40 protein-coding genes and 1 tRNA gene (1 of these 41 running past the window's edge) are annotated in these 46,478 nt (G+C 42.5%); 25 read left to right on the plus strand and 16 right to left on the minus strand.

The features are described 5' to 3' along the window. Together adh and ACIFOD_RS07750 are read left to right on the plus strand one after the other, a co-directional pair. On the plus strand, window positions 1–521 hold the 3' portion of the coding sequence (gene adh / locus ACIFOD_RS07745) for an aldehyde dehydrogenase (RefSeq protein ID WP_113968905.1). 1,000 nt of this gene lie to the left of the window's left edge; only the last 521 of its 1,521 coding nucleotides appear in the window; the start codon falls outside the window, past its left edge; it ends in the stop codon at window positions 519–521. A gap of 1 nt (window position 522) precedes the next feature. Continuing rightward, window positions 523–855, plus strand: a complete 333-nt coding sequence (locus tag ACIFOD_RS07750) for a DUF779 domain-containing protein (protein ID WP_397554241.1) — start codon at window positions 523–525, stop codon at window positions 853–855. Between the two features lie 264 nt (window positions 856–1,119). On the opposite strand, the gene ACIFOD_RS07755 is transcribed toward ACIFOD_RS07750, so the two are convergent. Beyond that, a complete protein-coding gene (locus ACIFOD_RS07755; protein WP_430314144.1) occupies window positions 1,120–2,502 on the minus strand; it encodes a sigma-54 interaction domain-containing protein in 1,383 nt (460 codons plus the stop codon). A gap of 368 nt (window positions 2,503–2,870) precedes the next feature. Here ACIFOD_RS07755 and ACIFOD_RS07760 point away from each other — a divergent pair, with 368 nt between their 5' ends. The 3 genes from ACIFOD_RS07760 (at window position 2,871) to ACIFOD_RS07770 (ending at window position 7,074) form a co-directional block, all read left to right on the plus strand. After that, on the plus strand, window positions 2,871–4,064 hold the full coding sequence (locus ACIFOD_RS07760; protein ID WP_430314145.1) for an ornithine--oxo-acid transaminase: 1,194 nt from the start codon (window positions 2,871–2,873) through the stop codon (window positions 4,062–4,064). Between the two features lie 151 nt (window positions 4,065–4,215). Then, on the plus strand, window positions 4,216–5,460 hold the full coding sequence (locus ACIFOD_RS07765; protein ID WP_113968897.1) for a Glu/Leu/Phe/Val family dehydrogenase: 1,245 nt from the start codon (window positions 4,216–4,218) through the stop codon (window positions 5,458–5,460). A gap of 210 nt (window positions 5,461–5,670) precedes the next feature. Continuing rightward, the gene (locus ACIFOD_RS07770) at window positions 5,671–7,074 is read left to right on the plus strand and encodes an aldehyde dehydrogenase (protein ID WP_430314146.1); all 1,404 of its coding nucleotides are present in this window, start codon (window positions 5,671–5,673) and stop codon (window positions 7,072–7,074) included. 62 nt (window positions 7,075–7,136) lie between these two features. On the opposite strand, the gene ACIFOD_RS07775 is transcribed toward ACIFOD_RS07770, so the two are convergent. Then, complete coding sequence (locus ACIFOD_RS07775) at window positions 7,137–7,373, minus strand: DUF378 domain-containing protein (RefSeq protein WP_113968895.1); 237 nt, start codon at window positions 7,371–7,373, stop codon at window positions 7,137–7,139. Window positions 7,374–7,572: 199 nt separating this feature from the next. On the opposite strand from ACIFOD_RS07775, the gene ACIFOD_RS07780 reads away from it, so the two are divergent. The 3 genes from ACIFOD_RS07780 to ACIFOD_RS07790 all read left to right on the plus strand — a co-directional run bounded on the left by ACIFOD_RS07780 (window position 7,573) and on the right by ACIFOD_RS07790 (window position 11,003). Further along, on the plus strand, window positions 7,573–8,736 hold the full coding sequence (locus tag ACIFOD_RS07780) for an iron-containing alcohol dehydrogenase (protein WP_430314147.1): 1,164 nt from the start codon (window positions 7,573–7,575) through the stop codon (window positions 8,734–8,736). Window positions 8,737–9,153: 417 nt separating this feature from the next. Next, window positions 9,154–10,503, plus strand: coding sequence for a glucose-6-phosphate isomerase (locus ACIFOD_RS07785; protein WP_430314148.1), 1,350 nt, complete (start codon window positions 9,154–9,156; stop codon window positions 10,501–10,503). A 92-nt stretch (window positions 10,504–10,595) separates the two neighbouring features. Next, a complete protein-coding gene (locus tag ACIFOD_RS07790; protein WP_397554247.1) occupies window positions 10,596–11,003 on the plus strand; it encodes a YugN-like family protein in 408 nt (135 codons plus the stop codon). Here ACIFOD_RS07790 and ACIFOD_RS07795 read toward each other — a convergent pair. The 5 genes from ACIFOD_RS07795 to ACIFOD_RS07815 form a co-directional block, all read right to left on the minus strand. Next, window positions 10,996–11,988 (minus strand): potassium channel family protein, encoded by a 993-nt coding sequence (locus ACIFOD_RS07795; protein WP_430314149.1) that lies wholly within the window; start codon window positions 11,986–11,988, stop codon window positions 10,996–10,998. The genes ACIFOD_RS07790 and ACIFOD_RS07795 overlap by 8 nt on opposite strands. Before the next feature lie 52 nt (window positions 11,989–12,040). Then, the gene (locus ACIFOD_RS07800) at window positions 12,041–12,592 is read right to left on the minus strand and encodes a GNAT family N-acetyltransferase (RefSeq protein ID WP_430314150.1); all 552 of its coding nucleotides are present in this window, start codon (window positions 12,590–12,592) and stop codon (window positions 12,041–12,043) included. A gap of 200 nt (window positions 12,593–12,792) precedes the next feature. Beyond that, window positions 12,793–14,010: a lactate 2-monooxygenase gene (locus ACIFOD_RS07805; protein ID WP_430314151.1), complete on the minus strand. Its 1,218-nt coding sequence runs from the start codon at window positions 14,008–14,010 to the stop codon at window positions 12,793–12,795. A 168-nt stretch (window positions 14,011–14,178) separates the two neighbouring features. Next, window positions 14,179–15,576 (minus strand): vWA domain-containing protein, encoded by a 1,398-nt coding sequence (locus ACIFOD_RS07810; RefSeq protein WP_430314152.1) that lies wholly within the window; start codon window positions 15,574–15,576, stop codon window positions 14,179–14,181. A gap of 156 nt (window positions 15,577–15,732) precedes the next feature. Continuing rightward, window positions 15,733–15,805: transfer RNA gene (locus tag ACIFOD_RS07815), tRNA-Ala, on the minus strand. Window positions 15,806–15,816: 11 nt separating this feature from the next. On the opposite strand from ACIFOD_RS07815, the gene ACIFOD_RS07820 reads away from it, so the two are divergent. Beyond that, entirely contained in the window at window positions 15,817–15,948 is a 132-nt protein-coding gene (locus tag ACIFOD_RS07820; RefSeq protein WP_430314153.1) for a hypothetical protein, read from the plus strand. Between the two features lie 21 nt (window positions 15,949–15,969). On the opposite strand, the gene nagB is transcribed toward ACIFOD_RS07820, so the two are convergent. Both nagB and nagA read right to left on the minus strand, forming a co-directional pair. Next, complete coding sequence (nagB, locus tag ACIFOD_RS07825) at window positions 15,970–16,719, minus strand: glucosamine-6-phosphate deaminase (protein WP_430314154.1); 750 nt, start codon at window positions 16,717–16,719, stop codon at window positions 15,970–15,972. Beyond that, on the minus strand, window positions 16,706–17,914 hold the full coding sequence (nagA, locus tag ACIFOD_RS07830) for an N-acetylglucosamine-6-phosphate deacetylase (protein WP_430314155.1): 1,209 nt from the start codon (window positions 17,912–17,914) through the stop codon (window positions 16,706–16,708). Before nagA ends, nagB begins: the two co-directional genes overlap by 14 nt. A gap of 230 nt (window positions 17,915–18,144) precedes the next feature. Here nagA and nagE point away from each other — a divergent pair, with 230 nt between their 5' ends. Both nagE and ACIFOD_RS07840 read left to right on the plus strand, forming a co-directional pair. Further along, window positions 18,145–19,527 (plus strand): N-acetylglucosamine-specific PTS transporter subunit IIBC, encoded by a 1,383-nt coding sequence (gene nagE, locus ACIFOD_RS07835; protein ID WP_430314156.1) that lies wholly within the window; start codon window positions 18,145–18,147, stop codon window positions 19,525–19,527. Window positions 19,528–19,669: 142 nt separating this feature from the next. Further along, a complete protein-coding gene (locus tag ACIFOD_RS07840) occupies window positions 19,670–20,395 on the plus strand; it encodes a GntR family transcriptional regulator (protein WP_397554554.1) in 726 nt (241 codons plus the stop codon). 47 nt (window positions 20,396–20,442) lie between these two features. Here ACIFOD_RS07840 and ACIFOD_RS07845 read toward each other — a convergent pair whose 3' ends face one another. Beyond that, window positions 20,443–21,186, minus strand: coding sequence for an SIS domain-containing protein (locus tag ACIFOD_RS07845; protein ID WP_430314157.1), 744 nt, complete (start codon window positions 21,184–21,186; stop codon window positions 20,443–20,445). A gap of 133 nt (window positions 21,187–21,319) precedes the next feature. Here ACIFOD_RS07845 and ACIFOD_RS07850 point away from each other — a divergent pair, with 133 nt between their 5' ends. From ACIFOD_RS07850 to ACIFOD_RS07870, 5 genes are all read left to right on the plus strand, one after another. Continuing rightward, entirely contained in the window at window positions 21,320–22,144 is an 825-nt protein-coding gene (locus ACIFOD_RS07850) for a PRD domain-containing protein (RefSeq protein ID WP_430314158.1), read from the plus strand. A 195-nt stretch (window positions 22,145–22,339) separates the two neighbouring features. Continuing rightward, window positions 22,340–23,713 carry a sucrose-specific PTS transporter subunit IIBC gene (locus ACIFOD_RS07855; RefSeq protein WP_430314159.1) on the plus strand — a complete coding sequence of 458 codons (1,374 nt, stop codon included), beginning with the start codon at window positions 22,340–22,342 and terminating at the stop codon, window positions 23,711–23,713. Between the two features lie 84 nt (window positions 23,714–23,797). Continuing rightward, entirely contained in the window at window positions 23,798–24,754 is a 957-nt protein-coding gene (locus tag ACIFOD_RS07860; RefSeq protein ID WP_430314160.1) for an aminoimidazole riboside kinase, read from the plus strand. Next, window positions 24,754–26,211, plus strand: a complete 1,458-nt coding sequence (locus tag ACIFOD_RS07865) for a glycoside hydrolase family 32 protein (protein WP_430314161.1) — start codon at window positions 24,754–24,756, stop codon at window positions 26,209–26,211. The genes ACIFOD_RS07860 and ACIFOD_RS07865 overlap by 1 nt, the downstream gene beginning before the upstream one ends. A 95-nt stretch (window positions 26,212–26,306) precedes the next feature. Continuing rightward, window positions 26,307–27,128, plus strand: a complete 822-nt coding sequence (locus ACIFOD_RS07870) for a Cof-type HAD-IIB family hydrolase (protein ID WP_430314162.1) — start codon at window positions 26,307–26,309, stop codon at window positions 27,126–27,128. A gap of 46 nt (window positions 27,129–27,174) precedes the next feature. Here the strand turns inward: ACIFOD_RS07870 and ACIFOD_RS07875 are convergent, their stop codons facing one another. Together ACIFOD_RS07875 and ACIFOD_RS07880 are read right to left on the minus strand one after the other, a co-directional pair. After that, window positions 27,175–27,660, minus strand: coding sequence for a CotY/CotZ family spore coat protein (locus ACIFOD_RS07875; protein WP_430314163.1), 486 nt, complete (start codon window positions 27,658–27,660; stop codon window positions 27,175–27,177). 81 nt (window positions 27,661–27,741) lie between these two features. After that, window positions 27,742–28,944: an ATP-grasp domain-containing protein gene (locus tag ACIFOD_RS07880; RefSeq protein WP_430314164.1), complete on the minus strand. Its 1,203-nt coding sequence runs from the start codon at window positions 28,942–28,944 to the stop codon at window positions 27,742–27,744. A gap of 329 nt (window positions 28,945–29,273) precedes the next feature. Here ACIFOD_RS07880 and ACIFOD_RS07885 point away from each other — a divergent pair, with 329 nt between their 5' ends. Beyond that, a complete protein-coding gene (locus ACIFOD_RS07885) occupies window positions 29,274–30,524 on the plus strand; it encodes an ATP-grasp domain-containing protein (RefSeq protein WP_430314165.1) in 1,251 nt (416 codons plus the stop codon). Window positions 30,525–30,688: 164 nt separating this feature from the next. Here ACIFOD_RS07885 and ACIFOD_RS07890 read toward each other — a convergent pair whose 3' ends face one another. From ACIFOD_RS07890 to ACIFOD_RS07900, 3 genes are all read right to left on the minus strand, one after another. Beyond that, complete coding sequence (locus ACIFOD_RS07890; protein WP_430314166.1) at window positions 30,689–31,795, minus strand: UDP-N-acetylmuramoyl-tripeptide--D-alanyl-D-alanine ligase; 1,107 nt, start codon at window positions 31,793–31,795, stop codon at window positions 30,689–30,691. Window positions 31,796–31,815: 20 nt separating this feature from the next. Then, window positions 31,816–32,859: a YheC/YheD family protein gene (locus ACIFOD_RS07895; protein ID WP_430314167.1), complete on the minus strand. Its 1,044-nt coding sequence runs from the start codon at window positions 32,857–32,859 to the stop codon at window positions 31,816–31,818. Window positions 32,860–32,968: 109 nt separating this feature from the next. After that, window positions 32,969–34,972, minus strand: coding sequence for a DUF2817 domain-containing protein (locus tag ACIFOD_RS07900; RefSeq protein WP_430314168.1), 2,004 nt, complete (start codon window positions 34,970–34,972; stop codon window positions 32,969–32,971). A 272-nt stretch (window positions 34,973–35,244) separates the two neighbouring features. Here ACIFOD_RS07900 and ACIFOD_RS07905 point away from each other — a divergent pair, with 272 nt between their 5' ends. From ACIFOD_RS07905 to ACIFOD_RS07940, 8 genes are all read left to right on the plus strand, one after another. Next, entirely contained in the window at window positions 35,245–35,640 is a 396-nt protein-coding gene (locus ACIFOD_RS07905) for an N-acetyltransferase family protein (protein ID WP_430314169.1), read from the plus strand. 18 nt (window positions 35,641–35,658) lie between these two features. Next, window positions 35,659–37,053: a UDP-N-acetylmuramoyl-tripeptide--D-alanyl-D-alanine ligase gene (locus ACIFOD_RS07910; protein ID WP_430314170.1), complete on the plus strand. Its 1,395-nt coding sequence runs from the start codon at window positions 35,659–35,661 to the stop codon at window positions 37,051–37,053. Window positions 37,054–37,074: 21 nt separating this feature from the next. Continuing rightward, window positions 37,075–38,493, plus strand: coding sequence for a Mur ligase family protein (locus ACIFOD_RS07915; RefSeq protein ID WP_430314171.1), 1,419 nt, complete (start codon window positions 37,075–37,077; stop codon window positions 38,491–38,493). 21 nt (window positions 38,494–38,514) lie between these two features. Further along, window positions 38,515–39,900, plus strand: a complete 1,386-nt coding sequence (locus ACIFOD_RS07920; RefSeq protein ID WP_430314172.1) for a Mur ligase family protein — start codon at window positions 38,515–38,517, stop codon at window positions 39,898–39,900. A 151-nt stretch (window positions 39,901–40,051) separates the two neighbouring features. Then, window positions 40,052–41,542 (plus strand): C40 family peptidase, encoded by a 1,491-nt coding sequence (locus ACIFOD_RS07925; RefSeq protein WP_430314173.1) that lies wholly within the window; start codon window positions 40,052–40,054, stop codon window positions 41,540–41,542. 201 nt (window positions 41,543–41,743) lie between these two features. Further along, window positions 41,744–42,619, plus strand: a complete 876-nt coding sequence (locus ACIFOD_RS07930; protein ID WP_430314174.1) for an ABC transporter permease subunit — start codon at window positions 41,744–41,746, stop codon at window positions 42,617–42,619. Between the two features lies 1 nt (window position 42,620). After that, the gene (locus tag ACIFOD_RS07935; protein WP_430314175.1) at window positions 42,621–43,628 is read left to right on the plus strand and encodes an ABC transporter permease; all 1,008 of its coding nucleotides are present in this window, start codon (window positions 42,621–42,623) and stop codon (window positions 43,626–43,628) included. Window positions 43,629–44,050: 422 nt separating this feature from the next. After that, a complete protein-coding gene (locus ACIFOD_RS07940) occupies window positions 44,051–46,030 on the plus strand; it encodes an LTA synthase family protein (RefSeq protein WP_430314176.1) in 1,980 nt (659 codons plus the stop codon). Window positions 46,031–46,041: 11 nt separating this feature from the next. On the opposite strand, the gene ACIFOD_RS07945 is transcribed toward ACIFOD_RS07940, so the two are convergent. After that, entirely contained in the window at window positions 46,042–46,176 is a 135-nt protein-coding gene (locus tag ACIFOD_RS07945; protein WP_430314177.1) for a hypothetical protein, read from the minus strand. Window positions 46,177–46,478: the final 302 nt, after the last annotated feature.

Consider the following 46,478-nt stretch of genomic DNA (forward strand, 5'->3'; position numbering starts at 1 on the left):
TAGATTCAGATACAATGCTGGGTGCCCAAGCTTCTCAAGAACAATTGGATAAGATCCTATCTTATATTGAAATTGGGAAAGAAGAGGGAGCGGAATTACTCATCGGTGGTGAGCAGAATACACTGGATGGAGATCAGGAAGCAGGTTTCTATGTGAAGCCGACCGTCTTCAAAGGCAACAACAAAATGCGTATTTTCCAGGAAGAAATCTTTGGCCCTGTTGTTTCCGTTACAACGTTCAAAACGAAAGAAGAAGCACTTGAAATCGCCAATGATACTCTTTACGGACTTGGAGCAGGTGTATGGACGCGTGACATGAACACGGCTTACCGTTTCGGTAGAGAGGTTCAAGCAGGACGCGTATGGACTAACTGTTATCACCAATACCCGGCACATGCGGCATTCGGTGGATACAAAATGTCCGGTATCGGGCGCGAAAATCATAAAATGATGCTATCACACTATCAACAAACGAAGAATTTACTAGTTAGCTATAGCCCTAAAGCGTTAGGATTCTTCTAAAATGGAACAGCGACTAGAGGCAACAGAACAAGCCCTCCATCTGATTGAAACGTTAAAAGGCAAGCACGGTGCCCTCCTGTTTCATCAGTCTGGAGGCTGTTGTGATGGCAGTTCTCCTATGTGTTTAAGTCAGGATGATTTGATCATCGGTGACAGTGATGTATTAGTAGGTACTGTAGCCGACTGTCCTTTTTATATGAACGAACAACAATATGAGTATTGGAAGCATTTCCGGATCATATTGGATGTAAAAGAAGGAAGGGGAGGAGTGTTCTCTTTGGAATCAACGGAAGGCGTACGCTTTATCACGGATTCCAAATTGATCAAATCATAAACGTGATGGTTATGGTTCACCCTTCTACTTTCAGTGATAATGTTTAGAGACAACCTTTTTATAGGTTGTCTCTTTTTCAGTGTCGACAAATTCCGCAATCGCTTTAATAGAGGGAGAAGAAGGATTCTACCCATTGAATGGTCCATAAAAATATTTATCTGCCGCTTTCCAAAAAAGACAAAAACCGCATTCCCGATCCCCCCATTCACCCTATCCCCAAAAACAAAAAGCCACTCCCTAAAAAGAGAAAGTGGCCGACCAACATTAAAACGAATTCCGTTCGATCCCGTACTTCCGAATCCGATACTGCAGATTCTGCCGGCTCATCCCAAGGGACTTCGCCGTTTTGGTGATATTAAAGTCATGGTATTTCAAAGATTTTTGAATATAATAGGTTTCGGCTTCTTCGATGAAAATCTCCAACGGTTTGATCTCTGTTCCGGATTGGTAGAGGAACAGAGATTCATCCTGGCTTTCTTCTCCGGCAGCTGAGTGGTGGATGCGTTGCCTGAAACCAAATGGAAGATGATTGAAACCGATTTCCTCTTCAAACCCAACAAGATTAAACGCTCCCTCGATGACATGCTCTAGCTCCCTCACATTGCCTGGCCAGTCATACTGCTGGAAAATTTCCCTTACTTCATTCGAAATCCCCTTAATACTCATGGCAAAATGGTGGTTGAACTGGTCAATGAAATAGTTCACAATCTCCGGTAAATCTTCTTTTCTCGAACGGAGAGAAGGGATGAAGATTGAAACAATGCTCAGCCTGTAATAGAGGTCCTTCAATAACCGGCCTTCTGCTATGGCATCGATGGGATCCTCGTTCACCGTCGCCATCAACCGTACATCGTATGGAAGGTCCGTCCCCCGAGAAAAGAAGTTTAATAGCTTCTCCTGGAGGGAAGGGGTTAATGAGTTGATTTCGTCGAGGAGGAGTGTTCCTCCTTGTGCTTGTTGGAAGAGGGAGGGCCGGTGATCTTCCGGGTTGCTCGCTTCCGCCTCCTCTTGAAACAGGATTTCTTCAAGCATATCATCACGTAATGATGAACAGTTCTGGGTGATGAAGGGACGATTGGCACGGGCGCTGTCGTTATGGATGCTTTGTGCGAAAAGCTCCTTGCCGGTCCCGATTTCACCACAGATTAACACAGGGGAAGAAGTCCTTGTCGCCCGCTTTCCGGTTTCCACTGCGTCCTGCAGGCGGTGATGCTGACCGATAATGCTATCAAAGGTAAATAAGCTGCTTTGGCGCTTATGTATATGATCCCTCATCACTTTTTCGAGCTTGGTGATGTCCCTGGCAATCTCAATCGCTCCAATCAACACCTCATCATGAAAAATAGGGAATGTATCGTTCATCGTGGTGATTTCGATTCCATTTATATTAAAGTAAGTTTGCTTCACATTGAGGGTAGGTTCCTTTGTGCTTAGAACTTTAAGAAGGGTACTTTCCTCTTCAGAATGAAATTGGAAAACATCCAGCAAATTTTTATCCAGGACGTCTTCAATTTCCATGCCTTCGATTTCACGCATTTTACGATTGTAGATGATGGTTCTCCCGGTAGAATCGATGACATGAACGCCTGATTCGAGATGTTCAGCGACTTTTTCGTACATATACAAACGCTTTTCAGATTCCAGCATGCTGTCTCTCTCCTCTTCATTTTGGTTAGATCTTACTGCAAAACGTATCGTCTATAGTCTTCTTTTTGCGCAAATTTTTCAGCCGTTCGCTGTTTGATTTAGGACTTGGTATCAAAGGAATCCGCAAAAAGAGTGGGATTATAAAAAATTTTAAAAAAACTCTTGAAAAATGCAACTATCTTTTGCATTATTATAAGTGTAAGGGTTTTCTAAATGCAAATATTTTTTGCATCCCTGTTAACTAACTAAGTAAAGACCTCATCTCAAGCACTTTAAGAGTATGAAAACGGGAAGGAGCCTTTGTCTGCAGGGGCTCCACCCTTGTATATAAACAATCATTTTTTTTCATTACGTAAGGAGGAACTATTATGTCAGTAAGTACACATTCAATTATTGAACAAACGGAAAAATACGGTGCGAAAAATTATCATCCACTTCCAATCGTCATTTCAGAGGCGGAGGGTGTATGGGTGAAAGATCCAGAAGGCAATAAGTATATGGATATGCTTAGCGCTTATTCAGCGGTCAACCAGGGACATCGTCATCCAAAGATCATCCAGGCGTTAAAAGATCAAGCAGACCGTGTGACACTGACGTCACGTGCGTTCCACAATGATCAATTAGCCCCTTGGTATGAGAAGATTTGTAAGATGACTGGTAAAGACATGGCTCTTCCAATGAATACGGGTGCCGAGGCAGTAGAGACAGCGATCAAGACAGCTCGCCGCTGGGCGTATGATGTGAAGGGTGTAGCAGAAAATAGCGCGGAAATCATCGCGTGTAACGGGAACTTCCACGGAAGAACGATGACAGCTGTTTCCCTTTCTTCGGAAGAAGAATACAAGCGTGGTTTCGGTCCGATGCTTCCAGGAATCAACTTGATTCCTTACGGTGATCTGGATGCTTTAAAAGAAGCCATCACTCCAAACACAGCAGCTTTCCTTATCGAACCGATCCAGGGGGAAGCAGGGATCGTCTTCCCTCCTAAAGGCTTCATGAAAGCAGCATATGAATTATGTAAAGAAAACGACGTTCTATTCATTGCAGACGAAATTCAGGCAGGTCTTGCCCGTTCCGGGAAAATGTTCGCGTGTGAGTGGGAAGATGTTGATCCTGACATGTACATTTTAGGAAAAGCACTTGGAGGCGGAGTGTTCCCTATTTCATGTGTTGTGGCCAATGAGGAAGTATTAGGCGTATTCAATCCTGGCTCCCACGGTTCCACTTTCGGAGGAAATCCAATGGCATGTGCGGTTTCCGTTGCGTCCCTTGATGTACTGATCGATGAAAACCTGGCAGACCGTTCTCTTCAAATGGGAGAATACTTTATGAGTAAACTTCGTGAGATAGATAATCCTATGATTAAGGACGTTCGTGGTAGCGGATTATTTATCGGAGTGGAACTTAACGAACCAGCCCGTAAATACTGTGAACAACTGAAAGAAGAAGGACTGCTTTGTAAAGAAACACATGATACAGTGATTCGTTTTGCTCCACCACTTGTCATCTCACAGGAAGACCTGGATTGGGCAATCGAAAGAATCAAAAAAGTACTGTCTTAATTCCCGGTTCGGTTAGAAGTTTTTTTCTTAAATCGACTGGAACAGGCGTGAAAATAAAAATTATTTCTTTCCCAAGTCAATGGTTTAAGATACGGTAATATGTTACAATTACAACGTTTCAGATCACATAATAAAGAGGCGAATGTTTACAATGGGAGAAAACCTTAATCTGTTTACTTCTACACAGCATGTCATCAATGATGCTTTATCCAAGCTAGGATATACGGAAGAAATGTATGAACTTCTGAAAGAGCCGATTCGTATGTTGACCGTTCGTATCCCGGTTCGAATGGACGATGGCAGTATCAGAGTATTTACGGGCTACCGTGCACAACATAACGACGCAGTCGGACCTACCAAGGGCGGAGTGCGATTCCACCCTGAAGTGGATGAAGAGGAAGTAAAGGCTTTATCCATGTGGATGAGCTTGAAATGCGGAATTGTTGATTTACCGTACGGTGGAGGAAAAGGCGGGATCATCTGTGATCCAAGAACGATGTCTTTCACTGAACTGGAAAAGCTAAGTCGCGGCTATGTTCGTGCCATCAGTCAAATTGTCGGCCCTACAAAGGATATCCCGGCACCTGATGTGTACACAAACTCACAAATCATGGCTTGGATGATGGATGAATACAGCCGTCTTCGTGAAAATGACTCACCAGGATTCATTACAGGAAAACCGATTGTCCTTGGTGGTTCACAAGGTCGTGAAAAGGCGACGGCTCAAGGTGTTACCATCTGTATTGACCAAGCTGCAAAGAAACGTGGCATCGACATTAAAGGTGCACGCGTCGTCATCCAAGGTTTTGGAAATGCCGGCAGTTTCTTAGCGAAGTTCATGCATGATGCCGGTGCAAAGGTCATTGCCATTTCCGATGCCCAAGGTGCCCTTCATGATCCGGCTGGTTTGGATATTGATTATCTGTTAGACCGTCGGGATAGCTTCGGTACAGTAACGACACTATTTGAAAACACGATTTCAAATAAGGAATTATTGGAACTGGAGTGTGACATCCTTGTCCCTGCAGCGATTTCAAACCAGATCACTGAAGAGAATGTCTATGATATTAAAGCATCCATTGTGGTAGAAGCTGCAAACGGTCCGACTACCTTTGAAGCAACACGAATTCTTTCTGAAAGAGGAATCCTGCTTGTTCCAGACGTACTAGCAAGTGCGGGTGGGGTAACGGTTTCATATTTCGAATGGGTTCAGAATAATCAGGGGTACTACTGGACGGAAGAAGAAGTAAACGAGAAGCTTCATGCTAAACTTGTCGAAGCTTTCAACAATGTATACGAAACATCTCAGAATCGTCGAGTGAATATGCGACTCGCCGCATACATGGTCGGCGCACGCAAAATGGCTGAAGCCTCTAGATTCAGAGGTTGGGTGTAACGATCGCATAATATAGAGAACGTATCCCCAATTTATTGGGGATACGTTCTTTTTTTGGTTTGTAAAGGAATTTTCTATTTAGTATCGAAATGATTAGAGAGCATCAATTCTGGGTAAAATCATTGAAATTGACAGTAAACAGAAATCGTCGTACGATAAAAATGTTCTTATGTTTAAACTATTAAACATTAAAGATTCGGAGGGATTCATATGTCAACAGAAATGATTATAGAGGAAACTTCTCTTGAAACGGTACAATCAACACTTCAACAGCATAAGCAATTTTTTAAGTCAGGGGTTACCCGGCCAATACAATATAGAAAAGACTTGCTAGAGAAGTTCTCAGCAGTCATAAAAAATCATGAAGCAGAAATCATCGATGCATTGAAAAGAGATTTAAATAAATCAGAGATGGAAACGTATGCGACAGAAATCGGCATCCTGCTTGAAGAAATTAGATTCGTTCTGAAGAATATCGACGAGTGGGCAGAACCTAAAAAGGTTAAAACGGCGAAAACACATATTGGCTCTAAAGCCTATACCGTCCCGGAGCCTTACGGGGTTACACTGATCATCGCACCATGGAATTACCCGATCCAGCTTGCACTGGCCCCTGTCATTGGAGCGATCGCAGCCGGGAATACAGCCATTATTAAACCGTCAGAATTAACTCCTGCTACATCAGCTTTATTAGCGGAAATGATCAATACTCATTTTGACCCAAGACAGCTTTTCGTGATAGAAGGTGGAGTAGAAACGACACAGCATCTCCTGAAACAGCCATTCGATTATATTTTCTTTACCGGGAGCGTCCCCGTCGGAAAAGTGGTGATGGAAGCAGCGGCAAAGCAGTTGATACCCGTCACTCTTGAACTTGGTGGGAAAAGTCCTTGTATCGTGGATGAAACGGCGGATATTCCCCTGGCTGCGAAGCGCATCGCCTTCGGTAAAGTGACAAATGCCGGGCAGACGTGTATTGCACCTGATTACCTGTTTATTCACAAGAGCAAGAAAGATGAATTTATCACTGAATTTAAGAAAACGGTTATTGAATTTTATGGAACAGAACCGCTTAAAAGTGATAAGTTCGGGCGGGTCGTCAATGAACGTCATTTCAATCGTTTAACAAGCTATTTGGAAGATGGTGAAATCCTCTTAGGGGGAAATGTGGATCCTGGGAGCTTAAAAATTGAACCGACTTTAATGAAGCCGAGAGATTTTACTGTACCGGTGATGCAGGATGAAATATTCGGACCGATTTTCCCGGTCATTGAATATGAGGAACTTGAGGAAGTCATTGAATTTGTGACAGAGCGACCGAAACCGTTGGCCCTTTATCTGTTTACAAGCAATCCAATCACAGAAGATAGAATCAATGAATCGATTTCTTACGGGGGCGGTTGTGTGAATGATACACTCATGCACATCGTTACTCCATATCTTCCTTTCGGAGGGGTAGGGGAGAGCGGGATTGGAAATTACCACGGGGAATCAAGCTTTTCCACCTTTTCACATTACAAAAGCATCTTAAAACAGACGACGAAGTTTGACTTAAGCTTCCGTTATCCAAGTGGAAGATTTGGTATGCAGATCATTAAGAAGTTACTTAAATAAGAAAGGTGACCCAGAGGATGGGTCACCTTTTTAAGATGGTACGGGAGATATCCCGCTTTTCTTTAATAGCGCGTCGGCTCAGTATGAGGTTCTCTTTCAAGCTCTTCCGTTGGTTTGAATAACAGTCCAAGGTTAATTAGACCGGCAATACCAACTAATCCGTATATGATTCGGGATAGAGCGGCGTCTTGACCACCAAAGATTGCTGCAACAAGATCGAATTGAAAGAAACCGATTAGTCCCCAGTTCACAGCACCAATAATGGTAAGAACCAAAGCAATACGTTGAATTGCACTCATGTTGTTTTCCTCCTTATTGAATGGCTCATTAATAAGTTTCCCATTGCGCTTATTCCTATTCAGTTTGACTGCAACAAAATTTCCTTGTGCAAGTTCTTTGCATTTTGGGGATGATATATTCGATAATAGGAAATGTGTTGAAGACATTTTGGGTAACGAAATAGTTCGGCCCTTACAGAATACAAGGAGGTAACAAATAATGAATGAATTTACTTTTTACAATCCAACCAAATTGATTTTTGGAAAAGGACAAATAGAACAGCTGAAAGAATTGGTACCTCAATATGGTAAAAAAGTGCTTGTCGTATATGGTGGCGGAAGCATTAAGCGTAATGGTTTATACGATCAGGTAATGTCCGTATTGAAAGATATTGACAGCGAAGTATTCGAGCTTTCCGGAGTAGAACCGAATCCACGTCTTTCCACAGTCAGACGAGGTGTAGAGATAAGTAAAGAAAATAATATCGAATTTATTTTAGCTGTCGGTGGCGGAAGTGTCATCGACTGTACAAAAGCAATTGCTGCAGGTGCAAAATATGATGGAGATGCATGGGATCTTGTAACGAAGAAAGCTTTTGCGAAAGAAGCCCTTCCATTCGGAACAGTCCTGACTCTTGCAGCGACCGGTTCTGAAATGAATGCCGGATCTGTTATCACGAATTGGGAAACGAATGAGAAATATGGTTGGGGCAGCCCGGTGACGTTCCCGCAATTCTCTATCCTGGATCCGGAAAATACCTTCACAGTACCGAAAGATCATACAATCTACGGTATGGTGGATATGATGAGTCACGTGTTTGAACAGTATTTCAATAATGCAACCAACACTCCTCTACAAGACCGTATGTGTGAGTCCGTTCTGACTACGGTTATTGAAACAGCTCCGAAGCTGATCAATGATCTTGAAAACTACGAGCTTCGCGAGACGATTCTGTACTCTGGAACAATCGCCCTTAATGGAATGCTGCAAATGGGTTATAACGGTGACTGGGCTAGTCATAACATTGAACATGCGGTGTCAGCCGTATACGACATCCCCCATGCTGGAGGACTCGCGATTCTATTCCCTAACTGGATGGAACATAACCTGAAAGTAAATCCTTCACGATTTGCCCAGCTGGCAGAACGCGTATTCAATGTAGACCCTGCCGGTAAATCTGAAGAGGAAGTGGCACTGGAAGGAATCGAAAAGCTTCGCGAATTCTGGACAAGCATCGGAGCACCGTCCCGTTTGGCAGACTATGATATCGACGACAGCCAACTGGACCTGATGGCAGACAAAGCGATGGTGAACGGCGAATTCGGTAACTTCAATAAATTAAACAAAGACGACGTTCTTGCTATATTAAAAGCATCACTTTAAAACGATATGGGGAGGGACGGACCTTGTGAACAAGGTCCGTCCCTCTTCTTTCGCGAGAGTTGGAAAATAAAGTTAATCGGCTGGATTTTTTGTGATTTCTGCTGGATTAAGGAGTGAAACGGCTGGATTCTGAACCATTTCGGCTGGATTTTTCTACAAAACGGCCGGATTACAATCGATTTCGGCCGGATTCACCATGCTTTCCCCAATGAAAACCTTATTTTTCATGCCAATCACTCACCATTCGTCCCTCTTTATTGGTTTGTACACCAAGAATTAGGGGAATATAAGCCGGTGAGAACAGTTGTTGTAAAAAAGTTTGCTATGCACACGCTTACATGAAGGGAGCTTTCTTGATTCTCGGTTCAGCTTTCGATAAAGTGAGATAGAAGAAAATATTTTAATCGGAGGATGGTTATGACACACATTCGTTTTGATTATTCAAAAGCGTTATCGTTTTTTGGAGAACACGAACTTACATACTTAAGTGATGCCGTAAAGGTGGCTCATCATTCGTTACATGAACAAACAGGTGCAGGAAACGACTTCCTGGGATGGATAGATCTTCCTGTTGAGTACGATAAAGAAGAGTTTTCACGCATTCAGAAATCAGCCGAGAAAATTAAAAGTGATTCCGATGTCCTTCTGGTCGTCGGTATTGGTGGATCTTACTTGGGAGCCCGTGCCGCGATTGAAATGCTGAATCACAGCTTCTACAATGCCCTGCCGAAAGAAAAGCGTTCCACTCCACAAGTCCTGTTTGTTGGACAAAACATCAGTTCCACTTACATGAGGGACTTAATGGACCTTCTTGATGGAAAAGACTTCTCCATCAATGTGATTTCCAAGTCCGGTACAACGACAGAACCGGCACTCGCTTTCCGCATCTTCCGAAACATGCTCGAAGAAAAATACGGTGTAGAAGAAGCACGCAAGCGCATTTATGCGACAACGGATAAATCCAAAGGTGCCCTTAAAACCCTGGCAACAGATGAAGGTTATGAAACATTCGTCGTTCCTGATGATATCGGCGGTCGCTATTCTGTTCTGACAGCAGTTGGGCTGCTTCCGATTGCTGCTAGCGGAGTGGAAATCGAGACGATGATGAGCGGTGCGGCACAGGCACGTGAAGATTTCGGAAAATCCGAGCTCACAGAGAATCCTGCGTATCAATATGCTGCCGTTCGTAACGCACTATATAATAAAGGAAAAACAATTGAAATGCTCATTAACTATGAGCCAGGTTTACAATACTTTTCTGAATGGTGGAAACAGCTATTTGGAGAGAGTGAAGGAAAAGACCAAAAAGGAATTTATCCTTCTTCAGCTAACTTCTCAACAGATCTTCATTCTCTTGGACAATATGTTCAAGAAGGACGCCGTGACATTTTTGAAACAGTCATCAAGGTTTCAGAGCCACGTCATGAGCTGAAAATCGAGAAGGCTGACAGTGATTTGGACGGCTTGAATTACTTAGCCGGTGAAACAGTGGATTTTGTAAACAACAAAGCATTTGAAGGTACATTGCTTGCCCATACAGATGGTGGCGTACCAAACCTGATCGTGGAAATTCCGGCAATGGATGCATACACATTCGGTTACCTGGTGTACTTCTTCGAGAAAGCATGTGCGATGAGTGGATACCTGCTTGGTGTGAATCCATTTGATCAACCGGGAGTGGAAGCATACAAAGTAAATATGTTCGCCCTTCTTGGAAAACCAGGCTTTGAAGAGAAGAAGGTGGAGCTTGAAAAACGCCTTAAATAAGGAAAGAGCACTGAGGGAAATCTCAGTGCTCTTTTTACATTTTTCTTTCACTTTAGGAGAAACTATCCCTAAAAGAAAGGGGATGGATCCACGTGATAGAGCTTTCATCTAACATTGAAGGACAGCATTACCAACTGTATAAGCTTGAACAGCTATTAAAGCCGCTTGGATATTCGATAGGTGGCAATTGGGATTATGATCACGGCTATTTCGATTACAAAATTGATGACGAAGTGGGTTATCAGTATTTGAGAGTACCGTTTACGTCTGTTGACGGACAATTGGATTCAAGGGGGGCTACGGTTGAATTCGGAAAGCCGTTCCTTCTCTCTCATAAATACCAGCGTGGCTTGGACGATTACGCATCAACAGGAACCTTCTCAGGCTCGGTCAACCAATTTTCCGAACCACAAGATCCTGATGCAAGCTTCCCGGAAGAATATATTGAAGTTGGGAAAGAACTTGTAAAAGAGCTGGAGAACGTTTTATTCTCTAGTTAGAGATCACAAGCAGTTCATCCGTTTCTTCAACCAAAGTAGTCAAAGGAGGATTCACAGTCGTGTTTTCTCCTTTTTTTATACCTAAAAGGATGATATTGTTTTTTAGAAGATTTGTACTTAACGAATGAAAGCTCTTATTGATGTGTTCTTCTGAAACAGGTATCAGCTTTAAATTGTTTCCTTTTAAATGATTCAATAATTTCAAGATGGTTTTAGACATCCCTTGAGAAATGATACTGTTCATCATCACATAGCTTGTTTGCATATTCGTTTGAATCACTTCATCGGCTCCTGCCCGCCCGGCATTGGCCACTTGATCTTTCTGGAGGATTTCAACGACCGTGTATAAATCAGGGTGATTCCCTTTAATGGCAAGAAGAGTCAGGACAGAATTCATGTCTGCCGTTATCTCATCTTTATTTTGATCAGCGGTAATGATGGCGATCGATGCTTCATGGAGATTTACTTTTTTTAAAATGGCATCTCTAAAAGGGGTTCCCCTCACAAAATGGATATGGTTATTATTGTATGGATTCTTTTGCAGGGTTTCATCGACCAAAATGATATCACATTGGGACTGCAGGGAGGTTAGTTGGTTAATCACTTCCCGTGTCCGCTCATTCCACCCTACGACTACAATATGTTCCTTCCCCTTGAACGTTGCTTTGCCTTCCAAATACGCATTTTGTGTCATGACTGTTTCTGCTGCAAGCATGACAAAATAAGTAGAAAGAAAACCGGCACCTACTAAGATGAGAATGATGCCAATCAGTCTGCCTTCAAACGATGTGGGAACAAAATCTCCATACCCCACAGTGGAAGTCGTAATAATCGCCCACCAGATCCCATCGAATAGGGAAGGGAAGGTATCGGGCTCGATGAAATGAATGATCGTTCCGAATGAAAGCATCAACGTAATGGCGATCGTGAATATTCGAATAACTAAAGGCCAGCGCAAGAATCCATGAAACATTTGCTGCACCATACTACCAGCTCCTTTTCATCTGCACTGACCATTATTGCCTATTCAGGTTCTTCTAAAACTCAGAAAGCCATTCTTTCTTCAATAAACTGTACATATGCGCATCATATTGATGGTCATCTTGAAGAATATACTCTCTGAGTAACCCCTCCTGCTTGAAACCAAGCTTTTCAACCACTCTTGAAGAAGCTTTGTTGTATGGGACAATCACTGCCCCTACACGGTTCATTTCTTTATCTGCAAATAGGTAGTTGAGTAACGGGGAGAGTGCCTCACCCATGATTCCCTTACCCCAGTGATCAGGGCTAAGGTCGTATCCGATTTCGCAACGCTTATACGCTTTCGAAATGCCGTGGAACCCGCATGTCCCGATCATTCTATTCGAATGCTTCTCCACGATGGCCCAGCGCATGGGACCGCCTGACTCCAAGTGCTTTTCGTAGTTCTCAACCATGCTTACCGCCACTTCTTTCGATTCAATCGGACTCATTCCAAAATAGCGGAGAACGTCAGCGGAAGTATAGAGTTCATAAAGAAAATCGACATCTTCCATCGTAATCTGCCTTAGTACGATTCTCTCTGTTTCAAATACTGGATATTTTCCCAAAATTATCAATCCCCTTTGTACATGAAAGTATACCATGTAAGGGGCCGGGGGAGGATAGGTAATTTCATAGTCTCTTTTACTATTGTTCATGGTTTGTCATATGGGAAAGTTGCATGAGGAAGCATAGCTGGAGAATGATCTCTCGAAACACAAATGAACTGAACGTAAAAGCCCCTGTCAATTAGACAGAGACTGCTTCATCATGACTTCATTCCGGCAGATTGTGTATCCGGTCTTCCTGACTTTGAAGGAAATGATATGTCTTTCACGTCGGTCAGAAGAGATGGATCTAATTCAGAAACGGATGCTTGACCGGAAAGGGCTAACGTCAAATCGAGGTCGGCCAGTATATTCCGGATGACTTCCTTCACTCCTTGTTCACCAGCCAGGGTCAATCCATACATATAGGGTCTACCTAAGAGAACGGAACTCGCTCCGAGGGCCAATGCTTTCACGACATCCGCACCCCGTCGGATTCCACTGTCAAATAGTACAGGGATCCGTCCCTTCACAACCTGACAAATCACCGGCAATGAATCTAAAGCTCCAACGGCCCCGTCAACCTGTCTTCCACCATGATTGGAGACAATGATCCCATCTATTCCGTGATCGATGGCAAGCTTTGCGTCCTCGGGGTGTAGAATTCCTTTAAGAAGAATCGGCAGGCTTGTATGATCTCGCAGAAAATCCAGGTCATCCCACGTCAAACTGGCATTGCCAAACACTTTGGACCAAAGGGTGGCAGCTGCCTTACCGTCAACTTCAGGGGGATCTTTCAGCATTGAACGAAAGACAGGATCGCTCACATAATTCCCAACTCCTTCTCCCGACAGAAAGGGAAGATACGCGTTTTCAAGGTCTGATTCACGCCATGCCATCATCGGGGCATCAAGAGTAACGACGATTGCGGAGTATCCGGACGCTTCAGCCCTCCCCAGCATACTGGCTGCAATCTCGCGGTCGTTGCTCCAATATAGCTGAAACCATCTTGGGGAGTTGCCCATGACAGAAGCGATTTCCTCCATGGAGTAAGTAGAGGCTGAGCTTGCAATGAACGGAACATTCATGGATGATGCCGCACGTGCAGACGCCAGCTCCCCATCAGGGTGAACGATGGATTGCACTCCGATGGGAGCGAGCATAAGAGGGGAGGAGTAGGTATCTCCCCATAAAGTCACCTTCAGATCACGGTTTTCCACGTTATTCAGCATACGGGGAACAATCTGCCAGCGGTCGAAGGCATTTCTGTTAGCGCGCATCGTATCCTCACCGCCGGCACCTCCAGCTACATAATAAAAAGGACCGTCTTCAAGCTTTTTCCGGGCCTTTTGTTCAAGCTCTTCAAACCGGAATGGAATGGAGGGACGGACCTTCCTCTGATAGATTTCATTTTGGACATGGTTTCCATACTGATTCATGGTATTCTTCTCCTTTCTTCTTTGCCGGAACAGGTGCAAATAATAAAAAGGAAGCGTATGTAATCGGCGAGCTTTTCCTTATAAGGGAAATGGTACTGATGGTATTCAGAAAAGTCAATTAAATGAACTAAAAAAAAGAGACCGATCATACGACCGGACTCCTTTCGTTTAAATCCCCACCTGCTCTTTAATCGCATCCAACCGTTTATCCAGCTCGTCAGACACGGTTTTCACTTCATCGTGTTTCGTTGATTCCAGATCATTCAGGTAGTTTCTGATTTTCTCCTGACGGTCATCGAGGAGAGACGAGATGGCAGAGCGCTTCTCTGAATCAATGAGATCATCTTTTTCCAAGCGATTGAGTGTTTGGATCATCCTGTTTTGTTCATTCCGAAGCATGGACTGATACGTGGAGACGATATCCCTCAATGCATTATAGTGATCGACGGTCGTCCATACATTGTCACTGAATCGATGAACCGCCCACCATCTCCACGTATTTTTATTGACTGCTTCTTTCCACACATTTTCAATTTCAGACAACTGTTGTTTCGTTTTCACGGAGGAGTACTCTCCGCCGCCGGCAACTGCAATCATCTTCAATTGCTCGTCGGCCTCTGTGTCCACATCGAAGCCTATTATGTTGATTTTGACGTTGGTATTGTCCGCTTTCACCTTTTCGGCTGCCGCTACTGGATCGCCATCACATGTTTCGATTCCATCACTCACCACGTATATAAAGTTCTCCGTATCTTCGTTATTATGAGTTGAGAGTTGCTCGTTGGCTAATTCGATACTCGATGCCAATGGAGTCCAGCCCATGGGATCGAATTTCGATAGTGATTCAGAGAATGCAGCCCCTTCATATGGTTGAAGGGGATAGAACGATTCGACGGCCTTGCATGACACCTCTTTGTCGACATCACTTCCCGTTCCCTTGTGTCCAAACGCAATCAGGGAAACATTGACGGATTCGGGAAGCTCCTTAGCAAGAATACTCAAGCTTTCCTTGGCGAGGGACATTTTGCTTTCCCCGCTCACCTCGGCCTTCATGCTCCCGCTCGAATCGATCAATAATGCCACATTCACCTCTTTATCTTCTTTTTGGGTGATTTCATCCATCTCGATATCCTGCAGAAGGCGACCATCGGGCAATTTCAGTTCTTCATAAACGACCTCATAGTTTTCGAGCTCAGAGGCAATGTCCCCGTATCCCGTTTGGAGGCTTGATAGAAGGGACTGTGCCCACTTTTGTTCACTCCATTTCTCCGTTTCTTTCTTGTCGACATGATCCATATATTCATCGATGGCCTTACCTGTAGCTTCTTTATACGATTCAGGATCTTTGGACCAGCTTTTATTTTCTATGTATTGTTGATAGAGATCACCTGAATCCTCACTGATTAACACTTCAGGGGTGGTACTTGATACACCAAGGTCCTTAGTGGCTGTGTCAGGCTCCTGCGTGGCTTTATCCTTTGTAGAGGTCTTCTCTGGTTCTTCCTGACATCCCGTTAACAGGAAGAAAAGCGCGGCTACTAAAAAGATTTGTTTCATTCGTTTCATATTATTCTCCTTACCATAAAGGTTTTGTAACGCCTTGGTATATCCAAAATTTTACTTTATTTCAACTACCCTGGGAACCATAACGCTAAACCCAGAATTGTAAAAAAACATAAAAAAAGGCGTCCTTATTGAAAATAAGGACGCCTTTTTTATGTATGGAGCATAGCGGGATCGAACCGCTGACCTTTTGGCTGCCAGCCAAACGCTCTCCCAGCTGAGCTAATGCCCCGTGAATCGGTCATGATTAATTATAAAAAAGTACCAGGCATTCGTCAATCCTTTTTTTACTATTTTTTGTATTGGAATGTGAAACGATTTAAAAAGACGTTGAACCAATGGTTCGACGCCTTTTTAGATGTGGACCAAATCTGATCACTCCACATCTTCATCCTTTCATCTATTCAACAACTCTAACCCTTTCACCATTGCCAGCGCTTCTTTATCGGCAATCACCGTGACATGTTCGTGGCGATTCAAGATAGAAGCAGGGAAGTTCTCAGAGATTACTCCTTCAACTAACTTTTTCATGGCCACTTGTTTCGCCTCACCTGAAACAAGGAGAAGGATTTCTTTGCTTTTCATAATCGAAGAAATCCCCATTGTGATGGCTTGTGCAGGTACTTCATCCATCGAGTCGAAATAACGGGCATTAGCCTCACGAGTAGATTGAGCAAGCTCGACAATATGGGTGTTGGTATCAAAAGAAGTACCTGGTTCATTAAATCCGATATGTCCGTTGCTGCCTATTCCAAGAATTTGAAGATCGATTCCCCCATGTAAACGGATCTTTTCATCATATGCCTCACATTCCTTTTCGAGGTCCACTGCTTTTCCAGAAGGAATATGGGTGTTCTTTGAATCAATATCAATATGTTTAAATAGGTGATCATTCATGTAATGGTAGTAGCTGTTAGGGTGTTTACCGGATAACCCGATGTATTCGTCCAAATTAAAGGAAGATACATGTTGATAGGAAGTCCTGTTCTGTTTATGGTCATTGATCAATGCCTCATAAAGCCCTTGTGGTGTTCCGCCTGTGGCCAATCCCAGTGTCAGTTGGTTAGAGCTTTTCACCTTGGATAATAGATAGTCTGCAGCGACTTGACTCATTTCCTGGTAGTCTTTCACTTCAATTAGTTTCATGAGTATCATCCTCTCGAATATAGGCTATTTTTCCTTTGCAAATCGTTGTGTATACATCTTTGTTTTCGTCCAGGATGACGATGTCTGCATCTTTCCGGGGAGCAAGGCTTCCTTTTCGATTAAAGATATTTAATTGTCTGGCAGGATTTTCAGCGGTCATTTTGATCGCACTTCTCATATCCCCGGTTGTGAATTCCTGGATATTTGTAAAAGCATCCCTCATCTTCAATACGCTTCCTGCTAAAGTGTCTTCGTCCAATATTGCTTTCCCGTCCTTAACCGTCACCATCTGGCCGCCAAGATCATACTGGCCATTCTTCAAGCATTTGGCTCTCATGGAATCAGTGATGAGGATTAATCGCTCGTCTGTAATTTGATCGAATGCCAATTGGACCACTTCCGGACGTACGTGGATGCCGTCTGAAATCAATTCCACCATTAATTCTTTTCGAAGGAAGGATGCGCCCACGATGCCTGGCTCCCGGTGATGAAGTCCCGACATTTGATTGAACAAGTGGGTAACATGGGACAAGCCTGCATCGATGGCTTTCCCGACCTGATCATAGGTTGCATTGGAATGGCCCACTGAAGCGACAATTCCATTCTCTTTTAAGTAACGGATCAGTTCGTATTCATCATCAAGTTCAGGGGCAAGGGTCACCAACTTAATATTCTCTCCTGAAAGAGCATGCCAGTTTTTAAAAACTTCGACATTTGGCTTTTGGATACGATGTAGAGGCTGTGCACCTGCCTTATCCGCATTAATGAACGGCCCTTCTAAATGAAGGCCGAGTATTTCTGCCTGACCACCCCTTTGATGGTTTGACATATAGTCTGCCGTTGCCGCCAAGGCTTTTTCGATTGCATCTGATGCTTCCGTCATGGTTGTCGCAAGGAAGCTCGTGGTTCCTTCTTTCGGAAGTGTCCCGGTCATCGTATCGAGAGCTTCTCGCGTGGCATCCATTGTGTCGGCACCATTTACTCCATGAATATGAATATCTATCATTCCCGGGACAACACTATATCCATGGGGAAGCGAAATCACTTTGTATTCTTCAGAATCGTTTAACTGGGAACGGTCACCCATTTCGGTGATCATTCCATTCTCTATTTTGATATACCCTTTTTCATATACTGTATTTTCTGCATAGATGTTTCCATCCAGGATAAGTAGTTTCTCTATATTTGAGGTCACTGAAATCACTCCTTGAGTACTTTACACTTCTACCATAACACCTGATAGTATAGATGTCTATACCAGTTTATATTTGAACAGTATATTTAATGATTTAAAAAGTAATCGGACTATATTACCTCATCAAATCTCCATTTATATTTATAAAATTGGTATAGACAACTATTCCTTTTTAATGATATGATTTGTTTTGTTTAAACGCTTTCACTTGAAAAAAAGGAGAGAATAGTATGTTAGGTTTCTTACAACGAATCGGTAAATCGCTCATGCTTCCAATCGCGGTGCTTCCGGCAGCTGCATTATTGCTGCGTTTAGGTCAGGATGACTTATTGGGAATCGCGTTCATGTCTGAAGCAGGAGATGCCATATTTAAAAATTTAGCATTAATCTTTGCCATCGGGGTGGCAATCGGATTTTCGAAAGATGGAAATGGTACGGCCGGATTAGCCGGTGCCATCGGTTATTTGGTGTTAACGGGTGGGTTGAAAGCCCTTGATCCGGATTCGAACATGGCCATTTTCGGCGGGATCATATCCGGGGTCGTGGCAGGTTTATTATATAACCGTTTCAATGATATTAAACTTCCGGCCTGGCTGGGCTTCTTCGGGGGCAGACGTTTCGTTCCGATTGTAACCGCTGCGTCCATGGTATTACTCGCAGGGATATTTGGAATCATCTGGCCACCAATCCAGAGTGGGATCAACTCCATTGGTGAATGGATCATCGGTGCCGGAGCCACTGGAGTCGGTGTGTTCGGTCTGTTGAATCGTCTCTTGATTCCAGTCGGGCTGCATCACGTGTTGAATACACTTGTATGGTTTGAATTTGGAACATTTAAAGATGCAGCAGGAGAAATTGTGAAGGGGGATATCCCACGTTTCTTTGCAGGTGATCCAACAGCTGGAACGTTCCAGACTGGATTCTTCCCTATCATGATGTTCGGTCTTCCGGCAGCTTGTCTTGCGATGATTGTGACAGCGAAAAAGCATTTACGTGCCAATGTATCGGGGATGTTAATCGGTTTGGCCGTCACTTCATTCTTAACAGGGATCACAGAGCCGATTGAATTCAGTTTCATGTTCTTATCTCCTGTTCTTTATGGAATTCATGCTGTATTAACAGCAAGTTCGATGGTCATCACATACGTACTTGGTATCCACCACGGTTTTGGTTTCTCAGCCGGTGCTTTTGATTACATTTTAAACTTCAACATCGGTCAAAAACCGTGGCTGTTATTAGGGGTAGACATTCTTTATGGAATCATCTACTTCCTCCTATTCACCTTCTTGATCAAGAAGTTTAATTTGAAAACTCCGGGTCGTGAAGATGATGAAGATGTGGTAGTAGCAGATGAAAATTCACGTGGAAATAGTAAATATGAAGTAATGGCAGAACATTTCCTGAAGGATCTGGGCGGGAAAGAAAACCTGGCAGTGATCGATAACTGTGCCACACGTTTACGATTACAAATCAATGACGCCACACTGGTAGATGAAAAAGCCTTAAAAGCACATGGGGCTAAAGGTGTGATGAAGGTGAACAATAAAAACCTTCAAGTCATTGTAGGGACCGATGTGGAATTTGTTGCGGATGAGTTGAGAAAGTTAAAATAACAGGGGAGGGCAGACGGGTTTGTCGTATTTGGCAAAACCCGTCTGTCACTTTCATATAGACATGGGATATTTGTTTGTTATAAACAGGGTATATATACTAAAATAAAAGATAAATCGTTATATATCGAAAGGAGAAGCGTTCGTGGTAAATAAAAATTCTCCTCTTCCTTTGTATTATCAGTTAGAAGAGCACCTAAAACATCTAATACAGTCTGAAGAGTTAAAACCGGGTGATGCCCTTCCGTCTGAGCGGGAGCTGGCTGAATCGTTCAAAATCAGCAGGATGACCGTGAGACAGGCGATTACCAATCTTGTGAATAAAAATGTGTTATATAGAGAAAAAGGCCGAGGGACATTCGTCTCTCACCGCAAAATCGAGCAAAGTCTCCAAGGTTTAACAAGCTTCAGTGAAGACATGAAGAGTCGGGGACTCGAGCCCGGGAATAAATTACTGCATTTCGAAATTTCTCCGGCCGCAGACGATATTCAGGAACTTCTTTCGTTAGAGGAAGAAGAGCTGGTGTATACGATGAAGCGAATCCGTCTTGCGAATGGTGAACCAATGGCTCTGGAGACAAGTTATATTCCCGTGAAGCTGCTTCCTGGATTGAATCAGGAAATATTGGAAAGGTCACTGTACCACTATATTGAAAGCGAGCTGAACCTTCACATCAGTCATGCCACGCAATCAGTGGAAGCGGCAATTGTGACGGAAGAGGATACGAAGCATCTAAAGGTGAAGAGTGGGGAGCCGGTGCTCTTCATTCAGCGTGATTCATTTTTAGAAGACGGCACCCCTTTTGAGCTTGTACGATCGATTTATCGAGCTGATAAATATAAATTCAAAATCAACTTGGACAGACTGTAAAAAAAGAGTAGGAGCCCTATTTTATAAAGGGTCCCTACTCTTTTTCTCTATAATCCTTTTGTTAACAAGGGAATACGCTGACGATATTTCTCGATCAATCCTTCGTTATGATTTTCTGCGCCATCCACGTTTCCGCTGATGAAGATAGGCGGCTCAAATCCGTCTACCACCATGTTTTCAATGGCACCTGCCATGACGCTATTTAATATCGCCGCGCCGATGACAGTTGAAGATGGAGAGAACGGAACAGACACTCTTGGGTCAGTCAGTACCGCATCTCCTACAACGGAGTGATTATTTATGGCAAGATCCACTACTTCACTCAGAAATCTTCCGCTGGGATGTCGGGACGTTTCCTTCTCTACATAATCAAAGGAACTGATGGACACAACATAAGCGCCCCTCTCTTTGGCGTGAAGAGCTACATCGATGGGAACGGGATTTTTTCCTGATGTGGAGACAACAATCACCACATCATGGGGCTGAATATCTTGCGCATTCATAAACTCACTCGCATACCCTTTCGCTCTTTCTAACTGAGAGGATCGTACGGCTCCTTCATGAAGCATGAGCGGCTCTATCAAAATAGGATGGATTGGAACCAGTCCACCTGCTCTGTAGAACACCTCTTCAGAAAGGATGTGAGAGTGACCGCATCCGAAGAGCTGGATGATTCCATCTTCTTGGATGGAAGAAGATATCTTTTGAGCAAACTCTGCCATTTTTTCAGCTTCTTCGGTTTGAACAACATGTAACTTTTCCTGGATTTTTTCAAAGTATGTAGAAATCATTTCTTTCCCGCTTTCATTTTTTCTATCAGCATATCATATCTATCATGGAAATCTTTAGTCTGCACACTTTACATGTTATCTTTAAGCTAAATCGTGGTAACATAGGGAATAATGAACTGTACGGAGGATATCTATGCGTATTTTTAGAATTTTAAACAACAATGCTGTTGTAGTGGTAGACGGGCCGCAGGAGAAAATTGTGATGGGGAGCGGGATTGCTTTTCAGAAGAAGCGAAATGATATCATCCCCAAGAACAAAATTGAAAAGATCTTTGTCCTTCATGAACAATCCTCAGAGAAATTCCAGCAGCTCCTGGCTACCTTGCCGGAGGAACATATTGAAATCGCTGAAAACATCATCAGCTTTGCAGAGGGGCATTTAAATGCCCCTCTTAGCGATCATATCCATATTGCACTGACGGATCACCTTTCATTTGCGCTTGAAAGACTGCAGCAAGGAATCCCAATCCAAAATAAGCTCTTGAACGAAATCAAGCTCCTATATAAAAAGGAATATGAAGTCGGAGTGTGGGCAAAAGAAGAGATCAGGCAGAAACTCGGTATCGAAATCCCTGATGATGAGGCGGCTCATATTGCCCTTCATATTCATACTGCAAAGATGGATGCCCCGTCTATGAGCGAATCGTTGAAGCATGCAACGATTCTGAGGGAATTTGTCGAGCAGGTAGAGTCCCTTCTGTCCATAAAAGTAGAAGAGTCGAGCATCAACTACCAACGATTGATCACCCATCTCCGTTTTGCATTAAATCGGATTGAGCAGGGAGACCAGTTTGATCCCATTGATGAAGACATGCTTGAACTCATACAGATGAAATACCAAAGGGCTTACGAGTGCTCAAAGGAAATTACAAAGTATCTGCAACAAGAATACAGCATTGACTTCCCACCTTCAGAGGTTGCGTATATAGCTCTGCATATCGAACGCCTCATAAAGTAAATGGTTGACGGTATCGCTTTCATCTTGTAGAATGAACTCATCAATTTCATACAGTAGGATTGTTACTGTTCATGCAGGCAAGACCTAGAATCTTTAAGACGATAATGGTAAGCGTCTCTCTTTGACCTACCTCTATCCTCTTAAGGGTACTAGGTCTTTTTTTATTGATATTTTATAAAACAGGAGGGATTCATGATGAATTATCGTGAAGTTGCAGAACAGCTTGTCCCGTTATTGGGCGGCGAGAATAATGTTGTAAGTGCCACTCATTGTGCGACGCGTCTTCGTCTCGTGATTGACGATGAAAGTCAGATAGATAAAAGTGCCATCGAGGAATTGGATGGTGTGAAAGGGGCATTCTCAAGTTCCGGTCAGTTCCAGATCATATTCGGGACAGGGAATGTAAACAAAGTATTTGAGCATTTCGGCCCTCTTGTTGGAGCATCAGTTGAAGATAAGTCTCCAACGGGTGAGTCTCACAGCGATGCTGCAAAACGGAAGATGAACCCATTTGCCCGTTTTGCACGTACATTGTCAAACATATTTGTACCCATCATCCCTGCAATCGTAGCTGCCGGTATGTTAATGGGACTCCTTGGTCTGATGAGAACGTATAAATGGGTAGATCCTGAAAGCGGTCTATTCGTGATGCTGGACATGTTCTCTTCTGCTGCCTTCATCATTTTACCGATCTTGATCGGGATGAGTGCTGCGAAGGAATTTGGGGCGAATGGTTACTTAGGTGCTGTCATCGGGGGGATCATGACCCACCCGGCATTACTGAATCCGTGGGGTCTTGCCGATGCCCAGCCGGACACTCTTGATTTCTTCGGATTTGGCGTTGAAATGCTTGGGTACCAAGGGACGGTCATTCCAGTACTATTAACCGTTTACTTAATGGCAAAGATTGAAAAAGGCTTACGCAAAATTGTACCGAATACTGTTGATTTATTGGTGACACCGTTCTTGACGGTCATCTTCACAGGATTTACCGCCCTGCTTATCGTTGGCCCACTTGGAAGGGTCCTCGGTAACGGAATCACAACGGTTCTGGATGTTGTCTACAATACAGCCGGTCCGATAGCTGGACTGATCTTTGGTGGATTGTATTCAACAATCGTATTAACCGGTGTTCATCACAGCTTCCATGCCATCGAGGCTGAGTTGTTATCAAACGTAGGTGGAAACTATTTGCTGCCAATTTGGGCAATGGCCAACGTTGCACAAGGTGGGGCAACACTCGCTGTCTTCTTTAAAACGAAAAATAAGAAAACGAAGGAAATTGCTGTACCGGCAGCCGTGTCTGCTTTCCTGGGAATTACAGAGCCGGCGATTTTCGGGGTTAACTTGAAGCATCGCCGTCCGTTTATCGGAGCAGCCATCGGTGGAGCGCTTGGTGGAGCATACGTGGTATTCACTCAAGTGATGGCGAACGGAATAGGACTAACGGGTATTCCGATGTTCGCAATTGCTCAAGATCCACTTAACTATGGAATCGGATTCATCATCGCTGTAGCAGGCGCATTTTCAGCAACTTTATTACTGGGTTGGAAAGAAGAAGCAAAATAGAAATCTTTATCCTTACTAGTCACCTGACTAGTAAGGATTTGCTATATTTAAAGTAGAATCCATTAGAACGAGGAGGAACTCGATATGAAACAAGGAATCATCTCACTGGGTGAAGCACTGATAGACTTCATCCCTTTAGACGAACACAATACTACCTATCAAAAAAGTCCCGGAGGAGCCCCGGCCAATGTGGCTGTTGGACTGGCTAGATTAGGCGCGAGGTCTACCTTTTTAGGAAAAGTGGGAGATGATGTATTAGGGAGGTTCCTGCAAGAGACTCTTCAGGAATATGGGGTTCGGACCAATCAAATGCTTTTGACTCCTGATGTCCGTACGGGAGTGGTATTTGTAACGAACGGAGAAGACGGGGAGCGCAGCTTTGACTTTTATATCGATCCGAGTGCGGACCGATTCCTCCAAGTGAAAGATATAGACGAAGAGGATTTCCTAACCCATAAAATCCTTCACTTTGGTTCCATCTCCATGATCAGCTCTCCTGCGAAAGAAGCTACTCATCATGCTGTGAAAGTGGCGAAAGAGAATGGTTTATTGGTTTCCTATGATCCGAATTTACGATTAGGATTATGGGATTCTGAGGAAAATGCCCGAGAAACGATTAAGAGTATGCTTTCTGAAGCCGATGTTTTGAAGATCTCTGAGGAAGAACTCGAATTTATTACGGGTGAAAAAGAGATTGAATCAGGGGTAGCGAAACTAAGGGCATACAATATTCCTTTCTTGATTATCACGATGGGGGCAGAAGGAAGCTATGTGTACGTAGGAGATGCCCGTCAGTATGTACCTGCCATGAAGGTGAAAGCAGTGGATACAACGGGGGCCGGGGATGCGTTTGTATCCGGGATTCTCTATTCCATCCATGAATACAAAGGGAATATTTCATCACTATCAATAGAAGAAGCAGCCCGCATGGCCGGGTTTGCAGCCGTATCAGGAGCACTCGCTGCCTCAACAAAAGGAGCGATGACGGCTTTGCCTTCCTTGGAGGAAGTAAACCATCATCTGAAGAGGGGGAAGGCGTGATGACCAGAGATGAACAACTGCGAAAAGAAGTCTATGAAGAAATGGAAAAGCACAAGGGTGTTGTAGAGCAGGATCAATACCGCCTTCATTATCACCTCATGCCGCCTGTGGGACTATTGAATGATCCGAACGGATTTATCCAATTCAAAGGGGTCTATCATTTATATTACCAGTGGATGCCCTTTAAAACAGGACATGGTGCGAAGTTCTGGGGGCATTACTCGTCAAGGGACTTAGTGAACTGGACGCATGAAGACATCGCCCTCACGCCTGCAGAATGGTATGAGAAAAATGGTTGTTATTCCGGAAGTGCCATCGAGCATGACGGGAAAATCTATGCGTACTATACAGGGAACGTGAAGGACGAGGAAGGGAATCGGGAATCCTATCAGTGCTTAGCACTCTCGGAAGACAGTATCCATTTTGACAAAAAAGGTCCCGTCGTTCACTTGCCGGAAGGATATACCGCCCATTTCCGCGATCCAAAGGTGTGGGAACAGGATGGAGCGTTTTTTATGGTTGTTGGTGCACAGACGACAGAGTTAAAAGGAGCAGTTGCTTTGTTGCGATCGCATGATCTAATTGATTGGGAGTATCGGGGTGTCCTTGCAGGTGGAGGCAAGGGCAAGCTTGCTGACTTCGGTTATATGTTTGAATGTCCCGACCTTTTTAAGTTGGGAGATCAGGACATCCTTATTTTCTCTCCGCAGGGAATCGAAGGTGCTGGAATGAAGTATCAGAATGTGTATCAGGCAGGCTATGTTGCCGGACAATTTGATTCAGCTGCAGGAACGTTGGAACATGGGAATTTCGAAGAGTTGGACCGCGGCTTTGACTTCTATGCTCCACAAACGACAGTCGACGACAAGGGACGCCGTATTCTTTTTGCCTGGATGAGTGTACCGGATCAAAATGAACAGGATCATCCTACCATTGAACATAAATGGCTTCATACGATGACCTTGCCTCGGGAGCTGAAGCTTGTGAACGGTAAGGTGATACAGGTTCCTCTTGAAGAATTGCGGAATTTAAGAGCCGGAGAAGCTATAGAACACAAGGTTGTATTGGATAAAGAAAGCCGGGAACTCAATGGTGTAAATGGAAAAGCGTTTGAATTGGAGATCGGGGACCTGTCTCTTTCTGAAGGATGGTTTGATCTTTCCATTGGAGATGGAGGCAGACTCGTTTATTCTGCTGGGGAACAGCTGGTGACTCTTGAGCGAAAAAGCTATGTTAATGGCGTGGTAGAGAAGCGGCAATGTAAAGTGGTGAATTTAAATTCATTAAGAGTGTTCGTTGACACTTCTGCCATTGAAGTATTTATAAATGAAGGAGAAGAAACGTTTACAGCCCGGTTCTATCCATCACCAAATAACGATACTGTACATTTCGGAGCTTCCAATCAGGCTCGATTTACCATTAGAAAATGGGATCTAAACCATGTAAACTTGAAATAGACTGCCGCTTCGGTGGTCTATTTTCTTTTTCTTAATAAAAGATAGATGTTATAGTAAGATAATATAAATTGGATACCCTGAAAGGATTTTTCATGATGAAGTATAAAATGATTGTACTGGACTTAGATGATACATTGTTACGAGATGACCAAACGATTTCAATGCGTACAAAAGATGCTTTGCTTCTGGCACAGGAGGCGGGAGTGAAAGTTGTCCTGGCATCCGGCCGCCCAACGTTTGGAATGAGATGGGTTGCAAAAGAACTGAAGCTTGACCAATATGGAAGCTATATTCTTTCTTTCAACGGATCAAAAATAATAGATTGCAAGACAAACGAAGAGAAATACAGTCGAACATTATCAGCTGAAACCGTTCACCGCTTATATGATTTGAGTAAACGGGAAGAGGTTGGCATTCTCACATATGCTGATGATGCGATTGTTGTAGAAGAACCAAGTGAATTTGCTTCTATTGAAAGTGAGTTGACAGGGCTGCCTGTAAAGGTCGTTCCAAACTTCAAAGAAGTGATTCAGGAGCCTGTTGTAAAGGCACTTATGTTAAAAGAAGCCGATCGTTTGGTAGAGGTCGAGAAGAAACTTCAAGCCGAACTGGATGGTGAACTGAGTGTGATGCGCTCTAAGCCATTCTTCCTTGAGTTTACGCAGTTGGGCGTGACGAAAGGAGCAAGCCTTGACTACCTGATCAAGCCAATGGGTATTAAAGCGGAAGAGGTCATTGCCATCGGAGACAGCTATAACGACCTTACGATGATTGAATTCGCCGGTCTTGGCGTCGCCATGGGGAATGCTCCGGGAGATATTAAAGAAAAGGCTGATTTTGTAACAGCTTCTAATATGGAAGATGGCGTAGCAGAAGTAGTTGAGGAGTTTGTATTGAACAGGTTGTCCCGCGTTTAAGGAATCTAGGGGTGGCTCTAGTCACCCCTAGATTCAACCCCAACTCCTACTTATCATCGCACTCCTGATCAAAATCCGAACCATATTCAGGACCCATACCCTGCTCACTTGAACCTCTTCCTTTAGGGCCTCCCCGACCGATATCCGGAAGCTTGCGGTTGACGAATTTCGGAGGAAGGGGCTGAATTCCGAGAAAACAGTTGCAGTCGATGCTGATACATTTGTCGGTTTGATAAAGGGCAAATAATTCATCGGCATCGTCGGTAATGTATCCTTCTATATCCATTCCGGCCAGTAACCGCAGTGTTGCACAGCCATCGTCGATATCGATGAGCTTAAAGTATATGGTGCAGTTGGAGTGTAAGTGTGCCCGAAAAGGCTCGCTGTCTTCCTTTGTGTATAGGATAAATGGAATGGTGTCTACCTTGTCGTATTCACAAATGAACTTAAATTCTTGAGTGGCCAATTGGAATTGTTCCAGTAATAATTCATTCAGGGTTTCGCATATACAGCTATTGTGATGACAAATCATCGCCTCAAATCCTCCTTTCACCTGTCTCTTATCATTAGTGTATTTTGGTCTGGAAAAGTGGTGTAGTGCATATATAACGGTTTAGATTGATTCTAAATAAAATTGAATGTCTTTAGAGGCATCTTTTGCACGCCTCTCTGATTCCTGCACGGACTCCCCGCTCGCCATAACATACCCATAACGATGCCCCATGGAGGTTGGAGGGCGAAGTGTTTTTCCTTTTCTTGGTTTTATATAAACTTCGATGATTCCTTCTTGTTCTTCTGCCATGTTTTTTCCAATCACTTTTAACAGCTTGCCCGTCTTGTTGACTGTCATATAGTAGGTGTAGATATGTTTTTCCCATTTACGTTCGCTATGGTGAGGTGTTCTAAGATATACCCTTAACGTTTCTTCCACTATGCTCAGTCCATATGCTTCTTCTATCATTTTGTTCATTGCTCCCCCGGAGATTCGGGGGTTTACTTCGATCAGTTTCCATCTATTCTTTACCAGCCGCATTTCTAAATGACAGCTTCCGTTAACAAATCCCAGGTCATTGATAATCTCTCCAACCTTTCTGACCAGTACCGGATAATGATGTACGGGTGAAACACTATAGCCGGTGACAATGAATCGTTTATGATAGGTGATTTGCTGTTTGACGACCACTGTGATCACGGGCTTGCAATCTTTGATGACCACTTCAATCAAGTATTGAGGTCCCTCTAAGTATTCTTCTACAAGAAGACTTGGAGGTTTTTTCCGATTTAATTTCTTTATGCCTGTTGCAAGCTCCTCCTCATTACGAATGAGGAGGACATCTTTTGACCCGTTAGAAATGGGTGATTTTAATACAACAGGATAGGAATAAGCCTTTACACCCTCTGTAGAAAAGGGAGGCTTCATTTTAATGAAATCAGAAGAATATTCTTTTCCAATCAGTTTCGTTCGGAGCGCTAGTTTATCCATACAATCACCAATCGGTCCCAAGGAAATTTCGGTTCCACAGAATTCATTAGAAAGCCGGGCTGCTACAAGAACGTAAGAATCGAGAAAGCTGATGATGCACGCTATTTTCTTTCCTTCCTGCTGAAGTGTAGAGATTTTTCTCCTGATTGCTTCTTCATGACTTAAATCTACTTCGTACATTTCGTCGACATCCGTAAAGAGTTCTCTTTCTCTTATAAACTTCCTGCGGTTAGTAAATAGAATAGTAGAGTAGCCCAATTTTTTTCCTGCTTCAATACCGTCCCGTGGGGAGCCTGATTGGCTTGTACCTATATAGATGATGTATTCATTCATGGGGGAAAAGCAGCTCCTTTATGTGTTTAGTCTCTACTCAGTATATGAGCCGTTTTTTGATAAGTATGGGCAACTAAAGGTGAAAACAGATAATTGGACGAGAATTTGCTAGGCTCCTGTTGAAAATTGAAGCAGCTCGATTACCCCCTGCCATTATAAGGTGAATAGGAGGGAAGCTGCTCTTAACATACATAAAATATTTAGGTGGATCATCATTGAATCAGCCTACACCCCCTAAGTATCAACGGAATAAACTGTACAGTAATGCAATGCTCGTACCCATCCTGAGCTTTGAAAGAGAATATGATAAATAAAGGAGAGTACCTTGAATGAAGTCTATCATTTTTATAGAAACCACTAAGTCAGGTTCAAGCAGGGAAGCAATAAAGACGGCAGACAGACTTGGATTTTATACCGTCCTGTTCACTGAAAGACCTAACTTTGTGGCGAAGCGGGAGGAATTTCCCGATGTTCATTTCATGAAATTATGTGATCTAAGTGATATGAATGTACTGCAAAAGGAAGTAAAAGCCCTGATTTTGAAAGGGATAGAAGTTTCCGCCATTGTGAGCTATGTCGATCCGCATAGCTACACAGCGTGTAAACTTGCCGATCAATTTAATTTAAATCACTTCTCAACTGAAGGAATGAAAAACATTCAAAATAAAATTCAATCACGGGAACTGTTGAAGAACTCGTTAGTAACTCCGGCATATTGGACGATTGCAACAAAGGAAGAAAGTGAGGCATTAGAACCGAAAATCAAGAATAAGTTCCCTCTGGTGATGAAATCCCCCCAATCGACCGGCTCAAAAGATGTGTACAAGGTTGGAAATCTATTAGAGTATCGGAAGCGGTATCATACGTTGATTACCCTTTATGAAAATCAGCCGATATTAATAGAAGAATACCTCCCGGAACCTCAGTATCTGGTGGAAGTGGTGGTCCACAAAGGAAAGGTTCATATTATGGCGGTGATCAAACAGGATATTCAATATACTCGACGCTTTATCGTCATTGGATACAAATTATTACTGAATCCTGGTGTGAAATTTTCTAATGGTCTGATGAAAGCGATAAAAGAGATCGTTGCCAAGCATGGGCTCGAGAACGGACCTTGTCATTTGGAGCTCCGCCGAAAAGGAAATCAGTGGAAGTTGATTGAAATAAATGCGCGTATCTCAGGTGCCGGGATGAACAATATGATCAAAGCAGCCTATGGAATCAATCTGGTCGAAGAGATGTTGAAAATGGCGCTGGGAGAAGTTCCGGATTTAAAGCCTAAGTTTCAAAAGAATGTGTACATGCAGTACGTGACGGTTGAGAAAAAAGGGACGCTAGAGAAAGTCACAGGAAAAAGTAAAGCCCTTGCGTCCCAGGGTGTAGTGGAGGTTTATATCAAGCCCCGTAAAGGATCAGTCATTACACCGCCATTGTCTATGGGACACCGATATGCATATGTAACCGCTGTTGGAAATACAGCAATAGAAGCTGAGGCGAACGCGAAGAAGGCAGCTGCAGAAATTCAGTTTTGGATTAAAGAGTCTCCAAAGGAAAAGATTACAACGGTCATTCAATAAGAAAAAGGGAGGGTGTGCATTTTCCTCCCTTTTTTCACGTACAAGTCAAAAAATGTTTACCTAGTAAATAAAAACGCCTTGTTTAAGCTTTAGCGGCTTTAAACAAGGCGTATCATTTTTATATTCATTTTTTTCTCTTGCGATGGTGTTCAATCTGTAGGCTGTTAACCAAAAATCTTCTTGAAATATTCAACCGTATCCACCATCTCAAGGCCGCTTGCTCCTTTAATCAGAATCGTCCAGTTTGGTTGGATGATTTTTTCTAGTTTCGCATTTAATTCATTCATATAATGTCTGTTAAAGTGAAAGATTCTCTGCTTGTTCATACCAGCTTCTCTTGCGCCAGCTCCAATATTTTTGGAAAGGTTGCCATAGGTAAAGAGGTAATCAATCTCTTTCTCAGCGACGTATCTTCCTATTTCTTTGTGAACGGCTTCATGTTTGTCTCCGAAGCCTGCCATACTTCCCAGAACTGCCACTTTCTTTTCACCCTCCAATTTCGTAAGCACGTCGAGTGCTCCTTTCATGGCATCAGGGAAAGCATGGACTGTATCGTCAATCAGCGTGATATTGTTTTTTAGCTGCATAACATCAAGCCTGTGCTTTGGCTTCTTAACTTCATTCATTCCTTGTTTAATTTCTTCAGGCTTAAAGCCGAGAAGGTCCGCAATGGCGATGGCGAGAAGGGCATTGTAAACATAAAATTCTCCATGGTATGGAATAGAAAAGGTATGTGATTTACCAGAAAGCTTTAGGTCAAAGCTGATACCTTCCACGCTGTAGCGCACATTCTTTGCCTGGTAATCTGATGGGGAATAAATGCTGACCTTCTTCAGTACTCCTGTGAAATTCTTAGTGTGAAGAAGCTTTGAATTCTTGTCATCTCCATTTAAGAATAAATGTCCATCACGATCCATTCCCTTAATAAGCTCCGATTTAGCAGCAGCTATTCCTCTGATATCGCCATTGAAGTTGCCAATATGGGCAGTACCGATATTGGTGATCGCTCCTATGTTAGGCTGGATTATCTTGCAATGCTTTTGGATAACGCCGGGAAACGCCATTCCATATTCGAGTACAATAGCCCGATGAATGAAGTTGATTTCATCTTGGTGTTTTTGTGTATGATCGGTCCGGTTCCAATAATCACTTGATTCGAAGATAATCCAGCGGGTTCTGAGAATAGATGCGATGAATGATTTGGTTGTTGTTTTGCCTGAGCTTCCGGTTACAGCAATGATCGGTCTTTCAACGGAGAAATCTTTATCCATAGTAATCCTCCTTTCATTATTTACTTGGATTTTCCCTTGGCTAAATAGATGCAGTATTGTATGGTGTTTTTGACAACATCCATCTCAAGATAAAAGGTCGGGGGACATCCTGGTCTCCAGTTCACTTCATAGATCCATATTTTCCCCAGGTCATCCAAAGCAACATCAATTCCAAGCTCATCAATACTTTCTGAATAACGTTCCTTTTGCAATTCATCCAAATGCCGGGCAAGGAGCAAAGAAAAGTTTTCTAAATAGCGCTTAATGTTAAAGTAATCATGATCTCCAAACTCCTGCTTCAAAAAAGGAACCAGATAATTCATCGAACCTCCGTTGTTAATGTTTGAGACAATCGTTCCCGGTGCGCCGATTCTCGGATAGATAGAGGTAATGACCCATTTTCCATCACCGTCTTTTTGAACGTGAAGCCGAAAGTCAAATACGCTTCCATCTTTTGTCCGGCAATTGATATAAGGCTGGACGAGAAATTCCTCTTCTTGAATAAGATCTGAAACAAATACTTTTAATTCATCATAGGAATAAAGATGATCGTCCGTGTTCAGTAACACTCTAAAATCATTTCCGACACGTTCAATGTAAATAATAGATATACCTTTACGCCCGTTAACAGGTTTAAAGACAATCTTCCGATAAGCTTCCAAAAAAGAAAAGAAGTGATTCGTCCCTCTTACTACCTCTGAGGGAATCAAATATTGTGTGAACTCTCCAGCTTCCTTCAGTCGTTTATAAACCGCCATTTTGTTGCCGATCGAATGGGTGGTAAATGGAATAGTCTTCTTCAGTTTCTGAATAACGTCATTGGATTTAGCAAGCTTTTCAGGGCTTCCTGTGTTATAGATAACATCAGGAAACGGAAAGGTTCCTTCCACCCACTTTCCGTCTTTATATTCAAATCCGGAAATGGTTTTCGTTATAAAATCTACTCCCCCTGGAGAAAAATAGACCATCTGCGTTCCTTCTGCCTTGGCAACAGCTGCATAAGCGTATGATTTAATAACACTATCAGGATGCTTTCGGTGGTGCAGCATTCCAATTCGAATCAATTGACTAACCTCCTTTAAAATATTTTCTTCCTTACTAGTAAATGATGGTCGTCCCTTTGAGGGAACGACACTTGTGATTAGGTATATCGCCTTTTTTACACCTTTCAACTCATGAATAAATGGCATTCCATAAAAGTCTATAGAGATAACTTGTGTGTCCCCTGAAACAAATCTCCAACCCAAAGAGAATGACATTTCCCGAAAGGCTTGCGATGATGGCAGCCTTTCCTTGTGCTTGATCATAGTCAGGCCAGTAGCCTGCAAGTAACGAATCAGTATCATTCTTGAATAGTGCGACCACCTTCATATTGCCGGTATTCGTAAACCAGGCTGGTCGGTATACAAAACCGGTATCTTCAGCGGGATATCCCTTGGTTATGGGATGGTTCTTATAGTGAATCTGCAATAATGCATTTTTATTCCAGCCGCCTGAATGAACCTCAGCTTCACTCAGCTCAAGAATAGAGGTTAAGGCCTTAGAGGCACCAGCCCCTATTCCGATCACTTTTCCACCCTTTTTTACAAAGGCATGAAGGTTATTCCGGCAGGCTTCCTGTTGAGCGGGGGAATCGAGTACGAAATCGCGGTAAAGGCTTCTTATGTTTGATGGAGGATAAAATAAGTGCTCATACCCGTTGTAAATAAGAACATTCACAGAGGATAATGCTTTTTCTGAAGCTAAATCCTTCGCTCTTAATTCCTGGAACGGGATATTCATTTGCTGCAGGGCAAGCTTCAGCCCTGAATGAGCCTTTTTATGAAAAAGGCCATCATCTATAAGAATGCCTACGGAAACAGGTGCACCTGCTCTTGTTTCTTCAGGTTTAGAGTCTTTTTCAAAATATTTGAAGTGTTTCATCCCTGCATCTAGCTTTTCAAATACAGGATGACAGTTGACCCCCCAGCTTAATGGAAGACTCCAGGCACAAAATTCAGAAATTCTTTCAGATCCTGACGAGAGATCTTCCCCTTTCGTGAGGAAACAGTAAGCTACATTAGCTCTTGCTTGATTCATTGGAACGATAGTGGTGCCTGCTGGAAATGAATGTCCATCATACGTGAAATCTTTCGTAGAGGAGTATAGCTTTATTCCATTCTTCTGGAGATGTCGCGTTAGTTTCCTGAGACCTGAATGATGTTCGTTCTTTTCTGTCAGTACGTAGTATTGGGGAAAATCGCCCGTTGAGTGAGTGGGATGAACATTCTTGATTCCACGCTGGAAAAAGGCAGCTTGATTGTTGTTCAGTTCCTCTCTGTGCTTGGAAATATGGGTAAGAGCAGCTGAAAGAGCTAAAAGAATCCAGGTGATGCCATCCTCTGAACGGCTCGGTGATTCAATGGTAATCCCGATCGCCCCATGGAGCATGGAATACATCGAACAGCAATATGGGCTATAGTCATCCCAGCCACCTTTTCCATCACGATATGGGATGTATGTCCCTTTTATCGACTTAAATCGCTTAGAAGAAAACGTTTCTTTTTCTGCAACTAGATAGGATTCCATGCACTGAGCAAGGGGAAGGGCCCACTTCAGATATAAATCATATTCATAAGCTGGATTGTGAGGTGGGGTACAGGGTTCGATCAGTCCAATGTGAGAGGGTTTTTTCCATACATACCCATGCAAGTCCAAAACGACTGCAGGCTTTTCCTTCACAATCAGATTGACGATGCTCTCTGTTTCAGGCTGTGATTGTGTAATGAAATCCCTGTTTATATCAAAGCCCTCTGCATTATAGCGTGTCTTATACACATATCCGTCGGGATTACAGCAAATGACACAAAATACAATCAAATCATCCAGCCATTCCATGCTTTCGCCATCTTTTTGAATCTTATTCAAAAAACGCAGTAAAGCTGTCGAACCGGTGGCTTCATGTCCATGAATGGAAGCGGTAATGACGATTGGAGTTTTCTTTCGTGACCTTAAAGAACTAATCCTTGTTTGGACTATTTTTGTTCCGGAAAGGGCTGGCTTTTGAATAGTAACACACCAAATGTCCCGCCCTTCGATGGACTTGCCAATTGAGGAGAGGGAAAAGAATGGACATTGTTTCGTTTTCATCTCTATTAATGCTTCTAGTTTTCTATAAGAAAGTATAGTACTTCCCATGTAGTCATAGCCTCCTTTCTATAGTTAATTCAAGAGAAGCTAATTCTGCTATGGACAAGTGTCCCTTTAGGACAAAATGATTCATTTTCACTGACGGCTGAGGTTGGAAACCTCAGCCGCTAGACGACTCAGCCGATTTATTGGCAATCACCAGGGCCGGCAATCTTGTGGTAACAGCCTTATATAAATAGCCTTTAGCCGTTTCCTCGGTGAAGACTTGTACATACATTAATACATAGAAGTGGTTTATCAGTTTAAGAGAGGTGTATCCCATGAATATATCGATTGTGACATCCACATTCAAGGAGCTCGAGCCTCTCATTCTACTTGCCGGGAAAGATGGAATGAGGGTTCATGACGTACCGGGCTCTGTATGGTTTTGTGCAAAAGTGGACGGAGAAATGGCTGGTTTTGTTTCTTGTTATATAAGAGAGAAGCAGGGAAAAGCGGTATTTAAGAGTGATTATGTAAGGGGGGAATACAGACGTAAAGGCATCTACCGAAAACTTTTTGAAAAGAGATTGGACTATGTGAAGAATTTCAATGTGAGAAAGATTAAAGCTTCCTGTACGAAGATGTCTTTAGAGTGCTTCTTATCTTACGGATTTAAGAAAATAGAAAGCAGATCAAGGAAATATACAGATGTTTTGATGTATGTAGATCACTAGAAGAGCAGGAGGAACGAAATGATTACGCTGAAATTAACGGAGATCAGAAGGCTATTGAAGGGAAGGCTGATAAGCGGTCCTGAAAATATGGACATCCATGATGCGATTATATTCCATCAGCATAAGTTAAAGAAGAGTCATACACTGGTCTTCATGGATAAAAGGAAGGCGATCAGTGAGAAAAAATGGAAGAGAATGATCAGAAATGCTCCATGTGCCGTGATTACGGATCATGAACAAGAGGCTGTAAACGGAGATGAGGGGTTGACCATCATTCAAGTAGGAAATGTAAGAGAGGCTTTTATGGAGTTTGTACGTTACTACCGGAAGATATGCTCACTCCCGATTGTTGCCATAACAGGGACATGCGGAAAAACAACGACCCGGGAGATGCTCACCAAAATTATGGAGGAGAATCATTCTGTCATTTCAACAGAATGGAATGATAACGCACCTCACAGGTCTTTTGAATACCTGATGAAGATAAATGAAAGCACAGACGTCGGGATATTCGAAACAGGCTTGGGCGGACCCGGTGACCTACGCTATCACTGTAAGGTTTATCAACCGGATATAGGGATCATTACCAACATCGGAAGTTACCATCTTGATCGTTGTAAGACCTTTGAAGGATACCTTGCAGCTAAAGCGGAAATGCTTGAAGGACTGAAGAATAAAGGCACGCTACTCTTAAATGCTGATGATCCGAACATTTCTAAAATCAGCTTGGAGGAGTATAAAGGAACCGTTCATTATTTCAGTATCCATAAGCATTCCGACTTCAGGGGAACCTCTATATCCATCAGTGAGGAAGGAACTCGTTTCACCCTACAAGCAAAGGGGAAAGAATATCCTGCTTTTATCCCTGAAATCGGGGAGCATCACGTCTACAATGGATTGGCTGCTTTACGAGCCGCGATGGAACTGGGGGAAGACATTGAAACGGGGATCAGAAGGTTGAGCAGCTTTCAAAATATAGAGAGACATTTTGAACTGCAGAAAGGACGGAACGGTTCAACCATCATCGATGATACTTGGAACGTCAACCCTACCTCTTTAAGGGAAGCCATTAAAACACTTTCTATAATAGGAAAAGGTAAGAAACGGATGGCTCTTCTCGGAAATATCGAGAGGCTTGGAGAAGAATCAAAGGATGTACACAAGCAAATCGGGCAATACGTGGTGGAATGTGGAATTGATGTCCTGATCACGTATGGAAAGAAAGCGAAGTTTATAGCGGAGCAGGCAGCAAGGGAGAGTAAAGATATCATCGTATATCCTTTTACCAGTGTACAAGGGATGGAAAAAACGATATTGAATCATCTGGATGAACACACATACCTGCTGGTGAAGTGCCGGGCCGGCAGTAGACCCTTGATGAGATTAAGAAAACGCTTGATGGAATCTGAGTAAGAATGGAAAAGGGAGGGGTGAATGGTGAAACGTTTACAGCTGAAGGAAGTAATAGAGGTGGTGGGAGGACGACTGGTTCATGGGTCAAAGGATATAGAGGTGAAAGATGCGATCATTTATCATCTACATTCCATCATACAGAGCCATACGATGATCTTTTTAGATAGAAGGAAGCCATTCAACTATGAAAAAATAAAACATCTGGAACCCTTTGTCATCATTAGTGATGCCAGGGATAGCAGGGAGAAATATCAGCAAGCTTTTGCGGTGATTGAGGTTGAAAATATCAGAAAGGCCATCCTTGCGTTTGCTGAATATTATAGAAGATTATTCAGCATTCCCGTTATAGCCATTACTGGAACGGATGGTAAAACAACGACAAAGGACATGATTGTTCATATTTTAAAAAAACAGTATTCCGTTCAGTCCACTATAAGAAGCAGAAATGCGCCAAGGAAATCCTTCGAATACCTTATGGGAATTGATGAGGATACAGACGTTGGTGTCTTCGAAACAGGCTTGGGTGCTCCCGGTAACCTTCGATATCATTGTGATATTTTCCAGCCTACCATCGGGATCATCACGAACATAGGAATCTTTCATTTGGATAAATGTAAAACATTGGAAAATTATGTTTTGGCAAAGGGAGAAATCATTGAAGGTTTAAAGAATAAAGGGACTTTACTGGTAAATGGAGACGATGAACATATAGCAACACTTCCATTAAAAGACTATAAGGGGAAGCTGGTTACCTTTGGGAAGTCTGCTGGGGCAGATTTGAGAGCTACTAATATTAAAGTGGATTCAAGTCAAACCAATTTCACGATGACCTATGAATACAAACAATATTCCGTGATTCTGCCTTGTCACGGTGAGCATCAGGCATATAATGCAATGGCAGCGATCGGGGCTGTACTGGATGTGGGTGTGGATATCACCGATGCCATCAACGCATTGCAATCGTTTAATGTACTGGAGAAACACTTACAAGTGAAGCAGGGGATCAAGGATTCTACTATCATTGATGATTCATGGAGTTTAACTCCCGGAGCATTAAAAGAAGCATTGAAAGTTCTGCAATCCATTGCGGATGACAGGAAAAAGATTGTATTGATCGGAGATATCGGGCGGTTGGGAGATCACACGGCAAACACTCATTTAGAAGTGGGTGAGATGATCTCGAGGCAAGACATAGATGTTCTGATAACCTATGGACATAACGCTAAAAGAGTCGCTGAAAGAGTAGCAGAAAAAAACTTGTTCATCCAAGTATACCCATATTTAAATATTAAAGACGTCTATCAAAAGGTCATCTCATTATTATCACCAGATAGTTTATGTTTGTTTAAGTGTTCAAATACAGATAATGACCTGATGAGCCTCAAAGAACATTTTCTCAAGAAAGATGACATGGAAAGGAATCAGCATGATGAACGATAACATTAGGACAGGAGTGAGAGAATGAAATCTCTGCCACTGAAAGAATTAATCGGTGTGATGAATGGAAAGCTCGTATACGGGGATGAAAATTTCATCGTGAAGGATGCAATGGTTTCACACTTACACAGAATAAAAGAGAAACATACGTTAATTTTTCTAAAAAGACGCAAAGCCTTTCACATTGATAAGGTGAAAAGATATTCGCCTTATGTCATCGTAACTGATAAAAGCGATGGGGAATTGAAGGAGATAGAAGCTGCCGGAATCATAAGGGTCCAAAATGCAGATGACGCTTTCTGGGCCTTTACCCGATATTACCGGCATTTATTTGAACTGCCGATCGTCGCAGTTACAGGTACATGTGGAAAAACCACCACCAAAGAAATGCTTTCCCACCTCCTATCCCCCACACATTCCATTCAATCTACCATCAGAAGCAGAAATGCCACCAGGAAATCTTTCCAATATCTCATGGGGATCGATGAAAATACAGATGCTGCCGTGTTTGAAACGGGTCTGAACGGTCCGGGCAATCTTCACTATCATTGCAAGGTGTTTCAGCCCACGATAGGGATCATTACGACGATCGGTGTCGATCATCTGGATAAGTGCAAGACGTTAGACGGATATATTAAAGCAAAATCCGAGATCGTATCAGGTGTCAGGAACGATGGCACTCTTATATTAAACAGCGAGGATGAAAACACAAAAAAAATATCTCTCACAGGTTTCACCGGGGATATCATTTATTGTGGAACAAGTGAAAGTGCTGACTATAGGGCAAGTGATATTGTTTACAATAAAAACGGAATGTCATTTACCTTGCATCATAAAGAGAAGACTTACAGAACGTATTTACCGGGCTTTGGTGAGCATCAGATTTACAATGCTCTGTTTGCTCTTGCAGCAGCCCATAAAATCGGCATGAACCTTTCGAAGGCTGTTATAAGAATGAGGACGTTTGAAAATCTGGAACGGCATCTCCAGGTGGAAGAGGGCATCAATGCCTCTACGATTATCGATGATACGTGGAGTTCAAATCCAACATCAGTCGCTTCAGCCATTGAAGTACTGGAAACTCTGGGAAATAATAAAACAAATGCTTTATTATTAGGCGATATTGCCTATTTAGGGAGTCATGTAAGGAAAGTTTATCATGATTTGGGAAAATTAATTGCATCTACAAAAATCGATATCTTAATTGCAGTCGGGGAAAATACAAAGCATATAGCAAATCAAGCTAAAAAGTATGGATTTAAAGGAAAAGTGTATACTACCGCTTCCGCCGCCCTTGTAAAGGGGTATGTCGAAAGTCTGCTAGATGAAAAAACCGTTCTTTTGGTTAAGGGTTCTATGATGGATACAGAATTAATAGGGCTTGCAAGGTCTTTTAAAATGAAAGAATAAACGGGCGGGAATAAAGTCCTATGCACTTACCCCTGCATGTATGACACCGCATCCTTGGCAATTATTACATCCAATTTCGGGTGAAAATCAATGTTATACTTTCTGTGGATAATTATTAGAAAATTTCACTTTATTCACAGGAGGTAGAAACATGAAGAAATTAATGACAACAGCGGTTTGCACAGTTGCTTTGACGTTCAGCTCTGTGTCCATTCCACTTGTGCAGCAAGCGAATGCAGCGACAGCTCCCCAACAAGCTGAGGTAGAGCAGAAAGCTGATAATATTATATCAACTGCGAAGAATTTAATAGGTAAAGCGACATACGAAAGATATGTTTATAATCCCCCACATCAATTTGGTTGCAGTGGATTCATTTACTATGCCTTCAAACAGAACGGTATCGACCTTGCAACAAGGGATACAAACGTACAGGCTCAATTAGGTGAGTATGTACCAAAGGATCAGCTTCAAAAGGGAGACATTGTTTTCTTTGACTCAAATCCGAATGATAATGATCCTGTGACTCATAATGGAATTTATATTGGCGATAACAAGATCATTCATATGGCAGACGAAGAGAATGATATTCTTATCTCAGACCTGGACGGAAAAGAATATTATCAGAAAAACTATAAAACAGCACGCCGTGTACTTCCTTCCTTTATGTTTGATCAAGCAACTTCATCAACTGGGGAAAAGGTAGTTGATATTGCGGAAGGATTAATTGGAAAAGCTTCCTATGGTACGCCTTATAATGAAGAAACCTTGACCTTCAATGGTGCAGGACTGACTTATTATTCGTTTAAGCAAGTAGGAATCGACCTTAAATCAAAAACAGCCAGTGAACAATCAAAACTGGGTGAACCGGTTAAACGTCAAGACCTTCAAAAAGGTGACCTTGTGTTCCTTTCAAACAATTCTAGTAACGGAAAGATCGTTCATACAGGTGTTTATGCAGGAAATGATCAAATCGTCCACGCTGCCGGTTCTCAATCAGGAATCAAGAAGAGCGTTATTCTTAACGGCTACTACGACGAACATTATGTTACAGCGCGCCGGGTGATTGATGTGAAAGCAGCTAATTCAGAAGATAATACTGAATCGACAGAAACTGAAGCACCTTCAGTGGAAGCTCAGCCTGATGGACAAGCACCTTCTGCCCCTCAGGAAAAACCTGAACCAGAGACGGATGTTCAACCAGCAGCACCTGAAGAAAAACCAGAGAACACTGAAGCCAAGCCAGCTCCTGTCCAAAATAAAGGCGCTGAAGTATCAAGCCTGGCAGAAAATGTAATAGATAAGGCTCAGTATGGATATTCTTATGATGAACGTACAATGAGCTTCAACAGTGCGGGACTTGCTTATTATGTATTTAAACAGAACGGAATCGATCTTCAGGATAAAACGGCAGCAGGTCAAGCAACTAAAGGCCAAAACGTTAGCAAATCCCAATTGAAGGAAGGCGACTTAGTGTTCTTCTCGAATTCTTCAAGTAATGGAAAGATTGTTAACACCGCGATTTACGTAGGCAACAATGAAGTAATCATGTCTGCCGGCAAGAGCGTGGGGGTAGTTAAGCGAGACCTGAATAGAAGCTGGTATCAAGAAAATTACGTAACAGCACGCAGGATCATTCAATAGTGAAAGCTTCGAAACGTTTGCGTTCAATGAGCTTTTCTAGAGTCTAAGTCTAAAATGACCGGAGTCCCTTAGGGGATTTCGGTCATTTTTTTTGGTTTGGAGACTTAGGAAAAGAGTTTTTGAAATACAGGAAAAATATGTATAATCACTAGTGTTATATGATACTATTAAAAATAATTAATTCAACTGGAGGACAAATCATTGAGGGGTATTGGCGGTATTTTACTTAAGTTCTTCTTATCAATCATAGGCATTATTTTTATAGGCGGACTTCCCGTTCTCCTTTCAGGCATCGGCCATCGCGAATTGAGGTTGCAGGCGTATTGGCAGTCCATTAAAGAAATCGTATTTGCCCTGCTTCACCCGGGGGATTTAACATATGTCATCATCGGTGGCCAAAAGGAACGCGACTTGTTTCCTTATTTATGGGAGCCGATCACCTACTCGTTACTCGTGCTGTTTTCTGCCTTTCTTCTGGCCGGCTTCTTAAGTATTCTCCTCACGATCCTCACCATGTTGTTTTCTCAAAAAAACCGAAATCGAATCAAGTTCATGTTTTATTTATTCGAATCTGTTCCGGATGTACTGGTTATCCTGAGTGCTCAATTACTTGTACTCACTCTATATAAGCATACGGGGATATTGTTTTTCGAAATTGCTTCAGTTGATATGGAACGTGCCTTTCTTCTGCCGGTTCTGGTTTTGGCGATTCTGCCGACTGTTCAGCTGTTTCGGATGTCCATTCTTTCATTTGAGACCGAAGAAAGAAAAGACTATGTCACATTGGCACGATCCATTGGACTCGGGAAACTGGTGATTTTGACCTTTCATATTTTAAGGAATGCGGTTATCTCCGTGTTCTTTCAATCAAAAAAGACCATCTGGTTTATGCTCTCTAATTTATTTGTGCTGGAACTGCTATTCAATATAGCCGGAATAACCCGCTTCTTAAAGTCGACGCTGCAGCCGAAAATGTTTACCATTGCGGTACTTTGCATTTTCATTCCTTTGTTTGTCTTCTATACAGTGGGAGAAATCGTTCTCTCTAAAAAAGCGAATAAGGGGGAGGAAATCTAATATGAAGAAAAGTGTGTGGAAGAATCCATTATTTCTTATCGGATTTACGTTTATAGCCCTCATGCTCATGTCCAGTTTTATGTATTCGCTGGTGTGGGGGAATGAAGTAAGAAGATTGTATTTCATTAGTGTTGAAGGTGTTGTCGTGGAATCCTCCCCGATTTCACCGAAATGGCTATTTCCACTTGGAACCGATCCCCTGGGACTTGATATGCTCGGTAAAATCATCATCGGGGCCAAGTACACGATACTAACCGCGATAGTGATTGCCTTTTTACGTGTATTTTTAGCGCTCCCGATCGGATTCATTCTCGGGACATTCCTGATGAAGTATAAGAAATACATCAATGGCTGGATCGATTCCTTCCATTACATCCCCTTAACGATACTAGCCTATTTTTTGTTGGAACCGATTCTTTGGGAACCGTTTGGAGGGTTTCCTAATTCGATTGTTGAACGCTTCATCATTGAAATATTGATTTTGACCTTCCTTATTGTTCCCGTATTGTCAGCTCTGTTTGGCAACGAAGTCTCTATGCTCTACAAACAGGAATTCATCATGAGTGCGAAAATACTTGGAGCGGGAAAATGGCGGATCATTTTCAAACATATTTTACCCGGAATGAAAGAAAAGCTTGTAATCGTATTTGGACAGCAATTCATGCAGACCCTGATCATCTTTATTCATTTAGGATTACTGACCCTGTTCCTCGGGGGAACCGATGTGGACTATCAAATGGTGAATGACCCTCCAAGATCCATCACCTATGAATGGTCGGGACTGATCGGGGACTCCTTCCGATATCTCCAAGGAGCACCGTGGGTTCCACTGACACCGATTCTTTTCTTTTCTGCCACCATGCTATCAGTTTCATTGATGATCGAGGGCTATGTCCAGACAACGAGCGGCCACTCGTATTATAAAAAGAAATTCAAATCGGCTTATCGTCCCTTTAATGAAAGAAAAGACCCACCGGTGCAGGCTGACTTTGAAAAGGTAAAAATGTAGAGGGGATTGTGCATAATAGTATAGGAAGAAAATAAAAGAATGTGGTAAAAATTTCATCTTATCAATAGGTTTGTGTAAGGGGAATTCGGGGAATAAGTTTACACTGAGTAAACAATCTAAAAACACTATTAACATTTCTAGTATATATATCCACATGATTGGGAAAGTCTGGGTCGTTCACGAATCGTTCAAAAAGGGCAAAGCTTTGCCAGCCCAAGCTTTCGTCCCCTTTTCTTACGGAATGTCGAATTCCCATGAAATATTTTTGTTACGAATCACAACAAAATGTTATACACATGAAATTATTTTTTGTTATAATACTCGTTGTTGATTCAAATGAATTTACATTTGCTAAACAAATTCTTAATAAACCTTCAGTCATACATGTTTTAAATAAATACAATTTAAAAAGGTGATGAAGCATGAACTTCTTAAAAAGACAGTTTGAAGATACGCGTACTGGGAAGTTATCGTTCTTCTTTACAGTCGTTATACTATTTTGGATTAAGACTTATGCCGTATATTTAGCTGAATTTAACCTGGGAATACAAAATGCGCTCCAGCATTTTCTTTTATTTTTTAACCCTTTAAGTTCAGCACTATTATTCTTTGCCTTCGCATTATTCTGGAAAGGCAGAGGGCGATATATTGCGTTTATCGTTATTAACTTGTTAATGTCCTTCGTTCTTTATGCGAACGTCGTGTACTATCGATTCTTTAATGACTTTATTACAGTACCTGTCATCTTACAGGCGAAAACGAATAACGGTCTCGGTGGCAGTGCACTTGAATTAATCAGCCCGATCGATATTTTATATTTCTTAGATCTATTCATCATCATTGGATTAATGGTTCTTAAGAAAGTGAAGCCCCAGGAAAAATTACGCTTCCGTTCAGTATTTGCGGTCATGACATCTGCAGTCCTTGTGTTCTTATTGAACTTAGGTTTAGCGAACATCGATCGTCCTGAATTATTGACTCGTAGTTTTGACCGTAACTATCTGGTGAAGTATCTTGGAACGCACAACTTTACGATTTATGACATTGTTCAAAACTCAAAAACGTCTGCTAAGCGTGCTATGGCCGACAGCAATGAAGTTTCAGAAGTTGAAAATTACGTAAAAGCCAATAAAGTAGATCCAAATCCTGAATACTTTGGTAAAGCAAAAGGGAAAAACGTTATCTACATCTCTATGGAATCACTGCAAACATTCATGATTGGCAGAGAGTTAAATGGAGAGGAAGTTACACCATTCTTGAACTCTCTAGTGGATAGTAAAGAAGCGATGTACTTTGATAACTTCTTCCATCAAACAGGTCAGGGGAAAACATCTGATTCTGAGTTTATTATTGAAAACTCATTATTCCCTCTTCCTCAAGGTGCTGTATTCATGACGCATGCCAACAATACGTATCAATCAGCCCCTTCGATTCTAAAGGGAAAAGGATATACGTCAGCGGTATTCCACGGTAACTACAAAACATTCTGGAACCGTTCTGAGATGTACCGTTCAATGGGGTATGACAAATTTTTCGATGCAACGTATTATGATATGAGTAATCCAGAAGAACAGCTTCCTTATGGATTAAAGGATAAGCCATTCTTTGAAGATTCAATTCCGATGCTGGAAAGCTTAAAACAACCGTTCTACACAAAATTCATTACGCTATCCAATCACTTCCCGTTTGACCGTCATGAGGAAGATGCTAATTTCCCTCAGGGTGAAACAGGTAACGGTGTAGTGGATCGATATTTCCAAACGTCTCATTACATGGATCAGGTATTGGAAGACTTTGTGAATGATTTAAAAGAAAAAGGTCTATATGAAGATACGATGATCGTACTTTATGGTGATCACTATGGAATTTCGGATAACCATAATAAGGCGATGTCCGAGGTATTAGGTAAAGAAGTGGGTAACTATGAAAGTGCTCAGCTGCAACGAGTACCATTGTTGATTCTAAACTCTGGTGCAGAAGGTGGAGTTAACCATACGTATGGTGGACAGATTGACCTTCGCCCTACGATTATGCACCTTCTTGGAGAAGAGACAAAAGATTATTTAAGCTTCGGTCAGGACCTGCTTTCTGAAGAGCGCAAGCAAATCGTACCTTTCCGTAATGGTGATGTCATTACAGATAAGTACTCTGAAATAAAGGGAGTCTGCTACGATAACGAAACAGGTCAACCTGAAGAAGAAGAAAGCAAAGCATGCGAAGAAGCAAGTAAGGAAGCGAACAAACGTCTGGAGCTTTCCGATAAAGTGGTTTATGAAGATCTACTTCGCTTCTATAAACCTGAAGGATACAAACCGATAGATCGCTCGGATTATCAGTATAATAATCCAAATCCAAAAAGCTCAGAAGACCCTGAAGCTTCCCATGAAGAAAATCACGAATAAAATAAGTAATTTTAAGCAAGCTCCCTCCACCGATTTCGGTGAGAGGGAGTTTGCTTTTTTTTGTTGTTTACTCTTTCGTAAACATTGTTGCTATTTACACAGAGAAAAACATGGACCGTTGTTTTGTAATCTTTAAGCTCTGTCACGAAATTTCCTCCTCATCATCTTTAACAGGATTTTCATGACAGAGCTTCAAGGTGTGCAAGAAAACAATGTAACAAGAAAAAATATTTCTTCTTCCTTAAAAGTTAAAATTAATCTCTACTTACCTTAAATGAGATTGTTTGCAAAAATTCTAGTTTTAATTGTTTTCCATTAAGGATTCATGCTCAGAAAGTTGATTGGAGCGGAAGGATGCTCGACTCCTGCGGGAATAGCTGGACAGGTGAGACCCCGGAGGCGCAGCCGAGGAGGCTCACCGCCAGCCCCGCGGAAAGCGAGCATCCTG

It is taken from the genome of Rossellomorea sp. NRS-1567, from assembly GCF_050467885.1.
Lineage (GTDB): Bacteria > Bacillota > Bacilli > Bacillales > Bacillaceae_B > Rossellomorea > Rossellomorea aquimaris_C.

Coding starts and splice junctions, on each gene's coding strand:
- ACIFOD_RS07750 (WP_397554241.1), top strand. CDS start 523: ATGGAACAGCGACTAGAGGCAACAGAACAAGCCCTCCATCTGATTGAA.
- ACIFOD_RS07755 (WP_430314144.1), bottom strand. CDS start 2,502: ATGCTGGAATCTGAAAAGCGTTTGTATATGTACGAAAAAGTCGCTGAA.
- ACIFOD_RS07760 (WP_430314145.1), top strand. CDS start 2,871: ATGTCAGTAAGTACACATTCAATTATTGAACAAACGGAAAAATACGGT.
- ACIFOD_RS07765 (WP_113968897.1), top strand. CDS start 4,216: ATGGGAGAAAACCTTAATCTGTTTACTTCTACACAGCATGTCATCAAT.
- ACIFOD_RS07770 (WP_430314146.1), top strand. CDS start 5,671: ATGTCAACAGAAATGATTATAGAGGAAACTTCTCTTGAAACGGTACAA.
- ACIFOD_RS07775 (WP_113968895.1), bottom strand. CDS start 7,373: ATGAGTGCAATTCAACGTATTGCTTTGGTTCTTACCATTATTGGTGCT.
- ACIFOD_RS07780 (WP_430314147.1), top strand. CDS start 7,573: ATGAATGAATTTACTTTTTACAATCCAACCAAATTGATTTTTGGAAAA.
- ACIFOD_RS07785 (WP_430314148.1), top strand. CDS start 9,154: ATGACACACATTCGTTTTGATTATTCAAAAGCGTTATCGTTTTTTGGA.
- ACIFOD_RS07795 (WP_430314149.1), bottom strand. CDS start 11,988: ATGGTGCAGCAAATGTTTCATGGATTCTTGCGCTGGCCTTTAGTTATT.
- ACIFOD_RS07805 (WP_430314151.1), bottom strand. CDS start 14,010: ATGAATCAGTATGGAAACCATGTCCAAAATGAAATCTATCAGAGGAAG.
- ACIFOD_RS07810 (WP_430314152.1), bottom strand. CDS start 15,576: ATGAAACGAATGAAACAAATCTTTTTAGTAGCCGCGCTTTTCTTCCTG.
- ACIFOD_RS07820 (WP_430314153.1), top strand. CDS start 15,817: ATGATTAATTATAAAAAAGTACCAGGCATTCGTCAATCCTTTTTTTAC.
- nagB (WP_430314154.1), bottom strand. CDS start 16,719: ATGAAACTAATTGAAGTGAAAGACTACCAGGAAATGAGTCAAGTCGCT.
- nagE (WP_430314156.1), top strand. CDS start 18,145: ATGTTAGGTTTCTTACAACGAATCGGTAAATCGCTCATGCTTCCAATC.
- ACIFOD_RS07845 (WP_430314157.1), bottom strand. CDS start 21,186: ATGATTTCTACATACTTTGAAAAAATCCAGGAAAAGTTACATGTTGTT.
- ACIFOD_RS07850 (WP_430314158.1), top strand. CDS start 21,320: ATGCGTATTTTTAGAATTTTAAACAACAATGCTGTTGTAGTGGTAGAC.
- ACIFOD_RS07855 (WP_430314159.1), top strand. CDS start 22,340: ATGAATTATCGTGAAGTTGCAGAACAGCTTGTCCCGTTATTGGGCGGC.
- ACIFOD_RS07860 (WP_430314160.1), top strand. CDS start 23,798: ATGAAACAAGGAATCATCTCACTGGGTGAAGCACTGATAGACTTCATC.
- ACIFOD_RS07865 (WP_430314161.1), top strand. CDS start 24,754: ATGACCAGAGATGAACAACTGCGAAAAGAAGTCTATGAAGAAATGGAA.
- ACIFOD_RS07870 (WP_430314162.1), top strand. CDS start 26,307: ATGAAGTATAAAATGATTGTACTGGACTTAGATGATACATTGTTACGA.
- ACIFOD_RS07875 (WP_430314163.1), bottom strand. CDS start 27,660: ATGATTTGTCATCACAATAGCTGTATATGCGAAACCCTGAATGAATTA.
- ACIFOD_RS07880 (WP_430314164.1), bottom strand. CDS start 28,944: ATGAATGAATACATCATCTATATAGGTACAAGCCAATCAGGCTCCCCA.
- ACIFOD_RS07885 (WP_430314165.1), top strand. CDS start 29,274: ATGAAGTCTATCATTTTTATAGAAACCACTAAGTCAGGTTCAAGCAGG.
- ACIFOD_RS07890 (WP_430314166.1), bottom strand. CDS start 31,795: ATGGATAAAGATTTCTCCGTTGAAAGACCGATCATTGCTGTAACCGGA.
- ACIFOD_RS07900 (WP_430314168.1), bottom strand. CDS start 34,972: ATGGGAAGTACTATACTTTCTTATAGAAAACTAGAAGCATTAATAGAG.
- ACIFOD_RS07905 (WP_430314169.1), top strand. CDS start 35,245: ATGAATATATCGATTGTGACATCCACATTCAAGGAGCTCGAGCCTCTC.
- ACIFOD_RS07910 (WP_430314170.1), top strand. CDS start 35,659: ATGATTACGCTGAAATTAACGGAGATCAGAAGGCTATTGAAGGGAAGG.
- ACIFOD_RS07915 (WP_430314171.1), top strand. CDS start 37,075: ATGGTGAAACGTTTACAGCTGAAGGAAGTAATAGAGGTGGTGGGAGGA.
- ACIFOD_RS07920 (WP_430314172.1), top strand. CDS start 38,515: ATGAAATCTCTGCCACTGAAAGAATTAATCGGTGTGATGAATGGAAAG.
- ACIFOD_RS07925 (WP_430314173.1), top strand. CDS start 40,052: ATGAAGAAATTAATGACAACAGCGGTTTGCACAGTTGCTTTGACGTTC.
- ACIFOD_RS07935 (WP_430314175.1), top strand. CDS start 42,621: ATGAAGAAAAGTGTGTGGAAGAATCCATTATTTCTTATCGGATTTACG.
- ACIFOD_RS07940 (WP_430314176.1), top strand. CDS start 44,051: ATGAACTTCTTAAAAAGACAGTTTGAAGATACGCGTACTGGGAAGTTA.